This window comes from Rhodococcus sp. GB-02 (assembly GCF_053470465.1).
The window spans coordinates 281616-339286 of sequence record NZ_JBPUKE010000001.1 but is presented as its reverse complement, the minus strand read 5'-3'; the positions used below and the strand labels follow the sequence as shown (position 1 = coordinate 339286).

The 57671-nt window shown below is 62.5% G+C and carries 55 protein-coding genes (2 of these 55 cut by a window edge); 24 read left to right on the top strand and 31 right to left on the bottom strand.

What is annotated here, in order from left to right:
• From ACSW29_RS01675 to dnaA, 7 genes are all read right to left on the bottom strand, one after another.
• Nucleotides 1-1025: the 5' portion of a PDR/VanB family oxidoreductase gene (locus tag ACSW29_RS01675; RefSeq protein WP_448277390.1), read on the bottom strand. The gene continues 97 nt to the left of window position 1, outside the view; the window shows 1025 of its 1122 coding nt (coding positions 1-1025); the start codon lies at nt 1023-1025; the stop codon falls past the left edge of the window.
• Complete coding sequence (locus ACSW29_RS01670) at nt 1025-1936, bottom strand: metal-dependent hydrolase (RefSeq protein ID WP_230816193.1); 912 nt, start codon at nt 1934-1936, stop codon at nt 1025-1027. Before ACSW29_RS01670 ends, ACSW29_RS01675 begins: the two co-directional genes overlap by 1 nt.
• Before the next feature lie 124 nt (nt 1937-2060).
• Nucleotides 2061-2606 (bottom strand): DUF721 family protein, encoded by a 546-nt coding sequence (locus ACSW29_RS01665; RefSeq protein ID WP_003942471.1) that lies wholly within the window; start codon nt 2604-2606, stop codon nt 2061-2063.
• Entirely contained in the window at nt 2599-3828 is a 1230-nt protein-coding gene (gene recF, locus ACSW29_RS01660) for a DNA replication/repair protein RecF (RefSeq protein ID WP_448276211.1), read from the bottom strand. Before recF ends, ACSW29_RS01665 begins: the two co-directional genes overlap by 8 nt.
• Nucleotides 3829-4737 (bottom strand): phosphogluconate dehydrogenase (NAD(+)-dependent, decarboxylating), encoded by a 909-nt coding sequence (gene gnd, locus ACSW29_RS01655; RefSeq protein ID WP_448276210.1) that lies wholly within the window; start codon nt 4735-4737, stop codon nt 3829-3831.
• A gap of 44 nt (nt 4738-4781) precedes the next feature.
• A complete protein-coding gene (gene dnaN / locus ACSW29_RS01650) occupies nt 4782-5966 on the bottom strand; it encodes a DNA polymerase III subunit beta (protein WP_007729165.1) in 1185 nt (394 codons plus the stop codon).
• 585 nt (nt 5967-6551) lie between these two features.
• Nucleotides 6552-8114: a chromosomal replication initiator protein DnaA gene (gene dnaA, locus ACSW29_RS01645; protein ID WP_003942491.1), complete on the bottom strand. Its 1563-nt coding sequence runs from the start codon at nt 8112-8114 to the stop codon at nt 6552-6554.
• Nucleotides 8115-8894: 780 nt separating this feature from the next.
• Here dnaA and rpmH point away from each other — a divergent pair.
• From rpmH to ACSW29_RS01605, 8 genes are all read left to right on the top strand, one after another.
• Entirely contained in the window at nt 8895-9038 is a 144-nt protein-coding gene (gene rpmH, locus ACSW29_RS01640; RefSeq protein ID WP_003942540.1) for a 50S ribosomal protein L34, read from the top strand.
• A gap of 26 nt (nt 9039-9064) precedes the next feature.
• Nucleotides 9065-9445 carry a ribonuclease P protein component gene (gene rnpA, locus ACSW29_RS01635; RefSeq protein WP_230816196.1) on the top strand — a complete coding sequence of 127 codons (381 nt, stop codon included), beginning with the start codon at nt 9065-9067 and terminating at the stop codon, nt 9443-9445.
• On the top strand, nt 9442-9822 hold the full coding sequence (gene yidD / locus ACSW29_RS01630; protein ID WP_007729147.1) for a membrane protein insertion efficiency factor YidD: 381 nt from the start codon (nt 9442-9444) through the stop codon (nt 9820-9822). The genes rnpA and yidD overlap by 4 nt, the downstream gene beginning before the upstream one ends.
• Before the next feature lie 4 nt (nt 9823-9826).
• Nucleotides 9827-10933 carry a membrane protein insertase YidC gene (gene yidC, locus ACSW29_RS01625; protein WP_347872414.1) on the top strand — a complete coding sequence of 369 codons (1107 nt, stop codon included), beginning with the start codon at nt 9827-9829 and terminating at the stop codon, nt 10931-10933.
• A gap of 20 nt (nt 10934-10953) precedes the next feature.
• Nucleotides 10954-11517, top strand: coding sequence for a Jag family protein (locus ACSW29_RS01620; RefSeq protein ID WP_448276209.1), 564 nt, complete (start codon nt 10954-10956; stop codon nt 11515-11517).
• A 301-nt stretch (nt 11518-11818) separates the two neighbouring features.
• Complete coding sequence (locus tag ACSW29_RS01615) at nt 11819-12175, top strand: hypothetical protein (protein WP_448276208.1); 357 nt, start codon at nt 11819-11821, stop codon at nt 12173-12175.
• Between the two features lie 47 nt (nt 12176-12222).
• The gene (locus ACSW29_RS01610; RefSeq protein WP_448276207.1) at nt 12223-12696 is read left to right on the top strand and encodes a GNAT family N-acetyltransferase; all 474 of its coding nucleotides are present in this window, start codon (nt 12223-12225) and stop codon (nt 12694-12696) included.
• A 200-nt stretch (nt 12697-12896) separates the two neighbouring features.
• Nucleotides 12897-13223, top strand: a complete 327-nt coding sequence (locus ACSW29_RS01605; protein WP_448276206.1) for a hypothetical protein — start codon at nt 12897-12899, stop codon at nt 13221-13223.
• A gap of 109 nt (nt 13224-13332) precedes the next feature.
• Here the strand turns inward: ACSW29_RS01605 and ACSW29_RS01600 are convergent, their stop codons facing one another.
• Nucleotides 13333-13521 (bottom strand): hypothetical protein, encoded by a 189-nt coding sequence (locus ACSW29_RS01600; protein WP_448276205.1) that lies wholly within the window; start codon nt 13519-13521, stop codon nt 13333-13335.
• A 998-nt stretch (nt 13522-14519) separates the two neighbouring features.
• Here ACSW29_RS01600 and rsmG point away from each other — a divergent pair.
• The 4 genes from rsmG (at nt 14520) to ACSW29_RS01580 (ending at nt 18264) form a co-directional block, all read left to right on the top strand.
• The gene (rsmG, locus tag ACSW29_RS01595) at nt 14520-15200 is read left to right on the top strand and encodes a 16S rRNA (guanine(527)-N(7))-methyltransferase RsmG (protein ID WP_019746204.1); all 681 of its coding nucleotides are present in this window, start codon (nt 14520-14522) and stop codon (nt 15198-15200) included.
• An 81-nt stretch (nt 15201-15281) separates the two neighbouring features.
• Nucleotides 15282-16283, top strand: a complete 1002-nt coding sequence (locus ACSW29_RS01590; RefSeq protein WP_003942510.1) for a ParA family protein — start codon at nt 15282-15284, stop codon at nt 16281-16283.
• Nucleotide 16284: 1 nt separating this feature from the next.
• Nucleotides 16285-17325 (top strand): ParB/RepB/Spo0J family partition protein, encoded by a 1041-nt coding sequence (locus ACSW29_RS01585; protein WP_448276204.1) that lies wholly within the window; start codon nt 16285-16287, stop codon nt 17323-17325.
• Nucleotides 17326-17580: 255 nt separating this feature from the next.
• Nucleotides 17581-18264: a GNAT family N-acetyltransferase gene (locus ACSW29_RS01580; RefSeq protein ID WP_448276203.1), complete on the top strand. Its 684-nt coding sequence runs from the start codon at nt 17581-17583 to the stop codon at nt 18262-18264.
• A 20-nt stretch (nt 18265-18284) separates the two neighbouring features.
• Here ACSW29_RS01580 and ACSW29_RS01575 read toward each other — a convergent pair whose 3' ends face one another.
• The 4 genes from ACSW29_RS01575 to nox all read right to left on the bottom strand — a co-directional run bounded on the left by ACSW29_RS01575 (nt 18285) and on the right by nox (nt 22327).
• Nucleotides 18285-19475, bottom strand: coding sequence for an N-acetylmuramoyl-L-alanine amidase (locus tag ACSW29_RS01575; protein ID WP_317827101.1), 1191 nt, complete (start codon nt 19473-19475; stop codon nt 18285-18287).
• A gap of 128 nt (nt 19476-19603) precedes the next feature.
• On the bottom strand, nt 19604-19927 hold the full coding sequence (gene trxA / locus ACSW29_RS01570) for a thioredoxin (RefSeq protein ID WP_003942530.1): 324 nt from the start codon (nt 19925-19927) through the stop codon (nt 19604-19606).
• Nucleotides 19928-19965: 38 nt separating this feature from the next.
• On the bottom strand, nt 19966-20973 hold the full coding sequence (gene trxB, locus ACSW29_RS01565; protein WP_347872409.1) for a thioredoxin-disulfide reductase: 1008 nt from the start codon (nt 20971-20973) through the stop codon (nt 19966-19968).
• Between the two features lie 145 nt (nt 20974-21118).
• Nucleotides 21119-22327 (bottom strand): NADH:flavin oxidoreductase, encoded by a 1209-nt coding sequence (nox, locus tag ACSW29_RS01560; RefSeq protein ID WP_230816204.1) that lies wholly within the window; start codon nt 22325-22327, stop codon nt 21119-21121.
• Nucleotides 22328-22425: 98 nt separating this feature from the next.
• On the opposite strand from nox, the gene ACSW29_RS01555 reads away from it, so the two are divergent.
• The gene (locus ACSW29_RS01555) at nt 22426-22992 is read left to right on the top strand and encodes a helix-turn-helix domain-containing protein (RefSeq protein WP_230816205.1); all 567 of its coding nucleotides are present in this window, start codon (nt 22426-22428) and stop codon (nt 22990-22992) included.
• A gap of 9 nt (nt 22993-23001) precedes the next feature.
• Here the strand turns inward: ACSW29_RS01555 and ACSW29_RS01550 are convergent, their stop codons facing one another.
• From ACSW29_RS01550 to ACSW29_RS01530, 5 genes are read right to left on the bottom strand one after another with little or no spacing between them, the layout of a single operon-like run.
• Nucleotides 23002-23718, bottom strand: coding sequence for a hypothetical protein (locus ACSW29_RS01550; RefSeq protein ID WP_448276201.1), 717 nt, complete (start codon nt 23716-23718; stop codon nt 23002-23004).
• A gap of 53 nt (nt 23719-23771) precedes the next feature.
• Entirely contained in the window at nt 23772-24398 is a 627-nt protein-coding gene (gene sigM / locus ACSW29_RS01545; RefSeq protein ID WP_378541191.1) for an RNA polymerase sigma factor SigM, read from the bottom strand.
• Between the two features lie 47 nt (nt 24399-24445).
• A complete protein-coding gene (locus ACSW29_RS01540; protein WP_448276200.1) occupies nt 24446-28447 on the bottom strand; it encodes a lipid II flippase MurJ in 4002 nt (1333 codons plus the stop codon).
• Complete coding sequence (locus ACSW29_RS01535; protein WP_448276199.1) at nt 28444-30798, bottom strand: DUF6049 family protein; 2355 nt, start codon at nt 30796-30798, stop codon at nt 28444-28446. Before ACSW29_RS01535 ends, ACSW29_RS01540 begins: the two co-directional genes overlap by 4 nt.
• A complete protein-coding gene (locus tag ACSW29_RS01530) occupies nt 30795-31316 on the bottom strand; it encodes an NUDIX hydrolase (RefSeq protein WP_317827096.1) in 522 nt (173 codons plus the stop codon). Before ACSW29_RS01530 ends, ACSW29_RS01535 begins: the two co-directional genes overlap by 4 nt.
• Nucleotides 31317-31508: 192 nt before the next feature.
• Here ACSW29_RS01530 and ACSW29_RS01525 point away from each other — a divergent pair, with 192 nt between their 5' ends.
• Complete coding sequence (locus ACSW29_RS01525) at nt 31509-32954, top strand: CCA tRNA nucleotidyltransferase (RefSeq protein ID WP_448276197.1); 1446 nt, start codon at nt 31509-31511, stop codon at nt 32952-32954.
• On the opposite strand, the gene ACSW29_RS01520 is transcribed toward ACSW29_RS01525, so the two are convergent.
• The 4 genes from ACSW29_RS01520 to ACSW29_RS01505 are packed head-to-tail and all read right to left on the bottom strand — an operon-like array spanning nt 32944 to nt 37511.
• Nucleotides 32944-34251 (bottom strand): MFS transporter, encoded by a 1308-nt coding sequence (locus ACSW29_RS01520; protein ID WP_298774803.1) that lies wholly within the window; start codon nt 34249-34251, stop codon nt 32944-32946. The two genes, ACSW29_RS01525 and ACSW29_RS01520, sit on opposite strands and share 11 nt — an antisense overlap.
• 23 nt (nt 34252-34274) lie before the next feature.
• Complete coding sequence (locus ACSW29_RS01515) at nt 34275-35912, bottom strand: acyl-CoA dehydrogenase family protein (protein WP_448276195.1); 1638 nt, start codon at nt 35910-35912, stop codon at nt 34275-34277.
• A complete protein-coding gene (locus tag ACSW29_RS01510) occupies nt 35896-36519 on the bottom strand; it encodes a TetR/AcrR family transcriptional regulator (RefSeq protein WP_230816213.1) in 624 nt (207 codons plus the stop codon). The genes ACSW29_RS01515 and ACSW29_RS01510 overlap by 17 nt, the downstream gene beginning before the upstream one ends.
• 50 nt (nt 36520-36569) lie before the next feature.
• Nucleotides 36570-37511: an NAD-dependent epimerase/dehydratase family protein gene (locus ACSW29_RS01505; protein ID WP_448276193.1), complete on the bottom strand. Its 942-nt coding sequence runs from the start codon at nt 37509-37511 to the stop codon at nt 36570-36572.
• A gap of 134 nt (nt 37512-37645) precedes the next feature.
• Here ACSW29_RS01505 and ACSW29_RS01500 point away from each other — a divergent pair, with 134 nt between their 5' ends.
• Nucleotides 37646-38341: a TetR/AcrR family transcriptional regulator gene (locus tag ACSW29_RS01500; protein WP_347872401.1), complete on the top strand. Its 696-nt coding sequence runs from the start codon at nt 37646-37648 to the stop codon at nt 38339-38341.
• A gap of 54 nt (nt 38342-38395) precedes the next feature.
• Nucleotides 38396-39001 carry a YqgE/AlgH family protein gene (locus ACSW29_RS01495; RefSeq protein ID WP_347872400.1) on the top strand — a complete coding sequence of 202 codons (606 nt, stop codon included), beginning with the start codon at nt 38396-38398 and terminating at the stop codon, nt 38999-39001.
• A 28-nt stretch (nt 39002-39029) separates the two neighbouring features.
• Here ACSW29_RS01495 and ACSW29_RS01490 read toward each other — a convergent pair whose 3' ends face one another.
• The 3 genes from ACSW29_RS01490 to ACSW29_RS01480 all read right to left on the bottom strand — a co-directional run bounded on the left by ACSW29_RS01490 (nt 39030) and on the right by ACSW29_RS01480 (nt 41423).
• Complete coding sequence (locus ACSW29_RS01490; RefSeq protein ID WP_448276192.1) at nt 39030-39194, bottom strand: hypothetical protein; 165 nt, start codon at nt 39192-39194, stop codon at nt 39030-39032.
• 73 nt (nt 39195-39267) lie between these two features.
• The gene (locus ACSW29_RS01485) at nt 39268-40248 is read right to left on the bottom strand and encodes a bile acid:sodium symporter family protein (RefSeq protein ID WP_230816217.1); all 981 of its coding nucleotides are present in this window, start codon (nt 40246-40248) and stop codon (nt 39268-39270) included.
• Nucleotides 40245-41423: an MFS transporter gene (locus tag ACSW29_RS01480; RefSeq protein WP_448276190.1), complete on the bottom strand. Its 1179-nt coding sequence runs from the start codon at nt 41421-41423 to the stop codon at nt 40245-40247. The genes ACSW29_RS01485 and ACSW29_RS01480 overlap by 4 nt, the downstream gene beginning before the upstream one ends.
• 162 nt (nt 41424-41585) lie before the next feature.
• Between ACSW29_RS01480 and ACSW29_RS01475 the strand changes: the two genes are divergently transcribed.
• A complete protein-coding gene (locus ACSW29_RS01475) occupies nt 41586-42281 on the top strand; it encodes a FadR/GntR family transcriptional regulator (protein WP_317827086.1) in 696 nt (231 codons plus the stop codon).
• On the opposite strand, the gene ACSW29_RS01470 is transcribed toward ACSW29_RS01475, so the two are convergent.
• Nucleotides 42250-43209 (bottom strand): DUF1648 domain-containing protein, encoded by a 960-nt coding sequence (locus tag ACSW29_RS01470; RefSeq protein WP_448276189.1) that lies wholly within the window; start codon nt 43207-43209, stop codon nt 42250-42252. The genes ACSW29_RS01475 and ACSW29_RS01470 overlap by 32 nt on opposite strands.
• Before the next feature lie 5 nt (nt 43210-43214).
• Entirely contained in the window at nt 43215-43709 is a 495-nt protein-coding gene (locus ACSW29_RS01465) for an SdpI family protein (RefSeq protein WP_230816221.1), read from the bottom strand.
• A gap of 101 nt (nt 43710-43810) precedes the next feature.
• On the opposite strand from ACSW29_RS01465, the gene leuS reads away from it, so the two are divergent.
• Nucleotides 43811-46657, top strand: a complete 2847-nt coding sequence (gene leuS, locus ACSW29_RS01460) for a leucine--tRNA ligase (RefSeq protein WP_448276188.1) — start codon at nt 43811-43813, stop codon at nt 46655-46657.
• Nucleotides 46658-46979: 322 nt separating this feature from the next.
• A complete protein-coding gene (locus tag ACSW29_RS01455; protein WP_448277389.1) occupies nt 46980-48428 on the top strand; it encodes an MFS transporter in 1449 nt (482 codons plus the stop codon).
• 67 nt (nt 48429-48495) lie between these two features.
• Here ACSW29_RS01455 and ACSW29_RS01450 read toward each other — a convergent pair whose 3' ends face one another.
• From ACSW29_RS01450 to ACSW29_RS01430, 5 genes are read right to left on the bottom strand one after another with little or no spacing between them, the layout of a single operon-like run.
• Entirely contained in the window at nt 48496-48993 is a 498-nt protein-coding gene (locus tag ACSW29_RS01450; protein ID WP_347872394.1) for a hypothetical protein, read from the bottom strand.
• Nucleotides 48994-49012: 19 nt separating this feature from the next.
• A complete protein-coding gene (locus ACSW29_RS01445) occupies nt 49013-50476 on the bottom strand; it encodes an aldehyde dehydrogenase family protein (RefSeq protein WP_448276187.1) in 1464 nt (487 codons plus the stop codon).
• 31 nt (nt 50477-50507) lie between these two features.
• Nucleotides 50508-51884, bottom strand: coding sequence for a glutamine synthetase family protein (locus ACSW29_RS01440; RefSeq protein ID WP_448276185.1), 1377 nt, complete (start codon nt 51882-51884; stop codon nt 50508-50510).
• Nucleotides 51881-52654, bottom strand: a complete 774-nt coding sequence (locus ACSW29_RS01435) for an SDR family NAD(P)-dependent oxidoreductase (RefSeq protein WP_021332597.1) — start codon at nt 52652-52654, stop codon at nt 51881-51883. The genes ACSW29_RS01440 and ACSW29_RS01435 overlap by 4 nt, the downstream gene beginning before the upstream one ends.
• Nucleotides 52638-53444, bottom strand: a complete 807-nt coding sequence (locus ACSW29_RS01430; RefSeq protein WP_448276184.1) for a gamma-glutamyl-gamma-aminobutyrate hydrolase family protein — start codon at nt 53442-53444, stop codon at nt 52638-52640. Before ACSW29_RS01430 ends, ACSW29_RS01435 begins: the two co-directional genes overlap by 17 nt.
• Before the next feature lie 186 nt (nt 53445-53630).
• Here ACSW29_RS01430 and ACSW29_RS01425 point away from each other — a divergent pair, with 186 nt between their 5' ends.
• The 5 genes from ACSW29_RS01425 to ACSW29_RS01405 form a co-directional block, all read left to right on the top strand.
• Nucleotides 53631-54353, top strand: a complete 723-nt coding sequence (locus ACSW29_RS01425; RefSeq protein ID WP_007729085.1) for a FadR/GntR family transcriptional regulator — start codon at nt 53631-53633, stop codon at nt 54351-54353.
• 98 nt (nt 54354-54451) lie between these two features.
• On the top strand, nt 54452-55882 hold the full coding sequence (locus tag ACSW29_RS01420; RefSeq protein WP_317827078.1) for an APC family permease: 1431 nt from the start codon (nt 54452-54454) through the stop codon (nt 55880-55882).
• 54 nt (nt 55883-55936) lie between these two features.
• Nucleotides 55937-56617 (top strand): hypothetical protein, encoded by a 681-nt coding sequence (locus tag ACSW29_RS01415; protein WP_230816228.1) that lies wholly within the window; start codon nt 55937-55939, stop codon nt 56615-56617.
• A 65-nt stretch (nt 56618-56682) separates the two neighbouring features.
• Nucleotides 56683-57057: a nuclear transport factor 2 family protein gene (locus ACSW29_RS01410; RefSeq protein WP_003942502.1), complete on the top strand. Its 375-nt coding sequence runs from the start codon at nt 56683-56685 to the stop codon at nt 57055-57057.
• Between the two features lies 1 nt (nt 57058).
• On the top strand, nt 57059-57671 hold the 5' portion of the coding sequence (locus ACSW29_RS01405) for an alpha/beta fold hydrolase (RefSeq protein WP_448276183.1). It continues 344 nt past the right edge of the window; 613 of the gene's 957 nt are visible here — the first part of the coding sequence; it begins with the start codon at nt 57059-57061; its stop codon lies beyond the right edge, outside the window.

Sequence of the window (57671 nt, the reverse complement as noted above, 5' to 3'; positions counted from 1 at the left end):
TCGGGTTTACCCGCGAGCACCTTCACACGACAGGTTCCGCAGAAACCCTGCTGACACGAGTACCCCACCCCGGGCAACGTCTTCTTGATGACGTCGAGTGTGGACTCGTCGGCAGGCACGGTGAGCACCTGACCCGAATTGACCAGCTGCACTTCGAATTCTTTGCCGTCGATCACCGGCGGAGCCCCGAACCGCTCGAAATGCAAAGCGGCAGAAGGCGTATCGCGGAATCCGCGGCGGACGGCGTCGAGCATCGGCGTCGGGCCACAGCAGTACACGGCGCCGCCGACCGGTGCTCGCCCGAGAAGGTCTGCGGTGGTGGGCAATCCGAACTCGTCGTCCGGACGCACGAAGACACGCTCGGGATCCCAGGTTGCGATCTCGTCGAGGAATGGCATGGATTCACGGGAGCGGCCGGAGTACACGAAGTACCAGTCCATCCCCAATTCTCTTGCCGCACGGACCATTGCGATGATCGGTGTGATGCCGATACCGCCGGCAACAAACAACGCGCTGCCTTCGCCCACAAAGGGGAAGCCGTTGCGAGGTCCGCGAACAGTGACGTGCTCACCAGGTTGGAGAGCGTGCATCTCGATGGAACCGCCACCGCCGTCGGGGATCCGGCGCACCGCGACGCTGTATCCCGTGCGATCAGCGGGATCGCCGCACAGCGAATACTGACGCCGCAGACCCGAAGGTAGATGGAAATCCAGGTGCGAACCCGGATGCCACGGCGGAATCGGAGAGCCGTCGGCGGATTCGAAGCGCAGGCGAACGACGTTCTCGTCGGTGGCCACCACCTCACGTGTGCTGACCACCATGTTCATGGCCGTGTCGGGGTTGTGGCCCGCGATCTCGGGGTTGTAGTCGTAGGCCGTCAACACCCGAAGGTACTTGTCCGCCAACAACTCCGTGATACGCATGGCGCGGTCGGGACGGTTCTTGCCGGACAGATCGGGTGGCGCCGGAAACCGCGGCAACCCGTCGTGACCGGAGATTACGTCCTTGACCCTCGAGAGTGAAATCACCGTGCGGCCGCCTGGGCTGCGGGTGACGACGCCAGGTATTGCACCGCCTGGGCGGTCGAGCCCTCTTTGCTGGGGTGGTACGACTTGCTGAAGTAGGTCGACATCCGCTTGGCCAGCTCGAACGACGTGGGAACTGTGCCTCGCTTACCCGCCGCGATGAAATCGGACAGGTGAGGGCGTCGACGGCTGGGAGCCTGAGCGGCAAGTTCGGGATCGTTGCGCATGAGGAACCTGGTGCCACGAATCCACAGCCACACCAGTACCGGCGTGACGACGATCTGCGTTCGGATGCGGCGTGTCTCGCGCTTGTCGAAGTAACGCATCACGTCGTAAGCAACGGAGCGGTGTTCGACCTCTTCGGCGCCGTGCCAGCGGAGCAGATCGAGCATGGTCGGGTGCATGCCGGCTTTGTCGAGTCCCTTGGCGTTGAGCACCCAGTCACCGAGGAAAGCCGTGATGTGTTCGATGGCCGCGATGATCGCCAAGCGCTCCACCAGGTGATTCTCGGCACGCAGTCCTGTCATCGGGCGCGGACCGAGCAGTTTCGAGAAGGTCCACTCCATCTGCTGCGTGTACGGCGTCGGATCGAGCCCGTTCTCCCTGAGATGGACCAGCACGCCCGAGTGCGCGTTGGAGTGCATCGCCTCTTGGCCGATGAATCCGACGACGTCCTCGCGGAGCTTCTCGTCCTCGATGAGAGGAAGAGCTTCCTTGAAGGTCTCGACAAACCATTCCTCACCGGCAGGGAGGAGAAGGTGAAGCACGTTGAGAACGTGTGTGCTGAACGGATCGCCCGGAATCCAGTGCATGGGCAGATCGGACCAGTCGAACTCGACATTGCGAGCCTGCAACAGGATGTGATCCGGCTCGGCGAACGACGAAGCGGGTGTCGATATCTTCTGCGACATCTGGCTACTCCTTCATGCCTGCCGAACGGTGGGGAACGACAGCCTTGTGACACAGTTCACTCACTAGCGAGTTTTAACTGTAACACGAAGTAATAGGTAGAACCAGAGCCTGGTTGAGTTTTCCTCAGCCGTACGTATCGCGAGGTCCGCGGCCTTTCACATGCCTTTCACCCTTGCGCCAGCTCGGCGCGCTCGGTCCGGTGATGCGCAGCGTCTTCACGACACCGTCACCCACGGCAGCGGCAATTTTTGCCAGGATCTGCGACTGCATCATGCGCAGCTGGGTCGCCCACGCCGTCGACTCGGCGGAGATGCTGAGTACACCTTCTTTCAGGGAAATCGGCTCGGCATGGGCAGAGATGTCTTCACCGACGACCTGCGGCCACCGTCCGAGGACCGTGCCCTCGGACACCTTGGGGGACCACCCACGCGACTTGGAGATCGCACTGGTGAGAGCACCGAACGGCTGAGGGTCCCGCGCATCCGGGCCAGGGCCCGACCAACCGCTGCGCCGACGCGGGCGGCCGCTTCCGTATTTGGGCGACGAACGTCCCTGCCCAACGGCCTTGCCATTGGCCTTGGCCGTCGCACGCGCCTCCTCGAGGGCGCGGCGCGCCAGATCGATCCCTTTGAGCTCGGGCTCCGGAGCCGCGCTGCTGTCTTCAGTCATCGAACTCGACCTCCTGATCTGTCGAGCCTACGGGCACTATCCGGGATATCCGACCGTCTCCGGTATCTGAGGCTTCGACGCCGAACTTGGCCGCCTCGAGTTCGTCCGGCACATCTTCGGGAACCGCAGCCGTGATCAGTACCTGTTCTGCGGTGGCGGCAACAGTGGCGAGCGCACGACGGCGACGCCTGTCCAATTCCGCGAAGACGTCGTCCAGCATCAGGACCGGGTCGCTGCCGTCTGCCCGCAGTAGGGCAAAACCTGCCAGTCTCAGCGAAAGCGCAAAAGACCACGATTCACCATGGCTGGCAAAGCCTTTCGCCGGACTGTCGCCGAGAATCAGCTCCAGATCATCCCGATGCGGACCGACCAGACACACTCCACGATCGATTTCCTTCGACCGCATCTGCGCCAACTCGAGATGAAATCGCTCCTCGAGGTACGGAACGTCATCGATACCGGAAATCCTTGCGGGGTCGGTGAATTCGGGATCCAACGACGCACCCAGGCTGCTCTTGTATCGAATCGACGCCGGCCGGGATTCGGGTGCGATGGAACGATACGACTCTGCCAGATGCGGCGCCAGATCGTGGACCAACTCGAGGCGCCCGGCCAACAATTGTGCGCCGTGAGCGGCCAGATGCCCGTCCCACACCTCGAGGGTGGAGAGAACGTTGTCGGACTCGCCACCACGGGAACCGCGACGCAAAGCCGCGCCGGCAGTTTTGAGTAGCGCCGAACGCTGGCGTAGCACCTTGTCGTAATCCGCACGGACAGAGGCCATTCGGGGAATCCGGGACGTCAACAACTCGTCGAGATAGCGTCGACGATCACCAGGATCGCCGCGTACCAACGACAAATCCTCCGGCGCGAACATCACCGACTGCAGAATCCCCAGAACTTCACGCGGACGACGCGTCGGAGACTGATTTATCCTGGCGCGGTTGGACTTTCCCTCGATCAGTTCGACATCGATGGTCAGTTCGCGCCCGTTGTTGACCACCGTTGCACCGGCGAAGGCACTGGCGGAACCGCTGCGGATCATCGGTGCATCCGCGGACACTCGATGTGACGACAGCGTCGACAGATACCCGAGCGACTCGAGGACGTTTGTTTTTCCGTGCCCGTTCGAACCGAGGAACACGGTTGTTCCCGGCGTGAGGTCGAGCGTCAGCGAATCCCAGGATCGGAAGTCACGCAGCGAAAATCTACGAACGAACACTTAGCTTCCAGAAGCCGAATTCTTGGGCGAAGCGCTCTTGACCGCGTGACCACCGAACTGATTGCGCAAGGCCGACACTGCCTTCATGGCCGGTGAATCATCCTGTCGCGAAGCAAATCTCGCGAACAGCGCAGCAGAGATGACAGGAGCGGGGACCGCGTGCTTGATGGCTTCCTCTACCGTCCAGCGGCCCTCACCGGAATCCTCGGTATAGCCCGTGATCTGCGCAAGCTCCGGATCCTCCTCGAGGGCGTCGACAAGCAGATCGAGCAACCACGAACGTACAACGGTTCCCTTCGACCAGGCTCGGAGCACACCGGGAACGTCCGCGATCAGGCTTTCCGCCTCGAGGAGCTCGTACCCTTCGGCATACGCCTGCATCAGGCCGTATTCGATGCCGTTGTGCACCATCTTCGCGTAATGACCAGCACCGACCGGGCCTGCGTGGACAAAGCCGTCTGCAGCGTCGCCGTCGGGGCGAAGAGCGTCGAAGATCGGCATTGCCTTCGCCACGTCGGGCTTGGATCCGCCCACCATCAGGCCGTAGCCGTTCTCACGGCCCCAGATGCCACCGGAGACACCGCAGTCGAGGAAACCGATCCCACGGGCGCCCAACAGCTCAGCATGGACAGCGTCGTCGGTGTAGCGAGAGTTTCCACCGTCGATGACCAGATCGCCGCCCTCGAGGGCATCCGCCAGTTCGGCAATGGTGCTCTGGGTGATGTCACCAGCCGGAACCATCACCCAGACGACTCGAGGTCCCTCGAGGGAAGCAGCGAGTTCGGTAAGTGACCCGACATCGGTGACTTCTGGTCGAGGGTCGTATCCGATCACCTCGAGGCCATGCGCGCGCAAGCGCTCACGCATGTTGAAACCCATCTTGCCGAGACCTACGAGTCCGATCTTCATACTGTTCTCCCTGGTCAGGCGCGAACTGAAGTGCGGGGTACCACTCAGCCCGGAAGGCGAACCGGCATCAGCAGGTACGTGTATTCGCTCGAGGGCGCAGCGAAGTTACCGGACTCGTCCGCCGTGGGCTCTTCCTCAGCCGCGGGGCGAAGAACAGCCGGACGGCTGGGAGTGGTGAAGCCGAACAGAACGTTCTCGCTGTGAAGCGAGTTCAACCCGTCGATCAGGTAACCGGGGTTGAACGCAATGGTGAGTGCTTCGCCCTGGAACGACGCGTTGAGCGTTTCTTCCGCGCGACCGGCGTCGTCGCCACCAGCGGAGAGGAGCAGGCCGTCAGCGGAGAACTGCATGCGAACCTGTGCGCCACGCTCGGCGACGAGTGCTACACGCTTGATGGCCTCGATGAGAGGCGTGACCTCGACCGTTGCCATCGCGGTGTGCTGAGCGGGAAGCAACTGACGGAACTTCGGGAACTCGGCGTCGAGGAGACGCGTCGTGGTGCGGCGTCCGTCGTTGACGATGCCGAGGAGTCCGTCGTTTCCGATGGTCGTACCGGAACCGAGAGCCAACTCGACCGGCGAATTTGCATTGCCGGCAAGCGTTTTCGCGGACTCGGACAGAGTCTTGGCCGGGATGAGAACAGCTGCCTGGACGTCCGGGTTTGCTGGAGTCCACTCGAGTTCACGCACGGCGAGACGGAAGCGGTCGGTAGCGGCGAGGACGATCGAATTCTGTTCGATCTCGACACGGATACCCGTGAGCATCGGAAGGGTGTCGTCCTTGCCGGCTGCAACGGCTACCTGGCTGATGGCTTCGGAGAACAGGTCGACGGGAATGGACCCGGACTGCTGCGGAAGCGTCGGAAGCTGGGGGTAGTCCTCGACCGGCATCGTGGGCAGGGAGAACTTGGCGCTTCCGCACGAGATGAGCACGCGAGTGCCCTCGAGGGTCACATCGACCGGCTTGTTGGGAAGCGACTTGGTGATATCGGCAAGGAGGCGACCGGAGACGAGTGCCTGACCTGCAGTGGTGACATCTGCCGAGACGCGGACCTGCGCGGATACCTCGTAGTCGAACCCGGAAACGGTGAGCCCGGCTTCGGTTGCGTCGAGAAGAACTCCGCCGAGAACCGGCACGGGCGGCCTCGAGGGCAGGCTACGAGCAACCCACGCTACTGAATCAGCGAACTCTTCCCGGGAAACGCGAAACTTCAGGCTTCCAAGCTCCATCGCCGGGTTATTCCTCTCGGTAGGCATGTTCGTCTGCTGCGGATCTGCATCAGCTCACTTGAAGTCTGACACAGACCAAGCGATGCCCACCGTATGCCCTCGAGGGCGCAAGTGGAAAGCCGAAGCCGGGACGAGCGCAGCCTGAGGCGAGGTTCTCAACAGGAGTTGTCCCCAGAACTATTTTCAAAGAGCTTTTCCTAGGAAATTCTCAGTAGTAGTAATAAGTCCTGTGCAATCTGTGGAGCAACGGTTGTCGACGCTGGTAGGTCCCCTCGAGGACCTGTGCACTTCTCGAGGACAGACTCGAGGACCAATCGACCCCCTCTGTGCACTCTCTGAAAGTTTTCGGATTCCTCCTCGAGAACTCCACAGACTTCCAGAGTTATCAACACAGTTATCCACAGATGTGAATACTTTTCACAAGAAACGAAGAGTTTGTTCTCATCGGCGTGTCTGACTCCGGCGTGTCGTCTCTCGAGGAGGACAACCGCCCTCGAGGGGACCGCACGTGGAACCCTTCGAATACACCGATGCCGCTCGAGGGAAACCTCTGCCTCGAGCGGCATCGATCGAAATAAGTGCAGGTCAACGCTTGGAGCGCTGCTTGATCCTTGCGGTCAACTCCTGAACCTGGTCGTACACCTTGCGGCGTTCCGTCATTTCCTTACGGATCTTCTTGTCGGCGTACATGACCGTGGTGTGGTCACGGCCGAACGTCTGACCGATCTTCGGCAATGACAAATCAGTGAGCTCACGGCACAGATACATCGAGATCTGGCGGGCCTGAGCGAGCGGCCGGGCCTTACCCGGCCCACACAGGTCGTCGATCGACATGTTGAAGTATTCGGCCGTCACCGCCATGATCGTCGCCGCGTTGATCTCGAGGCTCGACGAATCGGGCATCAGATCTCGCAGGACCACCTCGGCCAACGTCAGATCCAACGGCTGACGGTTGAGCGAGGCAAAAGCGGTGACGCGGATCAACGCGCCCTCGAGTTCACGAATGTTGCGCTCGATACGGCTGGCAATCAGCTCGAGGACGTCGTGCGGGACCTCGAGGCGATCCATCCGCGCCTTCTTGCTCAGAATCGCGATACGCGTCTCGAGCTCAGGCGGCTGAACGTCGGTGATCAGGCCCCATTCGAAGCGCGTCCGCAGACGCTCCTCGAGAGTTGCCAACTGCTTGGGCGGGCGGTCCGAGGAAACGACGATCTGCTTGTTCGCGTTGTGCAAGGTGTTGAAGGTATGGAAGAACTCCTCCTGAATACCTTCCTTGCCCTCGATGAACTGGATGTCGTCGACCAGCAGGACATCCGTTTCTCGGTAGCGACGCTTGAACGCGACCTTGCGGTCGTCACGAAGACTGTTGATGAAGTCGTTGGTGAATTCTTCGGTCGAGACGTACTTGACCCTCATGCCAGGGAACAGGCGCTGTGCGTAGTGGCCGGCGGCGTGAAGAAGATGCGTCTTGCCCAGTCCCGAAGCTCCCCAGATGAACAAGGGGTTGTAGGCACGCGCCGGCGCCTCCGCGATCGCGACGGCAGCGGCATGAGCGAATCGGTTGGACGAACCGATCACAAAAGTGTCGAAGGTGTACTTCGCGTTGAGGCTGTTGGCGCCGGACCCCGAAGCAGAAGGAGTAGCGGGCGGCTTCGTGAAGTACGACGGCCACGATTCGTGAACGCTCGCGAGTGCTTCGCGGTCGTCGTCGACTTCTTCGGTCTCGGCAGTCTCGGAGTCCGACGGTTCGCCGTCGCCTTCGGTGAATCTGCGACGACGGTATGCGCCCGAGCTGTTGACCGACTCGAACTGACGGCTGCCCGTGCGCTCCTCGACCGGTTCGGCGGGTGCGTCGGCATCGTCTTCGAGTGCGATGCGGACACCGAGTCCTTCGACCTGACCGCCGAGATGGCGTCCGAGTGCCTGCAGGATCGGCTCGCGTAGATCGCGCTCGATCGTTTCTTGAGCAAATGGCGATGGAACCGAGAGGAGTGCAAAACCCTGAGCAAGTGTGAGAGGCCTCACCAGACGGACAAACGCCTTCTGCTTGCTGCTCAAAGCCGGAAGATTACTTCCGGGGTCATCACTCGTGAGTTCTGCAACCACGTCGACCCAGACCCGTGCGAGCGCGTTGGGATCGTCGTTCACGTGGTTCCTTCCCGTGTTTCGCCGACAGTGGGTGTGCTGCAGCTGCCGAGCGTATGGCTGCGGCGTCGAATGATTCGGTGGATTACCACCCGGGGTGAGAACCCCGTAACAGGCTACGAATATGCCACCTGGGCTGTGTTTCCACACAATTATCCACAGATGTGGACAAACCTGCACTGAGTCGGTTTTTTCGTCAACCAAATTCGCTGAAGTGACCGAGAAATTGATCTACCTGCAACTTTGTGGGAACTCGAGGCGTTCGCCACTTGGTGTCGGGGATGCGTCAACACTCACAGCCCTGTGGATGAATGTGGAAACTCGGGATTCGGGGTCGCGTCCGGCGCTCATGCCCGTATGTGCTGATGAGGCCTTGTGGAGAGCACGCGCAGGTGGAACTGTCCGGCTTGCGTGCGGGCCACCTGCAGTCCGTAGCGGAACTGTTGCCAAGGTCACACTTGCCGCCTCGCTCGAGGTCACGGCCGTATGCACACCAGTTTGGGAATCTGCGGAATAATGCAACTGTCGGCGTGTCGTCGCAGTTGCCGCGGAAGGGCTTCGAATCGGGCTGGTTTGACCTTGGCAACGGTGGTAAGTAACCTCGAACGGTCACCCGCTGGTGGTGATCGCTTCGTGCTGGCTACATATGTCAGGTCGGATCGGTCTTCCAAGCCACAACGAGTGAAGTTGATTGTTCTGTACCTGTTGGATCCAAAGGCGCCGTAAGGCGTCGATCACTGAATGACGCCGGGAGGCGTCAATGAACTTCGAGGAGTGTTGACCGTGGCCAAGGGCAAGCGGACGTTCCAGCCGAATAATCGCCGCCGCGCGCGTGTTCACGGCTTCCGTCTTCGTATGCGTACCCGTGCGGGTCGTGCAATCGTTTCGGCGCGTCGCCGTAAGGGCCGCGATTCCCTCACCGCCTGATCTGATTTCGAGTTCAGGAGCTCGGGGTGTTGCCTGAGCCGTTCCGGTTGCGTCGCCACGCGGATTTCTCCGTGGCGACGCGACGTGGGCGTCGTATGGGAAGACGCGACCTTGTCGTGCACGCGTTCAATCGCGAGCAAGTAGAGGCGCTGGTAGTAACAAATCACGGTCCCCGTTTCGGGCTGATCGTGAGCAAGGCTGTCGGGCCGGCGGTGATTCGACATCGAGTCGCACGCCGGCTTCGTCATATCTGTGCAGATTTCGTCGGACAGGTTTCGCCGGAGACAGACGTGGTTATCCGCGCACTTCCGGGCGCAGCTACCGCCAGTTCAGCCGAACTGGCCAAGCAGTTGCGTGGGGGCCTGACCAAAATGAACCTATTGGTGTCGGTAAGTGAAGAGCCATGAGTACTCCGCTCTCTGAGCAGATCGAGACTCCCAGAGCCTCCCGTGTCATCACGGTGTTGAAGGCTGTGCGTCGCGCTCCCGCCACTGTTCTCATCTTCTGTATCGAGTTGTACCGGACGTATGTGTCGCCCTTGAGGATGCCGACCTGCCGGTTCACCCCCACCTGCAGTGAATACGCAGTCGAAGCGCTGCGCACTCACGGGGCGATCAAAGGCCTTTTCTTGACTGTGGTGCGGTTGGCGAAGTGTGCCCCCTGGCATTCTGGAGGGTGGGACCCTGTCCCTGCCCGTCGTGACCGTGATGCGGGTAGCCGCCATAGCTGTCCGGAAGCACGCGCAGCGTGTCACAGTCCGACGGACGAACAGAGGAGTACTTAGAGCCGTGCTCAATTTCATTTACTATCCGGTATCCGCGATTCTGTGGGTCTGGCACAAGGTCTTCGGGTTCATTCTCGGCCCGGACAACGGAATAGCCTGGGCGCTTTCCGTGGTGTTCCTGGTGTTCACCTTGCGTGCGGTTCTGTACAAGCCGTTCGTGAAGCAGGTCCGCACGACCCGCCAGATGCAGGAATTGCAGCCGCAGATCAAGGCATTGCAGAAGAAGTATTCGGGCGACCGCCAGCGCCAGGCCACCGAGATGCAGAAGCTCCAGAAGGAGCACGGATTCAACCCGATCATGGGCTGCCTTCCGGTCTTGGCTCAGGCCCCGGTATTCATCGGTCTGTTCCACGTCCTGCGCTCGTTCAACCGCACCGGCACCGGCATGGGCCAGCTGGGCATGAGCGCCGAGGACAACCTCAACACCCCGAACTACGTCTTCTCGGCCACTGACGTCCAGTCATTCCTGGATGCTCGTCTGTTCGGCGCGCCCATCTCGGCCGCGATCACGACGCCGGTCGCGCAGCTTCAGGCTTACGTCACCGAGAACGTTCCCGAGCTTCCGTCACGCCTGAACATCATTCTCGTGGCCGCTCCGCTGATGATCATCGCCAGCATCGCGACGCACTTCAACTCACGCGCTTCCGTTGCCCGTCAGAGTGAAGCAGCTGCCGCGAATCCGCAGTCGGCGATCATGAACAAGCTCGCGCTGTACGTCTTCCCGCTCGGCGTTCTGGTCGGTGGACCGTTCCTCCCGATCGCGATCCTCCTGTACTGGGTGTCGAACAACATCTGGACCTATGGTCAGCAGCACCTCGTCTTCCGCAAGATCGACGCCGAAGAAGAAGCCAAGAAGCAGGAAGCGATCACTCGCCGCAACGACAATGCGCCCAAGCCCGGTGCCCGTCCGGATCCCAATAAGAAGAAGGGATCCCCGGCTGCGCTGAAGACCGCGGAATCAGCTGACGACGACGGCGACGCACCGGAAGTTTCGCTCAAGAAGCCACAGCCGAAGCCCTCGGGTTCCAGTGGTGGGTCCACGTCGAAACCTAAACAGAACCGGCCACAGAGCAACCGCGGCAACTCCCCCAAGCGCAATAAACGGCGCTGATCCAGGAAAGAGAACGACCAATGTCCAGTGAAGCTGACATCGTTGTGGATGGAGAGAACGCAGACGTGAGCACCGAGACCACTGCGCCGGTTACCGATGTGGATGTAGACATCGAAGATTCCGATGATGACCTGATCGAAGAGGGCGAGATCGCCGGCGACTACCTCGAGCAGTTGCTCGACGTTCTCGATTTCGACGGAGACATCGACCTTGACGTCGAGGGCGATCGGGCGATCGTCAGCATCGACGGCGGCGACGACCTGACCAAGCTCGTGGGACGCAAGGGTGAGGTTCTGGATGCTCTCCAGGAGCTGACTCGTCTGGCAGTTCAGCAGTCGACCGGAGAGCGCAGCCGCTTGATGCTCGACATCGCCGGCTGGCGTGCAGGCCGTCGCGAAGCACTCAGTGCTCTCGGTGCGGAAGCAGCACATCGTGTTCTCGAGACCGGCGAACGCGAGGAGCTTGCTCCGATGACGCCGTTCGAACGCAAGATCGTGCACGACGCCGTCGCCAAGGTCGCCGGTGTTTCCAGCGAGAGCGAAGGCGCTGAGCCGTCTCGTCGAGTGGTTGTCCTCAAAGACTGACGCTCCCCCTTGAACGAACGCGGGCCCCGGATTTTCCGGGGCCCGCTTTTGTGTCCGAGAGGTGTTTCACGTGAAACCGAATCCGGCGGCACGGTGAAGGTTAGGTACCTATCGTTGTCGACATGTCGCACGAGCGCTCCGGAATCCCTCTCGGATTGATGGCGTGAACCGTTCGGCGCGGACCGGCGCGTACTCGTCGCCATGTCCGATCTCTATTTCGGAACCAGTCGCCAATGAAGCGTCACGAAGGGAAGCAATGGTGCTGATCCGACCCGCGACACGGGCCGAGCTGGAAGAGCCCGTGGGGTTCGCGGTGAACGATCCGGTCGGGTTCGTCGATGCTGACTCGCTCCGGGAAGAGGTGGCGGCCGGACGGCTTCGTCCGGAATGGAGGTGGTTCGCCGTTGACGGCTCCAGGATCGTTGCGCGTGCCCTGTGGTGGGGGCGTGAGGACAGCGAGCGTCCGCTCGCCCTTGATTTCCTCCACGTGCTGGCTGACGTGCCGGATCGTGTCGCGCTTGCCGCCGAACTCATGTCGCGGGCACACGCCGAGTTCCACGCGAAGCCTGAGTATGTGCTGGTCGTGCCGACCGCCCGGCAAGACGCGGATTCCGCCGTCGCAGACGCCGTGTCCTGGCGGCCCAGGCGGCCGGACTGACCGAGATCATCGAGCGGCTGCGTTTCGAGTGGACGCCTGCGGCCGGTGTGCCCGCCCCCTCCGAGCGTCTGATTTTCCGTCCCGCCTCCGATGAGGAGTTCCTCGCGGTGTTCCAGCGGGTCGCTGTCGGCAGCCTGGACGTCGCCACGCAACGAGGCATCGCGGCGACGGACGTCGTCAGCCAGGCCCGGGACGATCTTGAGTTCTACCGGTCGTGCCCCGGCGAACGATCGTGGTGGCGGCTGGCGGAGACCATGGAAGGGACGCTGGTCGGCTTCGCGATCCCGTCCGCGACGCCCTACCACCGCAACGTCGGATACCTCGGAGTAGTGCCAGAGCTGCGCGGGTGCCGCTACGTGGACGACATCCTCTGCGAAATCGCCCGCGTTCGCGCGGCCGATGGTGCCGATCGCATCACCGCGACCACGGACGTGCCCAACACGCCCATGGCCGCGGCGTTCGCGCGGGCGAACTACCAAGTGACCGAGGTCAGGCTGGTGTTCGAAGCCCCGGCGGGCTGAGCCGGGTGTCAACCGGAAGTTCGCTGCCCTGCTGCAACGGTGTCGTACGAAGATGGAGGTCTCCAGATCCGGTCACCCGGTCGCGGAAGTGCAACTATTGGATGCGCGGGCGCGGCCGGCTTGGCACATTCGGCGATACGCTCGGTCACTCGCATCGCCACCGGCGGCACGGTGAAGGTTAGGTACCTATCGTTGTCGACATGTCGCACGAGCGCTCCGGATTCCCTCTCGGATTGATGGTCTTGGGTGCTTTGATCGGGATGCTCGTGTGCGGCCTGAGCTATTGGCCCGTGGTCTTCGAACTGCAGCAGAGAATGGAAGTCCAGTCCTTCCCGCCGGGCGGTGTGGAGTACTGGCTCTGCTGGTTGTTGCCGCTGGGAGTAGTCGCCGTCGTATTCATTCCGCTTGCACTGGCATGGCGATCCGGGAGAGCAGTCATGCTCAGCTTCATCATTGCCTTCTTGGCTGTCGGCGGCGCACTGTGCATGTTCGGATATTCGATCGAAAACATGCCGTACTACATGTGAGCCCCTCCCCTCCCCCAGCTGGAATGGTCGGCCCTTCGTTTCACGTGAAACCGGATCGATGGTTGTTGCCCCGAGCCCTCGATCTCTATCCCAGATTGGTATTGGACGCCTATTGGATGGCGATCACGAGTTCAATTGCTTCGGGTGTGCCGTCGTCAGCGAGAACCCCAACCTGACGGATGCTGCCGTGAACCAACTTCAGTCCGTCACCGTTTGCTTGATCGATCATCGCGATCTGTGCGGTTTCGGCGCCCAGATCGCCGAGATCGGAATCGTCTTCGGATGTTTCGAGTGTCACGAACAGCTCGTCGCGCGCCGGGAGTGTGCCGGATTCGAAGATCGTTCCGGAGATGCCAACTGGCTCGGCGGGGATCTGGGCAGTCCACTAGCAGAACAGAACTTCGACGACCTCAGCTTCGACCAACCTATTCGAGTGCGAGGTTCCGGATTTCGTGTTGGATTCCAACCCAGTGTTGAGCCAGCATGGAACGACGGTGCACGGTGCAGTCGAGTTCAAGTGAGTCGATAAACGCAGACCCTTGCGCTGCGTCAGCATCTTGTTGCGCGTGTTCGTCAGCGACATGTGCTCGGTGTCCTTCGATGAAGGAAGTTATCTAGTGCGGGTTGCGCGAGATGCTTCTACGACGACGTCGATGTCGAGGCCGTCGTTGCGTAGTGCTTTCACTGTCAGTCCAGAGGCGAGTGCGAACTCCCCGATTCGCATCCTGTGGTGCGAAGCTCCTTGGATTGATTCTCGGTTTGTGATGCCAAGTCTCCGGTCCCCCGCAACGGGAGTGTCAAGCCGACGGATGAATGGCTCGTTGCAACCGGCGATGAGATACCGCAGCTGTCCGGGACTTGGAAATCGAAGATCATCCGCGTCCAAAAACAGACTGGGTCAGACTGACCGAGTCAGCTCCGCAGGCCAACGGGAGCAATTTCGGCAACCACTTTTCGTTGAAAAGTGTCCATTTTGGGTCAGAATTCCATCCATGTAACTACCCATGCCAGTTTCGTCACTGTGATGATACTCAGAATCGCGTTGCTATCTGCATTCGATCGCCGGGCCATGTTTCACGTGAAACGCCTCAGAAGTGAGAGATTTGTCAGTGCAATGTTTCACGTGGAACGTGAACCCCTCCCCTCCCCCGCTTGAATTTTGGGCCGAATACTTCCCAAAGAATGAACGAGTCGGCAGACTCACAGCGAGTCGGTGTGCAGAAGCGAACACATGTCGGCTCCAGAGCGGATAATGATTTCGGTCTTGATTGTTGATTTCGCGGTTTACGCGGGAGGATGTTTCACGTGGAACAGAATGGTGCGGCGTCGGTTGACTGGGACGAACAAGAGACTGCGCGCGCAGTGTTCGGTGACAGATATGAGATCGCGGAACGGTATTACCAATCCCTGGCGACTGATGGTGTCGAGCGCGGGCTGATTGGTCCTCGTGAAGTTCCTCGGCTGTGGGAGCGGCACCTTCTCAATTGCGCTGTCATCGGTGAGTTGATTGCCGAAGGTGAGTCGGTTGTGGACGTTGGAAGCGGCGCCGGCCTACCCGGTATCCCTCTCGCAATCGCCCGCCCGGATTTGAAGGTGACTCTGGTCGAACCGTTGCTTCGACGCTCGGTGTACCTCGCTGAGTTCATCGAGTCCAACGGATTGGACGTCTTGGTTGTCCGAGGGCGAGCCGAGGAATCAGGTGTTGTGAAGGAAGCGGGCGGCGCGGACGTGGTTACCTCGCGTGCTGTGGCGCCCCTCGAGAAGCTTGCCCGTTGGTCCCTTCCACTCATCCACGAGCACGGTCGGATGCTTGCGCTCAAGGGCTCCAGCGCCGCCGAGGAGATCGAGCGGGACCGTACGGCGCTCACCAAGTTGGGCGCAGGTAAGTTGGAAATACTCGAATGTGGAGCCAAGATTCTCCGCACCCCCACGGTGGTGGTGAAGGCCGAACGTCTCCCGAAGCGTCGCCAGCGTTGATGATTTGCACGCATGCAATCGAGAACAATGTACAGATGATGAGAGCACCTAGTGATCGATTCCCAATCGAAGGAGCAGTCAATGTCGGGTCGATCTGAATCCGCCGTTTCACGTGAAACACCGAAGCAGCACACGAGCGCGGGTGCGGATCAGATCGTCAACGACGACGACAATTTCACCGCCCCCTATGCGGCGATCTCTTCGGAGGAGACTCCCATCGGGGCCGCTGCGCATCGAGCGAGCCAGGTGCTTCATCCCCATTCGGTGACACTGCCGAAGCCGGCGTTCCGCCGCGTGATCACCATCGCGAACCAGAAGGGTGGCGTCGGCAAGACGACGACCACGGTGAACCTTGCGTCAGCGCTCGCTCTTCAAGGACTCACGGTCCTGGTAGTCGATTTGGACCCTCAGGGCAACGCCAGCACGGCGCTGGGCGTCGTCCATACCTCCGGCACCCCGTCGAGCTACGAGTTGCTCATAGGCGAAGTGAAGGCCCCGGAGGCGATCCAGACCAGCCCGCACAGTGAGCGGCTTCTCTGCATACCCGCGACGATCGATCTGGCAGGCGCCGAGATCGAATTGGTCTCCATGGTCGCCCGCGAGAATCGACTCAAAGGCGCGCTCAACGACAAGGTGCTCGCAGAGCTCGACGTCGACTTCGTCCTCATCGACTGCCCGCCCTCGCTGGGACTGCTGACCGTCAACGCGATGGTCGCTGCCAAGGAAGTGCTGATCCCGATCCAGTGCGAGTACTACGCTCTCGAGGGGGTCGGTCAGTTGCTCCGCAACATCGAACTCGTCCAGGCGCATCTCAACCCGGATCTGCATGTCTCCACCGTCCTACTGACGATGTACGACGGACGGACCAAGCTGGCCGACCAGGTCGCTGAAGAAGTACGCAAACACTTCGGTGAGGCCGTTTTGCGCGCTGTGATTCCGCGCAGCGTGAAGGTGTCCGAGGCTCCCGGATACGGGATGACAGTTCTCGATTACGACCCGGGTTCACGTGGCGCCATGAGTTACCTCGACGCCGGCCGTGAACTTGCCGCCCGCTCTGCCACCACAACGACCCAGGAGCAGTGAGATGAGTCAAGCACGCAAGGGTGGATTGGGCCGCGGCTTGGCTGCTCTCATCCCCACTGGGCCGGCCACGGCGCCGGGTCTGGGATCGGCTGCAGCGGACGTCGTAATCGGCGTCGACAAGCGCAACCCCTCCCCTCCCCCACCGACGAAGGCCGCACCGAAAACGCCGAAAGCCACCAAGGCGGCGGCTGCCAAGGCCGCCGTCGAAGCGGAGCCGGAGACCGAACTCGAGCCGACCGGCGCGGTCTATCTCGAGATCGAACCGAGCCTGATCGAGACGAACCCGAAGCAGCCCCGCAGCGTTTTCGACGAGGAAGCACTCGCGGAGTTGGTTCACTCGATCCGCGAGTTCGGCTTGATGCAGCCGATCGTGGTCCGTCGTCACGGTGACAAGTACCAACTTGTCATGGGTGAGCGTCGCTGGCGTGCGAGCCAGGAAGCCGGGCTGGAGAAGATTCCGGCGATCATTCGTGAAACCGATGACGACTCGATGTTGCGCGACGCGCTCCTCGAGAACATCCATCGAGTGCAGTTGAACCCCCTAGAGGAGGCAGCAGCGTATCAGCAGTTGCTCGAGGAGTTCGAAGTAACTCACGAAGAATTGGCCCATCGGATCGGACGTTCGCGTCCCGTCGTGACCAACATGATTCGTCTGCTGAAGCTGCCGGTGGCGGTCCAGCGCCGCGTTGCGGCCGGTGTACTTTCGGCCGGCCATGCTCGCGCACTACTGTCCCTCGAGGCGGGTGCCGACGCTCAGGAAGTCATGGCGGCGCGCATCGTCGCGGAAGGAATGTCGGTTCGCGCGACGGAGGAAGCAGTCACTCTCGCCAACCGGGCGGATAATGAGATCGCTCCCCCACAGAAGCGGAAGCCGATCGTGATGCCGGGTCTGCAGGATGTGGCCGAGCGGTTGTCAGACTCGTTCGACACCCGGGTGACTGTCAGTCTGGGCAAGCGGAAGGGGAAGATTGTGGTCGAATTCGGCTCGGTCGACGACTTGCAACGCATCGTCGGAATGATGGAAGCGCAGAAATCCACGTAGTGAAGTCGGAATCCCGGTTGGTGACGTAATGACGATGACCGGGCACACCACCTATTTTCGTCACTGTGACAAATCTAGGTGGTCCGAGCTTCTCGAAATCTTGAACCGGGACGAAAGATGTTGAACAGCAATATATTAGGGCGATCAACTCTCGTGCCGCTGCCGACTTGTCGTAGCTGGCCTATCCTGGAGAAGAGAAAAGCGGCGGGCGAGCATCAAAACCGCTTCGGGGACCTACGGAGAGTGAGTTAGTCAGTGTCGACTCACGTCATCACCTCTCTCACACTCGACAGCCTCGATCAGCTTTCCGCCCATGCGCGTCGTTGCGTGTTCTGGGAGATGGACCCGGGCGCGCTTCATGACGCCCGAGGATTCTGTGATCAGGAATTCGAGAAGGAAGCCTGGCTGTCGATGGTCATGCTCGAGTGGGGTTCGTGCGGACAGGTCGCCGTCCGCGACGGAAAGCCGCTCGGCAGTGCGTTGTACGCCCCTCCCCGCATGATCCCGCGCGCGCAACTGTTTCCCACCAGCCCGGTCAGTTCGGACGCAGTGCTCCTGACAAGCCTTCGTCTCGAGCCTTCGGGGATAGAAGAAGAACTTGGGCCGAGCCTGCTGGCCGCTGTCGTGACAGATCTGGTTCGACGCGGAGTTCGTGCGCTGGAGGCGTTCGGTATCCGCAGCGACGGCCCGGGACCCGCGTCCGACGTGGCCAGCGCAACCGCTGCTCTGGAATGTTCACCCGCAGAATGCATGATCAGTGCCGAGTTCCTCGAGGACTACGGTTTCGAGGTCGTGGCTCCACACCATCGCTATCCGCGGCTCCGTCTCGAACTCGATCGAGACCACGAATGGAAAGTCGACGTCGAAGAAGCCCTCGACCGTCTACTGAAGGCCGCAGCTCTCGAGATGGTGGAGATCAGCGAGCTCGCCAGAGTGTGAGCAGGTGCCGACCGCAGGACCTACGAAATGCGGTCGGCTACCGAAAGTTCCTCTGCGAGAAGCTCGGCGAAGGTGAAGGTGCCGGTCGGCTGATCGTCTTGACCCAACAGGTACAGCCGCTTGACCGAGATCAAAATGGCTTCGGCGATTGTGTCACGCATCCGCGGATTCGTCAGTACCGCAACGTCGGACGCGTTGGACAGGTAGCCGAGATCGATCTGCACTGTCGGCATGTTGGTCAGGCGCAACAACTCCCACGTCCGACCGTGAGTTCTGCAGTCCCGCAACGGAGTTCGCGCAACAATCTCGCGCTGAACGAAACCGGTCAACACCTGCCCGATCATCGAGACCGAACCGTGCGAGTTACCGAAGTGGAAGCTCGCGACACCGTTTGCCGACGGGCTCGAATTGCTGTCGCAACGCAAGGAGATCATCAGATCGGCGTCGAATGCGTTGGACGTCAGTGCGCGCTCGGCCTCGGTCGGATCGGCGTTGTGCGGGCGGGAGAGGAAAGTTTCCATCCCGGTTGCCGCCATCCGTCCCTCGAGGCGCATGGCCAGATCCCAGAGGATGTCGGCTTCGGAGATGCCGTTGACGATGGTGCCGGTGGACGGCCCGCCGAGGCCTGGATCGATGACGATGCGCTTGCCGCCCAGCTGCGGGCCTTTGCGCCTCACCAATTCCTGTTCGCTGATTGCGTGCGGGGAACCACCGGTGACGCGGGTTCCCAACAGTTCCAGCGAACGCAGTGTCTGCGGACCGCAGATACCGTCGGCGGCGATACCGATTTCACGCTGGAAAGACGAGAGAGACTCGTGGGTCTGCGGACCGAAGAACCCGTCGACCCGGCCCGCGTAGAAGCCAAGGTCCTGCAATTTTGCCTGCAGAGCTGCGACGTCGTCGCCGTACAGCGGCGCTGACAGCTGGTAGATCAACGTACGGGCACCCAGGCGGTACGAGGCCTCACGAAGTGAGCGATACGTTGCCGGCCCCACAATGCCGTCGACAAGGAGCCCACGCTGCTGCTGGAAGGCGCGAACGGCGCTGTCGAGTTGATGATCGAAGATGGCGTCGGGTGCAACCCAGTGGGCACCGTCGGCGCTTTCACGTCGAATGCCGGAAGTTCCGTGATGGAGGTATCCCAGCTTCGTCAATGTGCCCCGAATCTCGGCGACGGCCGGGCCGTGATCGCCGCGTCGGAGTCTGTGCATGCGTGAAAGCCTCTCGGATCGGTTAACGAATTCGATCGATGTGCCTGGTCGTAGACCCGATCAGGCACATCGATCGATTATCTCAGAAATTCTGTGGATTGCGAGAATCCACGATGCTCAACCAGCCGTCAGAGAACGTCTGCGAGGTCCTTGAGCAGTGCAGCCTTGCCCTTGGCGCCGACGATCGTCTTGATCGGCTTGCCGTCTTTGAACAGGATCATCGTCGGGATCGACATGACCTGGAAATCGCGGGCGGCCGCCGGGTTGGCGTCGATGTCGAGCTTCGCGACGGTCAGCTTTTCGCTGTTCTCGCCGGCGATCTCCTCGAGGACCGGGGCGACCATCTTGCACGGGCCGCACCAGGTTGCCCAGAAATCGACCAGAACGGGCTTGTCGCTGCCCAGGACGTCCTGCTTGAAGGAATCGTCGGTGATGGTGACGGTATTCGACACTGTTACTCCTCGAGGGTTGGGTACGACAGCTTGATGAATCAGGGAGCGCCGACGACGTCGACCGTGTGGCCGGCTGCGTCGAGCGTGTTGGCGGTGATGTCGCCGCGGTCGGCCAGCCAGCGTTCGGCGTCGATTGCTGCGGAGCATCCGGTGCCGGCAGCGGTGATCGCCTGACGGTACGTGTGGTCGACCAGGTCACCGGCGGCGAAGACGCCGTCGACGGAGGTCGCGGTAGAACCGGGTGCGACGCGGACGTAGCCGGCGTCGTCGAGGTCTACCTGGCCCTTGACGAGCTCACTGCGCGGGTCGTGGCCGATGGCGACGAACATGCCGGTGATCTCGAGGGTGGAGGTTTCACCGGTGACGGTGTCGCGCACGACGAGCCCGGTGACACTGTTCTCACCGAGCACCTCGACGGGCTCCGCATTGGTCAGAAAGCGGATCTTCTCGTTGGCCTTGGCGCGCTCGAGCATGATGCGTGAGGCGCGGAACTCCTCGCGGCGGTGCACCAGGGTGACTGAGCGAGCGAAACGGGTCAGGAAGGTCGCTTCTTCCATCGCGGAGTCGCCGCCGCCGACCACGACGATGTCCTGGTCGCGGAAGAAGAACCCGTCGCAGGTGGCGCAGGCGCTGACACCGCGGCCGAGGAGACGCTCTTCACCGGGGATCCCCAGGTAACGCGCTGCCGCGCCCATCGCGAGGATGATCGCGTGCGCGGCGTAGGTTTCGCCGTTCGCGACGACCGTCTTGATCGGGCCGCTCAGATCGATTTCCTCGACGTCCTCGGTGCGGATGTCGGTGTCGAAGCGCAGTGCCTGCTCACGCATCTGTTCCATCAGATCGGGGCCCATGATGCCCTCACGGAAACCGGGGAAGTTCTCGACCTCGGTGGTGGTCATGAGGGCGCCACCGAACTGGGTTCCCTCGAAGAGCACGGGCTGAAGCTCAGCGCGCGCGGTGTAGACACCAGCGGTGTAACCGGCCGGTCCGGAACCGACAATGATGACGTCATGGACCGCGGGCGTGTTTTCCAGCTGGGTGGTCATGCGAGCCTTCCAATAGTGAGTGCAGACCCTCCGCTTCTTGGAGAGCCGTACCGATCAACACCAGAATAAGGGGTGTTGTTCCCGCACCCGGCTGGAAAGTGGCTCACAGTCCGCAGCTCACAGTCCGCAGCTCAGAATCAGGGGTTCACAGCGCAGGGCGTACTTCCCGAACCACCAGTGCGTCCCGAACCACGCAGCGCGTGCCGGTGTAGATGGTGGGCATGCACTTGTTGCAGTGAATACACAGACCCTCGACGGCGCTCTCGGCCTGAAATTTATTGACCAGTTGCGGGTCCCTGAGCAGTGCGCGCGCCATAGCGACGAACTCGAACCCTTCATCCAGCGCGTGGTTGACGGTGTCGACGCGATTGATTCCGCCGAGCAGGATCAGCGGCATCTTCAGCGCCTGCCGGAACTGGCGGGCGAAGGGAAGGAAGAAGCCTTCTTCGAACGGGTACGTCGGAAAGAGTTTGGGGCCGTAGAACTTGAGCCCGTACCCGACGAGCTTGGGTTGGGAAGCAACAAATTCTGCGAGTGGGACCTCACCGCGGAAGAAGTACATTCCGTTGAGAAGTGAACTGCCACCGGTCAATTGCATCGCGTCAAGATGCCCGTCGTCTTCGAGGATCTGTGCGATCGGCAGGCTCTGGTCGAGCCACAGACCCTTCGGAACCCCGTCGGACATGTTGAATTTCGCGGTGACCGCCACGGTGGGTCCAGCAGCTCGTCGCACCGCTTCGATGACTCGACGCGGATACTCGGCGCGCTTGGCGACGCTGCCGCCGTATCGATCGTGGCGTTTGTTCAAGTTGGGGCTCATGAACGAACTGAGTAGGTAGTTGTGACCGAGATGGACCTCGATGGCGTCGAATCCCGCGTCCACCGCGACGCGGGCGGTCCGTTCGAAGTCGGCGACAACACCGTCGAGTTCGGCAAGTGTCGCGCCTTTGACGAGGCCCATTGCCGGTGGGCTCAGCCGGGTCGACGGCGCCAGAGTCTTCGTCTTGTTGGAGAGCGTGTTGGCGACCAGTCCCGCGTGGCCGATCTGCGCCGCGACCAGTGCGCCTTCGGCGTGGACGGTATCGGTCAGTCTGCGCAGCCCAGGTAGTGCGCGCTCGTCCATGACAAGGGTGTCGCGGTGGACTCGTCCACCCGGTGAGACGGCGCAGTAGGCGACGGTGGTCATCGCGGCTCCGCCGCGGGCCACTTCGGCGTGGAAGTTGATCAGATCGTCGGAGACTGCTCCCCTGGGCATGACACCCTCGAAAGTGGCAGCTTTGACGATGCGGTTGCGCAAGGTCAGAGGGCCGAGACGTGCGGGTTCGAATATTGACGGTGTGGGCACTGTGGTCATTTTCTGCTTCCTGCGACGGCCTGATCATTACGATGCCAGTGGACTCGTATATATGACGATATAGCGCCTTCTCCCAATCTGTCCGACAATTCGACACGATGAATGCCACAGGATCAGGTCGCCCACGAGACCCACGCATCGACGACACAGTTCTCGAGGTCACCCGAGCGATGCTCCTCGAGGTCGGTTGGGAGCAACTCAGCCTCCGCGCGATCGCGGCCCGAGCGGGGGTCAGCAGGGCCTCGATGGCGCGGCGATGGCCGTCGAAGGCGCACCTCGTGCTCGGATCGATCCTGGGCGCAACACCGGATCTGACACCGTTCGAGGGCACCGATCGCGACGGCTGGATCCGTTGGGTGGTGGAGGGAAGTGCCCAACTCTTCTCGCGGCCCGAGGTTCGCGCCGCGTCGCCGGGACTGCTGGCGGCGCTGCGAGACCATGATGACCTGCGCAACGAATTGTGGCGCGGGTTCAGTGGGCCGAGTACACAACTCTTCCTTCAGAACGCCGAAGATCCCGAATCGGCGCTGCTCGACGCCAAGGCGGTGCTGGTTCTGGCGGCCGGAGCAGCGATGTTCTCGAGTCTGATAGCGGTAGAAGACGATACGGATGCATTGCGCGGGAGAATTCTCGAACTCCTGCTACCGGCGGCAACGCCGCGCTGACCGTCGACGTCAGCCGATGCTCTTGACCGACAACGTATTCGGATCATCGGCGCTGCAGTCTGTGCCGACAGTGAGAGCAGTGATCTGACGCGGTTGCGATCCCGTGAAGAGTAGGACTATCGCCGGTGCCCCGTTGATGCGTACCTCACCCGATCCGAGCAAGGGGCTGCCCTCGTCGATGCCGTTGGCGCGTAGGCAGCCGGTTAGTTTGGACGGATCATCGAGTGGTCCAAGGTCTCTGGATCCGATGAGTGATAGCAGCGACGCCGAATCCGGATCGTCGACAGCAGACGTCGCCGGTGTGCTCGGTTGAGCGACAACGCTTTCGGGAGGTCCGGAATCTCGGGTTCCGATCACAACGATCACGAAAGCCGCCGCTACGGCCGCTGCGGCACCGAGAACCCACGCTTGTGGGTGGCGCCGGAACGGCACGACTGTTGTCTCTGGAGGCGGCTCGACGTGGCTGGACTGAATATCGAGTGCCGAATTGATCCGCTCGGTAAGCGAATTCGGAATCCGATCGCGAGAGGCCTCACTCGAGTTCAGTGCCGCAAGTGATGCTGTGATGCCGTCGAGAGTGGTGACAAACGCATGGGCGGCGGGGTCGGCGTGTACCAGTGGCCACAGAGATGCACTGGTTTCGGGATCGAGAACCCCGGCGTGAAGATCCGCCAAGAGGTCTTCCGGAAACGGAGGAGACGGAACGCGAACAGACGGATCTGTCATGAACGCTCCCTCGGCAGTCGGTGTGGACGCTTACAAGATAGGACGCGGCCGGTTCACGAATGGTTCCCGCCTTCGCGAAAGTCCTCCAACTGGGCGGCGAGGCGCTTTCGGGCGCGGGCGCAGCGACTCTTCACGGTCCCTACGGGCACTCCCAATCTCTCGGCGGCCTCGGCTACCGGATACCCCTCGACATCGACGGCGACGACGGCAGCACGCTGCTCAGGGGGCAGCGATGCCAGTGCCTGTTCGACGGTCAGGCTCATGTCCACTCCCGCCGCGTAATCGCGGTGATCTCGAGGTTCCTCCGCATTCTCGGAAGACAGAGAGAACGCGGCCCGTGATTTGTTGCGTCGGATCCGGTCAAGGCAGGCATTGACCACGATGGTGTGGAGCCAGCTTCGCACCGCCGCGTCGCCGCGGAATTTCGCGGCCTTGCGATGCGCGGACAGCAGACCTTCCTGGAGCGCGTCTGCCGCGTCCTCGTCCGAGTAGCTCGTACGCCGGGCAACGTGCCATAGATGATCCTGATGTCGGGTCAGAAGTTCACGGAACGCATGCCGATCGCCCGCCACATGAGCAGTCAACAATTCGAAATCCGTCGTCTCGAGATTTGTGTTCTCGAAACTCCTGGATTCGAATTTTCCGGCTCCGCCCCCGGTGCCCCCCCGATAACTGTGCACGGGCGGATATTAGCCCAGTCGGTAGGTTTCAGAAGGGCTAAGGGCGATCACTTTGCAGCAGTGAATGCAATCTCCGAGATGGATGTCTGGTTTTGTCCGGATTCGGTGCTGAGCTGCGTAATCCAAACCAGGACATACTGACCCGAGCCGTCCGACGAGAGCGGAATGTCGGTCACACCGTTCTTCAGTACACCGGATCCGATTTCCTTGGTCTGATCCAGCGAAGTATTCGCAGAAGGGGCAGAACGGATTTCAACGACGGTTCCGGGCGAATCAGACGTGATCGCAATGTTCTTCAGGTTGGCCGCATCGGCGAGCGTCACCATCAGGCCGACGCCGTTCTTCAGTGACGGGAAGGGCTGGAAGTACGAGTCCGACGACCATGCGGTGGCTGGATTGCCGTCGATGGCGTTCTTCGCCGTTGCCGGCTGATCCGGCGTGCCCTGGGGTGAGAACACCGTTACGGCCGAGGCGGCTACCGGTACGGTTGCCGCCGCCGGTGCGGGCGCGGGTGAATTGTTCTCGGGCGCAGTGGCTTCGGTGGTCAATCCGAAACTCTGCTCGCTGAGAGGGGTGTCGCTACTGCCGCCCGAAAGGAAGCTCGCAACCCACACCACAAGGAGAATCAAGACGATCACGGTGAAGACGCCGAGCGCCGTCAGTGCCGCGAGCATTCGCGTCGACTTCTTCTTCTCGGCCTCGATGGCTTCCGGGTCGTTCAGCGCATGACCCGACGCTCCCTGTTCGCGGTGGCCGAGACGAAGTGCCGGAATCATTTCCGTCTTGTCGTTGACGACGGACGCCTGATCGAGGATGTGCTGCACGGTGGCAGCAGTGCGGATTCCACTCTCCGACTGCAAAGCTCGAACCGCAACGGCCGAGATGTCGAACGGGACCTCCGGACGGACGACCCGAGGTTCGACGATGTTGCCGTCGGCGCCGCGGCCGGCGGGAAGCAGACCACCGACTGGACCGGCGGACGGCTCGGCGAGCGGCCAGCGCGCCGTGATGAGCGAGTACAGCATGGCGCCGAGGCCGCGGACGTCGCTGGTGGAATCGGCGTCGGCAAGCGTCGCCGGGAACGCCAGTACGGCGTCACCGTTGATACTGATGCGGACGCGGTCAGGGTGATCGATGGACAGCGCACCGCCGGTGCGGTGAGCAGCTTCGGCAGCGGCCGCGAGGGCGCGGATGGCGCGCGCGGCACCGATCGGTGACGGCGTGGTCTCGGCCATTTCACGCAGCGAGCGGCCGGGAGTCCATTCGGCGACGACGATGCCGCCCGAGCTTCCGCGGACGACGTCGAGGACGCGAGCCAGACCGGGCGAGTTGATTCGTCCCAGGCGCAGGGTGCGCGAGAGAACTGCCTGCGGTCCGGACTGGCTGTCGTCGTCGCCGCGCTGATCGGCGTCGACGAACGTCAGGGCTACTTCACGATCGAGCTTGACGTCGAGAGCTTCCCAGAACTGCAGTCCGCGGGTTCCGCCGTGCGGAGCGAGCAGACGGTAGCGTCCGCCGGCCACAGAAGCGCCGGGGATGAGCTTGGGTCCACGGGGCATCGGTCGCTGTGCCGGTCGCGATGCGGATCCGGCGGCAGCGGTGCGAGGCGCAGCGGGCGATGATGTCCGAGCGGCAGCCGCCTTCTGAGATTCGGGTGCCTTCTTGTCCGGAGCAGGCGTCTTCGGTGTGGGTGTCTTCGACACAGGTGCTGAAGGTGTCTTAGAGACGGGCGCCGAAGGTGTATTCGACACACTGACCGGAGGCACCGGCGGAGCGGCCTTCTGCACCGGCTGCTGTGGCTTCTGAACCGGCCGCTGGGCAGACTGCTGTGGCTTCTGACCCTGCTGCGGCTTCTGGCCGGCAGATGCGGAGGAACTCGTGGATGCAGGTGTGCCCGACGATGCCGTTGACTTCTGTTCGGACGCTTTCACGGCAGAAGTCCCGGCACTCTTGTTGCCGGAAACGTTGTCGTCGCTCACCCTCGCTCCTTCTCCATCGATAGCCCGTCCCCGAATACGCGCGGGTTGCGATCCTGTACGCCCATGACCAGGGTACGGGAGCGCACCCGGTCGTTCTTGCTCGTTTGATTTCGTTCTGATTGCAGGAATCAGCTCGGTGACGTCGTCGTCGGTGTTGTTACGTGTATCCGGTTCGGCGCGACCTGTCAGTGAACGAATCTTGCGGGAGACCGCAACCGTTACCGACAGAACCTCCGGAACCTTCTTGAAGTAGAGAATCGTGAAGGTGATCGCGAGCATCAGTATGCCGCCGACGGCGACGCGAACCATCGAGCCAGGTCCGCCGAAACGCTCGGTGAGTTGATCGAATCCGAGGACTCGGTCGACCGCGAGCATGGTCAGCGAACCTGCCAGCGAGGCGAGTACTACGGACCAGACCGTCTTGCCCACGTTGGCCATCTGCAGATTTCCGAGGCTGCGGTGCAGGAGGTATCCGCCGATGACGGCGCCGGTGATGTAGCCGAGGCCGTTAGCCGCACCGAGCAGGATCACGACCTGATCGCTGTTGGAGGCGAAGACCGGAGCCAGCGCCGAGAAAGCGATCTTCACTGCAGTGATGCCGAGAACGATCCACGTCGGCGTCCAGGCCTGTTCGCGGGCGTAGAACACACGAAGTTGGATCAGGACCAGCGCGTACGGAATCAACGTGAATGCCGACCAGCTCACGGCGGTGCCGAGTCGTTCGGCCTGTTCGGGTCCGAAGCGGCCGTAACCGTAGAGCGCTTCACCGACCTGCGGACCCATGAAGGTCAGGAACATGATGATCGGAACCAGCGTGATCATGGTCAGACGCGTCGCGACCGACAGATCGTCCACGACGGCCGGGGTGTCGTCGGCCGCAGCGTTGCGGCTCAGGCGCGGCATGATCGCGGTCAGAACCGTCACTCCGAGCACGCCGTACGGGAGCTGCAGGAGCAACCAGGCCTGGCTGTAGATGGCAGGGCCGGCTTCGTCGGCATGTGAGGAAATCTTGGTCGCGAAGATCATGCCCATCTGGCTGATCAGGACGTACAAGACGATGGCGACGGCCATGCCGCCGAACTGGCGCAGGCGGTCGTCGAGGCCCCACAGCGGCTTGAGCGAGATCTTCTCGCGGCGAAGCGCGGGGATCAGGCTGGCGGCCTGCACGATGACGCCGATGGTGATGCCGATACCGAGGGTGAGCAGTTTTGCATCGCCCATCGAGACCGGATCAAGCGAGATCTCACCGGGAGTGAAGCGATAGACCACGAGCACCACGAGGACGACGACATTGTTGAGTACGGGAGCCCAGGCTCCGGGCTTGAAGATCTGCCTGGTGTTCAGAAACGCTGTGAACAGTGCCGACAGCCCGTAGAACAGGATCGCCGGCAGAAGCAGATACGACAGCGCCGTGGTCAGGTCGGTGCTGACCTTGCCGTCTTCGGACAGGAAGACGTATTTGGTGAGTACGGGTGCTGCCAGGGTCGCGAGCAGCGCGGCCATGCCCAGTAGGACGAGCGATGCCGTGAAGAGGCGTCGGACAAATGCTTCGCCGTGATCGGCGTCCTCCCGTTCGGCGCGAACCAGCACGGGAACGACGATCGCGGTCAGCACGGCGCCCAGAACCAGTTCCGCGATCATGTTCGGGATCTGACTGGCGACGGTGAACGAACTGGCGATGGCGGGGCCGAGGACCATCAGGATCATCAACTGCTTGGCGAATCCCGTGATGCGGCTCGTCAGCGTCGCGATCGCGATGGAACCCGTCGCCGCGAGGAGTCGAGAGTTCGTCTCCTTGCGTTCCCCGACCTGAACATGGGCGTCGGTGTCGAACTCGTCCGACTTGGTCGTCTGCCGATCGGCGAATTCCATCTCGGCTTCGCGGTACCTGGGGTAGTCGCGGATCACCGGGATGGTCATGGTGGGTGCGTCGTCGAAACGTGCGTCCGGGTTGACCGGCTGAATCGGGTAGCCGCGCTCCCACGGTGGCATCCGAGGATGCGAGCGGGTCGTGGCACTCTTGCGGGTGATCGCCGAGCGGCGACCCTCCTCGGGTGGATTCCCGGTCATGAGCGTTCGTACCCTTCATCTGCTGGGTCCGGCTGACCCTTGAATCGATGCCACAGCCGTCGCCCTGCCAGGAACAGCAGCAACCCTCCCGCTGTCGCCGTCACGGCGGCCAGGGGACGACCGTACGCATTCGACCGTACGGTCACGCTGGTCGGCGTACCCAATTGGCGGCCATCTGTCGTGGTCAGCGAGAAGTTGACTTCCAGCTTGCGAGAATCGTTCATTTCCGCGGGCACAGTCAACTGTCGGCTACCTCGCGGCGGCAGCTGTTTGGGACCGATGTCACTGATCTGCATCTCGGGTGGGGCTTCCACACGCAGGTCGACGTTAATGGCGATGGGTAGCTCGTTGCGCGCCACCAGCAGGAGCGGACTCTGCCCCGACGCGAGTGTGTAGACGCCGCCCGGCGACACCACACTGACGGCCCGGTACATCCCGTCGACGGCTTCGGTGACGTTGTCGGCGCGTATGGTCGCAGCGCGCTCCGCCCGATTGACCGAAGCGGAGTCGACGTTGCGGCGATCAGCCAAGGTCATCGAGCGGAGTAGATCTTCGCGGAGCGGCGCCGTGAATCCCCGGGGGGTGAGCGAAGCCGCCGGATCGTCCACGAGCGATGCTTCGAGCCCGTCGATACGCGGAAGTTGGGTGGTTGCGGTCTCGACGACTGACGTCTGCGGACCGTCCTGGGTAGCCCGGTCCGGGTAGTCGAGAGTGGCGGCGTCCGTCGCGCCCGGTTGTCGGCCGAGCAGTGCAGGTAGGGCCTGAGGTGAGGCGAGCCCGGACCGGATGAGGGTCGCGAGCATCGAGAGCACCGCGGTGGCGTCGTTGCTGTCTGCGGTCCACAGTTGCGGCGGCGCGAAGATCTGATTGCGCGGCAGCGACGTCGGCGTCAGCGCGGCCCAGGCCATCGCACCCAGCGCGTCCTGACGCCGGGCGCTGCGCGATTCGATGTCGATGGTCGGCGCGGTGTCGTCGGGGATGTACGACGGGACCTGCGGTTCCGAGCCGGTGGCGGCCAAGGCTGCGGCTGCCGAGGTGTCGAAGGCAAGCGCGTCGAGTGAGCCGGTTATCCGCGACGACAGCTGCGGGGCTGCCGAGTCGACGGAGGTGTCAGCCACCATCGCTGTGGTGGGATTCACGCTCAGCACCTCTGCGGTGGCCGAGTCGAGGACACCCGAATCGGGCCAGACGAAATCTCGCAGTGAAGTCACGCCGAGGATGTTGTCGACGATGTCTGCCGGGCGTGCGAGCGCGGTAGCCGTCAGTTCCGGATTGGCCACCGAGGTCACCGCGGCGAGATCGGCCTGCGCGAACGGAACCGCCGTCGTGCACATCGAGGAGGCGAGCGTCTTCACCCGGCCGAGCCACTGGTTGGCGGCGTCGCTGCCGCGGCCGTCGTGCGACGGTCCGGTGGGATCGGACGAGTTGTCGGCCACGAGGTATCCGCGAGTCATGTTCTCGACGGTGATCAGAAGATCCGGGTCGACTGCCAGGCAGAGCGCATCCGTGACGCGGCGATCGGTATCGCTTTCGGGTTTGGTGGCGTTCTCCACCGCATCGACCAACGCGTCCAGGCGTCCGCCGTCGGAAAGTTCGGTGGCAAGTTCGTCGTCGATCAGGCGTACGGGCTCGTTGACCGCGCCCGGGATTCCGCCGACGAGTCGAGGAGCGTCGGCCAGCGGCCACATCAGCGTGACGCCGATCGGGGCGGATGTGTCGGGGGGAACGACGGCCGTCGCCGACGAACTGGGCGTTCCGGCTGTGGCGTTCGATTCGGCTGCGGCCGGAACACCGAGGACGGGGAGCAGGAAGCGCGCGTCGTCGAGCCGGGCGGCACCGCCGTACTCGGGGGTGCCGTTCACGTTGACGAGCATCGGGTAGACGCCGGGTTCGGTGATGTCGAGGGACAACCCGGTTGTGCTCCGGAGCGGCAGGGTCAGTGTGAACTGCTTGGACTGGCCGGTGTCGAGGGTGGTGGCGACGGTGTCGAATTCGCCGACCGTGTCGAAAACAGCCTGGTCGAAATCGAGTGCTGCGCGCACGTCCGAACTGGAGTCGATCGCGGGAGCGCGTTGCAGCCTCACTCCGACGTCCTCGACGGGACGGTCACCGACATTCTTCACCGTGCCTTTGACCACGACGTTGCGGTCACTGGTGGTCGTCACAGTGGTCGGTGCGGTGGAGTCGATGGTCAGCTGCAGAAATTTGGCATCGTTGGTGTTTCGCGCCGGGGCGCGCTCACTGGGCTGGCTGGCCGGTGCTGCACCTGCGACGGCCGTCGTTGCAGGCCCGAAACCGACAGCGGCCATCACCAGAGCGGCCACACCGGCCCGCCGCAGAGCCATTCTCATCCGGCGTCCGGTTCCTTCGGGTGCTGTGTTCGCAGAATCTCAGATCGCTGCATTTCAGGTCGGTGTATTTCAGGTCTCGGCATCTCTGCGATCATCTGCGACGCGAGTTCTGCGAGTTTGCGCTCGTCGGCGTATGCAAGCCGCGAATGCAGTTCCGTCAGCGGCACCCAGGCGACTTCGGTGACCTCGATGTCCTCGTCGGAGAGTTCACCGCCGAGAAAGCGGAGGAGATAGTGATGCACGGTCTTGTGGACACGTCGACCCTCGGTCACGAACCAGTAGTCGATGCTGCCCAGCGGTGCCAGGACGGTTCCCTGGATACCGGTTTCTTCTTCGACCTCACGCATCGCGGTCTGCTCGGCGGTCTCACCCTGCTCGATATGGCCCTTGGGTAGCGACCAGAGTAGGCGTCCGCGCCGGTCGGTTCGGCCGATCAGTGCAGCGCAGAGGCGTTCCGGAGGTCCGCCCCAGCCATCGACGACCAAGCCGCCCGCAGAAGTTTCACGGACGGTTCGCATCAAAGGTTTATCGGGGTTGCCGACGGCAGGTCGACGCCGCGGGTTGCGGCGACTCCTGTTTGTTCGTTCGGCACCAGACACCTCATCGATACTAGTTGGCCTTGCAGCGTTGCCCGGTAACCCGCGCAAAGCGGTCTATCGCGTTCGTATGCGCGTTCTGCTATTTGCGCACCTTAAGTAAGCTCCTTTCACGTGACTGTCCCTATCTCCGACGCTGATCGCCGCCTACGACTGCTTGCCGACGCCACTGCAACGCTCGGCACGTTGTCCGACGTGTTGAACCCGCTCGGTGAGCGTTTTGCTGCGGCCGGTCACGAGCTGTTCCTGGTGGGTGGCAGTGTTCGCGACGCGATCCTCGGCCGCTTCAGTGGAGATCTGGACTTCACGACGGACGCCAGGCCGGAGAAGGTTCAGGCTCTGCTCAAGGGCTGGGTGGACAAGCAGTGGGACACCGGCATCGAGTTCGGGACCATCAGCGCCATCAAGCACGGCCAGGAGATCGAGATCACGACCTTCCGGGCCGACGCTTACGACCGCGTCTCACGTAATCCGATAGTCGAGTACGGCACGACGTTGGCCGACGATCTGGTGCGCCGCGATTTCACCGTCAACGCGATGGCGATGAAGATCGGCGCGGACGGGACCTACACTTTTGTCGATCCACTGAATGGCATGGACGCCCTGCTGGCCGGAGAGCTCGATACGCCGTCGGCGCCGGAGAACTCGTTCAACGACGATCCGCTGCGGATGCTGCGCGCGGCCCGGTTCGTCTCGCAGCTTGGTTTCACGTTGAACAATCGCGTTTTCGAGGCCATCAAGGAGATGGCGTCGCAGATCGAGCGGATCACCGCCGAGCGTGTGCAGGTGGAGCTGAACAAACTGATGCTGGGCATGTACCCGGTGGACGGCATCAACATGATGGTCGACTCCGGGCTGGCCGCGTACGTGCTGCCCGAGGTTCCGCAGATGAAGCTCGAGATCGACGAGCATCACCAGCACAAGGACGTCTACCAGCACTCTCTCACCGTGCTCCAGCAGGCGATCGACCTCGAAGAAGGCGATCCCGACCTCGTATTGCGTTGGGCTGCACTGCTCCACGACATCGGGAAGCCGGACACCAAGCGTAACGAGCCGGGCGGCGGCGTCAGCTTCCACCACCACGAGGTGGTCGGTGCCAAGCTGGTGCGCAAGCGCATGCGGGCCTTGAAGTTCTCGAAGCAGATGGTCGACGACGTTTCGCAGCTCGTGTTCCTGCACTTGCGTTTTCACGGTTACGGCAAGGGGCAGTGGACCGATTCGGCGGTGCGGCGGTACGTCACCGACGCGGGCGAGTTGCTCCCCCGACTGCACAAGCTCGTCCGGGCCGACTGCACCACGCGCAACAAGCGCCGCGCCGCGCAGTTGCAGGCCACGTACGACGACATCGAAGAGCGGATCGCGCGCATCGCGGAGCAGGAAGACCTCGCGCGAGTGCGTCCGGATCTCGATGGCAACGCCATCATGGAACTGCTCGGCATCCCGGCCGGCCCGCAGGTGGGCAAGGCATGGACGTTCCTCAAGGAACTACGTCTGGATCGCGGGCCGCTCGAACGGGACGAGGCCGAAGCCGAACTGCTGAAGTGGTGGGCTACCCAGTAGGGCTGGTTTCCCGTTTCTTGCGGTTGATCAGTACCGCCGACAACCCCGCGGCGTAGACGCCCGCGCCGGCAAGGGCAAGACCGACGCTCTTGCCGTCGGGCGCGATCACCGTCGACGCCGCCGCGATCGCACCGATGAACGCGACGTTGAACACGGTGTCCTGCAAGGCGAATACCTGGCCACGACGGTCGTCGTCGATGTCGATCTGCATGGCCGCGTCGCCGCTGAGTTTCACGGACTGACCGGCGATGCCGAGCAGGAATGCGGCGATCAGCAGCGAGCCTTGCGTCAGGGTGGTCACGAAGACGAGCTGGACGAGAACCGCGCACACCAGGGCATACGTGATCGTCCGCGAGCGCCCGATCCGCGGGATGAGAAACGGTGTGATCAAGGCCGCGATCAGCATTCCGATGGCCGTTGCACCGACGGCGACGCCGAATCCGGCCATCCCTCCAGGTAATTGGGAGCCGTTCGAGGTGTCGCGTAGGACCAGCACCATGATGAGGGTGTTGATGCCGAAGCAGATGCGGTGTGCGCCGATTCCGATCATTGCCGTGGTGACGCCGGGCGCCTCCCAGGCAGCGGTTGCACCGGTGCGCAGTCCGGCTGTTACCGAACGAACGGCGCTGGCGCGGACCACCTCGTCGGCCACCGGACCAAGCGAGCGGGCCGTGAACCTGGCCGCGGCGAGGGCAGCAATCACCGACCCCAGCGCTGCGATCGCCACGGCTGCGCCCGACGCTCGATCCCCGGCGCCGATCACACCGATGATCGCCACCGCAGCCGAAGCGCCCAGAGCAGCGACCACCGAACCAGCCGTTGTGAGAACGGAATTGGTTGCCACCAGCCACGATTGTCGGACGACCTTCGGCAGGGCTGCGGATACCCCTGCCCCGACGAAGCGGCTGACTCCGATGGCAGCAAGCGCACACGTCAACAGCAGAGTGTCACCGCCGCCGGCCACCAACAACACCGCGGTGGTCAGAATGAAGAGCCCGCGGAGCACGCTCGCCCACAGGAGCACCAGGCGGCGGTCCCAACGATCCAGCAGAGCCCCGGCAAAGGGGCCGATCACCGAATAGGGAAGGAGCAGTACGGCAAAGCCGGCCGCTATCGCCACCGGATCGGTTTCGCGTTCCGGATTGAAGAGGATTGCGCCGCCGAGCGCGGCCTGGAACATTCCGTCGCCGAACTGGCTGGAAAAGCGGACGAGCGCCAGCCTTCCGAGGCCGGGTGATTCACGCAGGGTGTGCAGCACGCGCTGCCAGGCCTCGCGGCGGTTCGAGGCTCGGTTCATAAGCGGAAACTGTAGTGGGTGGGTCAGGCGCCGATCTTGACGGTCGCCCGCTCGAGGATCGGCGCGATGTCGATTCCCCTCGGCAGCGTTCCGAACACGCTCCCCCAGTCGCTTCCGAGTCGACTCGCACAGAACGCGTCGGCCACCGCGGGGTGCCCGTAGCGGAGCAGCAGCGAGGCTTGCAGTGCGAGTGCCATGTCACCGACGATCTTTCGCGCCCGGTATTCGATGTCGTCGAAATCGCCGAATGCCGTTTCGAGATTCCGCACGGCCTGATCGAAGCGGGCGTCCACGCCACTCGCTTCTTTCAGTTCGTCGAAGAACACCTGCAGCGTTTCGGGTTGCTTCGCCATTGCCCGGAGTGTGTCGAGCGCCGCGACGTTGCCCGACCCCTCCCACACCGAGAGCAGCGGAGCCTCGCGATAGAGGCGCGGCATCCGGGATTCCTCCACGTATCCGTTTCCGCCCAGACACTCGAGTGCCTCGGCAGCGTGGATCGGTCCGCGCTTGCAGACGAAGTACTTGCTCACGGCCAACGAAATGCGTCGTAGTGCGGTGGCGTGGGTATCGCCTGCGGTTGCGCGGTCGGTCAGAGCGGCCAGCCACATCGCGACGGTAGTCGACGCCTCCGATTCCACCGCCAGATCAGCCAGAACATTGCGCATCAAAGGTTGGTCTATCAGGTTGGCGCCGAACGCACTTCGGTGAGTTGCGTGGTGAACTGCCTGCAGAGTGCCGACGCGCATGCCGGTGGCCGTGCCGATCGTGCAGTCCAGCCTGGTCATGTTGACCATCTCGATGATGGTGCGCACGCCCCGGCCTTCCTCGCCGACCATCCACGCGAAAGCGTCGCGGTACTCGACCTCGCTGCTCGCGTTGGAATGATTCCCCAACTTGTCCTTCAGGCGCTGTAGGTACATGTTGTTGAGCGAGCCGTCCGGCAGGACCCGCGGAAGAAAGAAGCACGACAGGCCACCCGGTGCCTGGGCGAGGACGAGGAACACGTCCGACATCGGCGCGGAGGTGAACCACTTGTGGCCCGTCAGCAGGTAGCTGCCGTCGGATTGTGGCACTGCCCTTGTGGTTCCGGCACGAACATCCGAACCGCCCTGCTTTTCCGTCATCGACATACCGGCGATCAATCCGGGTTTGGTGAGGGGAGCTTTCAGCGCCGGATCGTAGTGCCGCGTGGTCAGGAGGGGTTCGTACTGCGCGGCCAGATCCGTGTTGTGCCGCAGCGCGGGGATCACGGCGTACGTCATGGAGATGGGGCAGCCGTGACCGGCGTCGGTTTGACCCCACACGGCCATCTTCGCGGCGCGGACGAGGTGTGCATGTGGATTCGGGTCCACCCACGGAGCGCCGTGCAGTCCCAATTCCACTGCGGTGCTCATGAGTTGGTGATAGGCGGGGTCGTAGCGGACCTCGTCGATACGGTTGCCGTAGCGGTCGTGGGTTCGTAGGACGGGCGGGTGCTCCTCGGCCAGATCGCCCCACTCCTGGGCTTGCGCGCTTCCGGCGCGGACCCCGACGCGATGAACCTCTTCGAGCGCGTCCGAAGCTCCCTCGCGGTGCAGTGCCTCGAGAATCGGCGCGTATTCGGCTGCGTCGTAATCGATCAGGGGCGGAACCTGATTAGTGACCTCATGCGTGGGTGTCATCGAAGCTCCCTAACGATCGAAGGGTGAAGGCGAGAATGGCGTCGATCGTGGCGGGATCGGTGGTGCCGCCGCGAAGCGGAAGGATCAGGGCCTCGCCGATTGCCCCGACGATGCACGCTGCCGTCAGAGTGGCGTCCTGTGGCGGTATCTCACCGGTGTCGACTGCCGAGCGAATTGCGGTGGCCAGGCAATCGCGGAACGATTCACGAAACATGAGGCGCTGTTCGTCGACGAGTGGATCCACCGGTTCCACCAGCAGGGCATAGGCGAGAACCGGTGCGCGCATGGCACGTTCGGCGAAGGTACGAACCGACGCTGATACGGCGGAGCGGTGGTTGCCTTCCAGATGTCGGGCGCTGTCTCCGGCGTCCCGGGCTGCGGATACCTCACGGCTGCAGACAGATTGGAACACTTCGGCGAACAGTTCGCCCTTGCCGTCGAAATGTCGATACAGCGTCCCGGTGCCGACGCCGGCGTTCTTGGCCACCGCGGCGATGGAACACCCCGCATAGCCGTGAGTTGCCACTGCCGTCGTGGCGGCCTCGAGCAGTCGGGCGCGTTGGGCGTCCAATCTTTCCTGTACTGCCGGAGTGCGGCGATAGGCCATGCGAAGAAGTGAACACCCGTTCCGTTCTTGCGTCAAGGCTGACTGCAGGTTCAGGCAGCAGCGGTGCGAGCCTGTTCCGCGCGCCACCACGCGACGGTCTCCTCGGCGGCCTGATCGAGCGGTGTCGGTGAGAGTCCGAGGAGCACTTCACTGGCACTCGAGTCCATGACAAACGGCTTGGTGAACTGGTAACTCATCTCCGCGAGTTCGCGGCTGTCGGTGTTGATCTTGCCGACGGCGTCGAGCACCCAGGCGGGCAGGACGCCCACCTTGGCGGGGGATGCTCCGGCGGCTCGGGCGAAGACCTCGGCGATCTTGCGCTGAGTGAGCGCGGGGCCGGTGGGTGCGTGGATGACGGAGTTCCAGAGTTCGGGGTTGTGTGCTGCCGCGATCATCGCTGCTGCCAGATCGGGAATGTAGGTGAAGGAGTGCGGCTGATCTGCGGAACCGATGACACGAATCTTCTTACCTGCCATGACCTTCGGAACCATGCGCTCGCCGGCGTGGGCGGTCCGGACGCGGGGGCCGAAGAAGTCCGAGGCGACGACGCTGACGGTAGGTGTTGCCGAAGCCTCGCGAGCACGCAGCAGTGCGGTCCGCACGCCACGCTTGCCGCCGGTGGCGTTGCGTGGATCGGATTCGGTCATCAAGGTGTCGGAGTTGTAGGCGTAGAGGCTTTCGGGGAAGACCACGACGGCGCCGATGGATGCGGCCGCGTCGAGCACAACCTTTTCGGCCGCCGGGAGTTCCCGCTCCCAATCGGCTGCGTTGTAGGCGGCGTGGATGCAGTGGTAGATCGCCGTGGCGCCTTCGCTGACTGCGCGCAGGGCCTCGGAATCCGAGACGTCGACGCGTCGGCGGTCGATCAACGGGTGCTCCGGTCCGCTGCCGGACCTGGTCAGGAGGCGGACATTAATGCCCTGCTCGGCGAGCTGTAGCGCGACGGCGGATCCGACAGGTCCTGCTCCGGTGACGATTTCGAGGTTCGACATGGTGTGTTCCTTTTCGTTTCGGGTGAACTGAGAGCACTGCTCTCGTTTTTAAGAATGCACCCGTGTCCAAGTACTGTCAAGAGCAGTGCTCTCTTTTGTTGATACTGCTCTCGATCATGGGGCAAGATGGACTCATGGTTGGGACTCCCCGCGAGCGGGCGCGCGAACAGACGCTTCAGGACATCACCCGGATCGGACGCGAGCATCTTGCTGCCGTCGGCGCCGCAGCTTTGTCCTTGCGGGCCGTCGCGCGCGATCTGGGAGTCGTGTCCTCAGCGGTGTACCGCTACGTCGCCAGTCGCGACGAACTGCTGACTTTGTTGGTGGTGGACGGGTACACGGAATTGGGCGCGGAAGTGGACGCCGCCGTGAATGCCGTTGCAGCAGAAGATTTTCGAGGACAGTTCGTTGCTCTCGGGCGTGCCGTCCGGAGTTGGGCGATCCGGGAACCGGCCCGCTACGGTCTGCTGTTCGGCAGCCCCGTCCCAGGCTACGACGCTCCGGGCGAGCAGACCACCGGCCCTGGCACCCTCGTCGTGACCCGGCTGATCGGGATCATCGACGGCGCCCATCGCGCGGGTGCACTCACGGTGCGAGGGGGCCCGGACCTGAGTGACACGCTGGCAACGGACCTCGAGGGAGTGCGGAAAGAACTGGGCACCGACCTGCCGCCGGATGCCGCGGTGCGCGCAACTCTCGTCTGGGTATCGCTGTTCGGCTCGGTGAACTTCGAGGTGTTCGGGCAGTACGGAAGCGACACGTTCACCGACGCGGGTGAGATTTTCGAGCGGCATTTGGCACTACTCGCCGATGTGGCGGGTCTGACCTGAACACGCCTGTGTCTGCGTTCCACCGCACGCAGTCGTCGGTGAGATGATGTCTTTGTGTCGCACGCAGAAGAACCCGAGGATCGAATGGCCTGGATAGAACCGGAGGTTCGTCCGGGCAGTTTGTTGGTGTCGTCGACCGATCTCACGGAACCTGCATTTCGCCGCACCGTCATCTACATGATCGAGCACAACGACGCCGGGAGCCTGGGCGTCGTCGTCAATCGGCCGAGTGAGACGGCCGTGCAGAACGTGCTGCCGCAGTGGTCGCCGTTGACCGCGCATCCTTCGGCGCTGTACATCGGTGGACCAGTCAAGCGTGACTCGGCGTTGTGCCTGGGCATCGCTCGCAACGGTGCACGGATCGACGGCGTCGCCGGCCTGCGGCGGGTGGACGGCAAGGTAGTCATGGTGGATCTGGACTCGGACCCGGAGGTCATCGCTCCTCTGGTCGAAGGGATCCGCATCTTTGCCGGGTACTCGGGTTGGACTCTGGGGCAGCTGGATTCGGAACTCGAGCGTGAAGACTGGATGGTGATCAGCTCACTGCCGTCGGATGTGCTGACGCCGCCCCGAGTCGATGTCTGGGCGCGGGTGCTACGACGCCAGCCGCTCCCCGTGGCAATGCTGGCCAGCCACCCCATCGAGGTCGAACGGAACTGACCTGTCGGAGGCCGATGATATTCCTGTGTCATCGTTTTCGAGAGAGGTGGCAGGAATGATCGCTGAGCGTCAGATCCAGTGCGCGGATTGTGTTTCGGATGTCGATCACTGCCACGATTCTTTGCTGCGACATGCCGACGGATCGCTCGAATGCACCGGCGAGAACTGCGTCGACCTGGCATCGGTCCGTCATGCGTTGTCCATCGATTGTGCTGAACTGCAGGGCGGTTGTGGCTGCGTCGATGCGACCCGAGACGAGTTGCTCGCTAGCTGACGCTGACCGGATCCCGATTCGCGAAGCGTTGCGCCATCGCAGCGCAGACGATCAGTTGGATCTGATGGAAGATCATCAGCGGCAACACGATCAGGCCGACGGGTTGGCCCGCGAACAGCACAGCTGCCATCGGTAGGCCCGTTGCCAATGACTTCTTCGACCCGCAGAAGATGATGACGATCTGATCGGGCAGATCGAAGCCGAGTTTGCGCCCCGCGAAGGTGGTCACGCCGAGAACCAGCGCGAGGATCAGGCAGCACACGATTGTGAGGATCACGATCTGCCAGATCGTGATGGTGCTCCAGATCCCCTCTTTCATGCTTTCACTGAAGGCGGCGAAGACAACGAGGAGGATCGATCCGCGATCGACGTACTTGGTGGGTTCGGCGTACTTCTGCAGCCATCCGATCACCAGTGGGCGGATCAGCTGGCCCACGATGAACGGGATCAGCAGCTGCACGACGATGTCGAGGATCGACGAGAAGTCGACGGTCGCCTGGCCGGTGGTGTTCATCAGCAGAACCACCAGCAGCGGCGTGACGAAGACGCCGATCAGGTTGGAGAACGACGCACTGACGATCGCGCCCGCGACGTTCCCCTTGGCGATCGAGGTGAACGCGATCGACGACTGAACCGTCGACGGAACCAGGCACATGTAAAGGATGCCGGTGTAGAGGTCGTCGCTGATCAGGGTCGGCGACAGGAATCGCAGTGCTAGGCCGATCAGTGGGAACAGCACGAACGTCGCCGCGAGGACGACGGTGTGCAGTCGCCAGTGCTTGACGCCCTTCCACGCTTCCTGCGGCGAGAGCCGTGCGCCGTAGAGCAGGAACAGGAAGCCGATGGCGATCTTGGTGGCCCAGTTCAGAATGCTCTCCGCGGTACCCGATACCGGGAACACACTTCCGAGCACGCCGGCGATGATGATGCCGAGGATGAACCCGTCGATGTAGAACCTACTGAGAAACTTCACCTGGCTAAGGATAACGGCGTGCGTCGACGGGTCTCTCGAGCCCCACGAAGGTTGAAGCCCATCACGGCCAGGCACAGCAGCGTCCCGACGATCGACAGTTCAATGATGGCCGTCTGCATTCCCTGGATGGTGATGGCGATACCCGCGATGATCGACGGAATCGCGAGTCCCGCGTAGCTGACGGTGAAGAACGCGGCCAGAACTCCGCCGTGGCTCTCCCGGGCGTGGGTTCGGGCGGCGGCGTTGACTCGCTTCATGCCGCCGGCAAAGGCCAGACCGTGTCCGGCGCCGACCACGACGGTGATGACGCTCAGCAGCGCAAGGCTGGGGACGAGGTCGACCACGAGTAGGCCGATCATTCCGAGGGCGAGGATCCCCAGTCCGACGGTGACGGACGTCCTCGGGTCCATGCGACTCCCGCCGAGCTGCGCGATCACCGAGCAGATCATGACCAGTGCAGCTGCCCCGCCGCCGAGTAGGAGGTTGTCGATGTTCAGCAGGCTGGTCATCCACGACGGGACCACCGACTGGAAGAGCCCGACTGCGCCCCACGACAGCGCGACGGCGAGCGAGCTGAGCCAGAACGTCTCTCGAATGGTGGCGGGAACATGCGGCATCTGAAAGAACCGCTTCGGGCGTGTGACGTCCCCGATCCGCGGCATTAGCAGCAACACGATCAGTGCCGGGATGAACGCGACAAGGAAGATCAGATACGGCAACCGCAGTGGTTGTGGAAGGTACTGGGCGATCGCACCGGACACGAGTGGTCCGAGTGCACCGCCCAACGCACCCGTCACCGTCGAGACGAGCGCTGCCCGTCGGTGATCGAACTTCGGTTCCTGCTCCACCAGTGCGGCACTGCCCGCCGCACTGGCTGCGCCCACCGCGATGCCCTGAGCGACGCGTCCGACGAACAACCACACCGTCGCGTCGGCGAATGCCAGGACGAGCGTGCCGACGACGCTCAGTGCGAGCGCAGCCAGAAGCACGGTTCGTCGACCGAGGGCGTCGGACAGCGGTCCGAAGAAGAGCAACGCCGGAACGAGGCCGGCGACGTAGACGCCGTAGATGAGCGTCTGGATGGTGGGCGTGAATCCGAACTCGGTCCGGTACAGCCCGTAGACGGAGGTGGGCATGTTCGCGCCCAGAAGGATCACGGTGAGGACGTAGCCCACGCCGTAGAAGTGTCGGTTGGTGCGGCGTGTGCGTTGTTCGGTGGCGACAGCGGTGGCGGACGTGGGAAGCCCCTCCTGAAGACTGAGTTCGAAAATACATGGGTCGTCCTACGTATCGTAGGTGAGTGGAATGATCGCCGCGAATGCTGTGAGGATGAGTAGATGACCGTTGTTCGCAAGGAGTCCGCGTACGAGCAATCCCTCGACTGGATGCGCGCGCAGATCTCCGACGGCGCCTGGACCGTTGGCAACCGTGTTCCGACCGAGCCGGAGTTGATGAGTGTTCTCGGCGTCGGCCGGAACACCGTGCGCGAAGCGATCAAGACATTGACCTCTACGGGAGTCCTGGAGATCCGTCGCGGATCAGGGACCTTCGTGCGTGCTCGGACCGACATCGGCGGCCTGCTCGGCAAACACGCGTCCGTCGACGAGATGAAATACGTCTTCGAAGTGCGTCGTGCGCTCGAGATGGAAGCAGTCCGCTTGGCGTGTGAGCGTCGCGGCGACGACGACGTTCGGACACTTCGTGAGCTGGCCGCCAAGCGTGACATCCCAGCGGAGAACTTCGTCGACGTGGATCTCGCATTTCACATTGCCGTCGTCGATGCCGCTCACAATCCGGTTCTGAAAGATCTGTTTGCCGGGATCCTCGAAACCGTTCGCGCCACCTACGAGGTGACCGAAGGGGTGCATCCGCCGTCGCTGACGTCCTCGCATCACCGGGGAGTCGCCGAAGCCATTGCCGAACGAGATGTCAGCAAAGCCAGGGCGGCGGCGTGTGGGTACCTGGAAAAGACTCAGGAAGCGATCGGTTCAGGCTCGGCGGTTACCGAGTCCGGGCGTCGGCCAATCGGTTGAGGGACCCGGCGATGTCTTCGGCCCTCGGTGTTGTGATCGTGAGCCGGTCGCCACCGGCGAAGGTGACGACCACCGCCGGCCCGGTGCGGGTGACGACGCCGTAGTTGCGACGACCCTTGGCCTTGAGTCCCCAGCCGCCGAAGTCCGCGAACGGTTTGATTTCCGCGACGTCGGCTCCGACAACTTCATCGATGCCGTAGGTCATCGCAGCCATCCCCATGTTGATCACCCGGATTTCCCGGTCGCCGACGATCACCCGGAAGCGCACCAGGCTGACGACGAGCAGTCCGAGTGTCCCGAAGATGAACAGCGGCCAGAGTGACCGCATCGACAACGCCATGACGACTCCGGGTGCCAGAGTGATCGCAGTGATGATCACCGAACCCTGGGTGCTGAATCCGACGTCGTCGGAGATGGGTAAAGGGCAGCTGCTTCGTGGCAACCCGGCCGATGGTTTGGTCGCGGCAAGCGTGCGGACGCGGTAGTCGCGCAGGAATGAGGCACCGATCCAACCCAGCACCGCGCCGACGACAAAGCCGACACCGAGAGACCACAGCGGGAGTGACGTCGTAGTCGGATCGGTGACATCGAGTTGGGTGTAGAGCAGAGCGAAGTTCACTGTCGTGATGAGCCCGACCACGCTCAGTCCGACAACCAACATGAATCGACGCATCATCAACATCGCGGGAGCAAGAGCGGCAATTGCGCTGAGACCGCCACCGAAGAGCAGCGTCAGAAGTGCAATGGTCCACGCGTTGGAAGACGGGGTGGAGAACCCGTCCGGCGAGGTAGTGGTCCAGTGAGTCGCGATCTGCTCCGGGAGGCGAGGCTCCCACATTTTTGTCAGGACGAAGCCGAAGACCGCACACAACAGCGGAACGACTAGCCCGAATACGACCCCGGCCGGGTCGACCACGCGATGTTTCACGTGAATCAATGAGCCGGCTGGCAAGCATCCTTGAGCGCGCAGGCACCGCAGGAAGCGGTGCCGCAAGCGGCAGCGTTCGCCTTGGCCTCGGGGGTCTCCGCCACCTGCTCGTCTGCGGCAGGCTCGGAGTGTCCGCCGCAGTTGCAGTCGTTACCGCATCCGCTCTGCTGCGGGAGTGCGGCGGCAGCGCGGGCACCGATGCCTCCACCGAAACCGGCAGTGAGGACGGCGACGACGACGGCGATGATCGCGACCGCGACGCCGAAGACTCCGCCGATGGTCAGTGCTGCGACTCCGCCGATGACCAACATTCCGGCGGCCGCGAGCATGGTCGGACCGGCCACCTTGTTGGCGAGGGCGAACGACTCCTCGCTCCGCAGGGAATCTTCGGTGCGGACACCGGCCCAGCGGTTGCGCGGGAGTTTGCCGATCAGTCCGGCGACAGCAACTCCACCGACGGCGACAGCGAGCACGAATAGCACCACAGCGACAACGATCACCCATACAGGATAGGCGCGAGTGGAGTTGATGGTATGCCCGGGTCGCGCAGGCTCTACCCTGGTTATCGGTATTTCCGTCAGCCAAGTAGATAGCGACCATAGTGACCGAGTCTCCGCAGTCCCCCGATTCACCAGCCGACGCAACTCCGCAGCACCGCTACACCGCGGGGCTCGCCGGCCAGATCGAGCAGCACTGGCAGGACCGCTGGAGTGAGGAAGGCACGTTCAACGCGCCCAATCCGGTCGGTCCGCTCTCCTCGCCCGACGGTGTTCCTGCCGACAAGCTCTTCGTTCAGGACATGTTCCCGTACCCCTCGGGTTCGGGCCTGCACGTCGGTCACCCACTCGGATACATCGCCACGGATGTCTTCGCGCGCTTCCATCGCATGCAGGGCCGCAATGTCCTGCACACCCTCGGCTACGACGCCTTCGGGCTCCCGGCCGAGCAGTACGCCGTGCAGACGGGTACCCACCCGCGGACCACCACCGAGTCCAACATCGCCAACATGAAGCGCCAGCTGCGACGCCTGGGTCTGGGACACGACGAGCGTCGTAGCCTCGCGACGACGGATGTCGACTTCTACCACTGGACGCAGTGGATCTTCCTGCAGATCCATGGCGCCTGGTACGACAAGGAAGCCGGCAAGGCGCGTCGTATCTCGGAGTTGGAAGCCGAGTTCGATTCCGGTGAGCGCGCTCTGGAAGACGGACGCGAGTGGGCTTCGTTGGACGTGGCCGCGAAGGCCAAGGTTCTGGACTCGTACCGCCTTGTCTACCAGTCGGATTCGATGGTCAACTGGTGCCCCGGTTTGGGTACCGTCCTGGCCAACGAGGAAGTTACTGCCGACGGTCGTAGTGACCGCGGAAACTTCCCAGTCTTCCGTAAGCATCTCCAGCAGTGGATGATGCGCATCACCGCGTACTCAGACCGCCTGGTCGACGACCTCGAGTACCTGGATTGGCCGGACAAGGTCAAGGCCATGCAGCGCAACTGGATCGGACGCTCCTACGGCGCCGAGGTTACTTTTGCCGCAGGCCAATACGGCGTCGATGTGTTCACTACCCGTCCGGACACGCTGTTCGGCGCCACCTACGTGACGCTGGCTCCCGAGCACGATCTGGTGGACAAGCTCGTTGCGGACGAGTGGCCTGATGGTGTCGACGCACGCTGGACTGGCGGTGCCACGACTCCGGCGGAAGCTGTTGCTGCATACCGTAAGTCGATTGCCGCCAAGACCGACCTGGAGCGTCAGGAAAATAAGGAGAAGACGGGCGTCTTCCTCGGTTCCTACGCCGTCAATCCGGTCAACGGACACAAGGTTCCGATCTTCATCGCCGACTACGTTCTGACGGGCTACGGCACCGGCGCGATCATGGCAGTTCCGGGACACGATCATCGTGACTGGGAGTTCGCGAACGCGTTCGGTCTGGACATTCTCGAAGTTATTGCCGGTGGCGATGTTTCGGAGGCTGCGTACTCCGGTGACGGCCCGCTGGTGAACTCCGACTACCTCGACGGTTTGGACGTAGCCGAGGCCAAGGCGACCGTCATCAGTCGCCTCGAGGAGAGCGGCCAGGGCAAGGGCACAATCCAGTACAAGCTGCGCGACTGGCTTTTCGCGCGTCAGCGTTACTGGGGCGAGCCTTTCCCGATCGTCTACGACGCGGACGGCAACGCGCACGCCCTGCCGGATTCGGCTCTGCCCGTGGTGCTTCCGGAGGTCGAGGACTACGCACCCGTGTCCTTCGATCCGGACGATGCCAACTCCGAGCCCTCTCCCCCGCTGAACAAGGCGACCGACTGGGTCAACGTCGAGCTCGATCTCGGCGACGGACTGCAGACCTACCACCGCGACACCAACGTCATGCCGCAGTGGGCGGGCAGCTCGTGGTACCAGCTGCGTTACATCGACCCCACTAACCAGGACGCCTTCTGCGACCCGCAGAACGAGGCGTACTGGACGGGTCCCCGTCCGGAACTGCACGGCCCCAACGATCCCGGTGGAGTCGACCTGTATGTCGGCGGCGTCGAGCATGCGGTGCTGCACCTGCTGTACTCGCGCTTCTGGCACAAGGTCCTGTTCGACCTGGGCTACGTGTCCTCGAGCGAGCCGTACCGCCGCCTCTACAACCAGGGGTACATCCAGGCATTCGCGTACACCGATGCCCGCGGCGTCTACGTGCCCGCAGAAGAGGTCGTCGAGCGTGACGGCAAGTTCTTCTACGAGGGCGCCGAGGTCAACCGCGAGTACGGCAAGATGGGCAAGAGCCTGAAGAATGCCGTTGCGCCGGACGAGATCTGCGCCGAGTTCGGTGCAGACACCCTGCGTGTGTACGAGATGTCGATGGGTCCGCTGGACACCTCGCGTCCGTGGGCAACCAAGGATGTCGTCGGTGCTGCGCGATTCCTGCAGCGAGTGTGGCGCGTCGTCATCGACGAGGAGACCGGCAAGCCCCGTGTCACCGACGAAGCTCCTGGTGAGGAGACGCTGCGTGCGCTCAACAAGGCGATTTCCGGTGTCATCGAGGATTACACGGCGCTGCGCGACAACACGGCCGCTGCGAAGCTGATCGAGTACAACAACCACCTCACCAAGGCGTTCCCGGGTGGCGCGCCGCGTGCTGCCGTCGAGCCGCTGGTACTGATGCTCGCTCCCCTGGCGCCGCACCTCGCGGAAGAGTTGTGGTCGCGTCTGGGGCACACGGAATCTCTTGCGCACGGCCCCTTCCCCGCTGTCGAGGAGAAGTGGCTCGTCGAGGACACCGTCGAGTACCCGATCCAGGTCAACGGCAAGGTCCGTAGCCGCATCAGCGTCCCGGCGGATGCCGATCGCAAGGCTGTCGAGGAGATCGCCCTGGCCGACGAGAAGATCGTCGCGCTGCTCGAGGGCAACGCACCACGCAAGGTGATCGTTGTGCCGGGCAAGATGGTGAACATAGTTCTGTAGGCGCTTCGCGCACGTGCGCCGTTTTGGTAGTTACCGCTACCGAAACGGCGCACAGTCGTATCTGGAGCCAATCAGTCGTTGTCCTGATTCTCCCGCTCCGCGGAACATTCTGTAGCGCGTGTTCGACGCGAGGGCTGTGATGCAGGTAACACGTTGCCGAGAACGGTAGCTGTCGTTCCACTGCACTTCCCCGCAAGGCCCCGGCCGACGGTATTCGGCAGGGGGTCAATCGAATTCGCAGGTGTCCCGAAAGGATTCTCCAGCCATGGCGTCTCATGTCCACAGCGACGGCTCGTCTCCCAGTCTGCCCGAATCGACGTCGATGCCGGAGCGGTGGACTCCGCGACTGGTGTTCTCGCTGGCGTCGATCGTTCTACTTCTCGAAATGCTCGCGGTGAGCTACATGATGATTTCCACTGCGCTGCCCGCCATCTCGGTGCATTATCAAACGACGCAGGGAGCTTGGCTGCTCACGTCGTTCCTGCTGCTGGGCGCGGTCGCGTCTCCTCTGCTCGGCAAGCTCGCCGACATGTACGGCAAACGTAAAGTCCTGCTCTTGGCGGTCGGCGGTGCAGCGGTCGGATCGTTCATTTCGGCGATTGCGCCGAGCTATGCCGTCTTGATTCTGGGCCGGTCGCTGACGGGCCTACTCGTTCCCTGCCTGTTCTTGAGTTACTCCCTCATCCGCGACGTGTTTCCGCCGAAAACCGTTGCCTTGGCTGTCAGTATCGCGACCTCCGGCATGGGTCTGATCGCGATTCCGGCGCCGTTCCTCACCGGTTGGTTGATCGACAACCACGGGTTCCGGAGCATCTTCTGGTTCTTCGTCATCGGTTTGGTTCTGCTCGGTGGCATGATTTTCGCTTCGACGGCGGAATCAGCTGTGCGACTGCGCTCTTCGCTGGACCTGATCGGTGCGGTACTGCTCGGATCGGGCATCGCCGGAATTCTGATCGGCGTCAGCTTCGGGCCGACCTGGGGCTGGAAGAACGGTTCGACACTGGCCTACCTGATCGGCGGCGTCGCACTGCTGGTGGCTTGGGTTGCCTCTGCCCGAGCCATCCGTGAGCCCTTGATCGACCTGCGCTACTTCGGCAAGCGTTCGGTGATGCTCACCGCCGTCGGTGCCGGGTTCTGCTACGGCGCCTCGGGAGTCTTCACGATTCTGCTACCGATGATGGTGATGACCCCAGCAGTTCTCGGCCTGGGATACGGATTCGGCGTCACGGCAGAGGGATTCGCGATCTTCCAGGCGCCCCTTGGTGGCATGGTGGTGGTCGGCGGCTTGATCGTAGGTTTCCTCGTGGGCCGCAACATCCGACCGCGTCTGCTGATGATCATCGGGATGATCCTCATGGCAGTCGGATTCACCTTGACGGCCACCATTCACGACAACAAGCCGCTGCTCATCATCTTTGCCGGAATCTTCGGTGTCGGAATGGGTATGGGCTACGCATCTATCCCGAACCTGCTCATCGAGGCAGTGCCGCCGCAGTTGCAGGCAACCACGGCGAGCATGGTTGCGGTCTTCCAGAGCATCTTCCCCGCTGTGCTTCCCGTCATCGCCTTCACGGTCTTGAACTCGCACATCGCGATGGCGATGGAGGGCGCTGTGTTCTACACCGACGAGGGCATGCGCATCGCGTTCCTGATCGGTGCTGCTGCAGCAGTTCTCGGTGCGATCGCAGCCGTATTCCTGCCGCGAAACATCGTCCAGATCGGCGCAGAAGACGGCATGCAGCAGGAAACGTCCCTCCTTCCGGCTCACTGATCATGCGATGACGTGCGGCTACGGGCCAACGCCCGTAGCCGCGCATCTCCATGGTCGCACCTCGATGTCATGCAAGATGAATCTTCTGCAGCGAGATCTCACCCCGCAGCGGCCGCTCCGCAACTTGTGCCAGATCAGAGACGAATGTGTCCGCGATCGATCGGGTGGTGGTGAGTTGTACCGACAGAACGTTGTTCGCTTGACTGCACACTGTTGCGCCGTACCGGTACGCCACCAGCGCCACTGGATCGACGCGTTGGAAAGTCGCGGTGACGTGTAGGCCGACCTGTGGTGTCACCGGAACGAACGGGCCGTGGTCCGTCTTGATGCGAACTATCCCGATGATCTTGTTGAGACGCTTGATCAACATGGCGTCGGAGATGGTTGCCGGACAACGGTACGCGATCGACATTCCGGTGACTCCCGGCGATGTCACGGACACCCACGTGGACAGACTGACGACGTCTACGCCAAGCTTCCACCCCAGCGAAGAAATACGGGCGAGAACTGCTGCGGTGTCATGGCATTCGACGACCATGGTGCCAACCCGTGTCGATTCACCCATTCCCACGACCTCTTTCGGCTTAGAGAGGCAGCCCGGGCGCATCGACTCCGACGATTCGCGATCCCCGGAAGAAGTCGAGAAGCTCTTTGTCGCCGTGTGCGCCGATACCGCTTCCGCCCCAGAAACTCTGGGTCGAGTGGTCGTCGAGGTCCAGGAGACTGGTGCTGTTGATCTTGTTCTCACCGCACTCGATTCGGGTCGCAAGTTCACGAGCGGCGTCGACGTCGGCGCCGAACACGTATCCGGCCAGGCCGGTATCGAGAGCGTTGGCCTCGAGCAGCGCCTGCTCGTCGGTAGATGCTCGGTGCACGGTCAGGATCGGCCCGAAGGTCTCCATCTTGGTATGCTCCGACGAGATCCCGTGCACCACTGTCGGAGGGAAGAACCATCCGGAAAGGTCCGGCACAGGAGTGCTCGAGACAGCTGTGCCGCCCACGCCGTGGAGGAAGTCGACAGTCGCGCGCATTCGTTGCAGTTGAGGCTCGTTCGCCTGCGGCCCCATCGTAGTGTTGTCGTCACCGGTTCGTCCGAGCGCGATTTCGGCCGTGCGGTCGAGTATTGCGTCGACAAGACGGTCGTGAAGGTGCGGCGGCACGAAGACGCTTCCCGGACTCTCACACCATTGCCCGTTGAGTTTGGTGAACCCGTCGACGAGTGCGGTCGCAGTCAGATCGATATCGGCGTCGGCGCGGACGATCACGGGATTGTTGCTGCCGAGTTCGAGTTGAAGCGCCTTGAAGTCGGCCGAGGCCGCAGAGGCGATGGAACTGCCGGCTGCTCGGCCGCCAGTGAACGCCAGTGCTCGGATTCGTCGATCGGCGGCCAGTAGATGCCCGACGTCCCCGCCTCCGTGAACGAGTTGAAACAGAGCTCTCGGTGCGTCGAGTTCGGCAATGGCACGCGAGATCGCTTCTGCAAGCACATTGGGTCCTGACGGAGCCCAGTTGGAGGGCTTGGCGATGACAGGAGCGCCCGCGGCCAATGCGAATGCGGTCTTCTTCGCGGTGATGAAGCTCGGTGCATTCCACGGTGCGATCACAGCGGTCGGGCCCCAAGCCAGCCGATGTAGTTGTGCGCCCGACGCGAACTGCTCGAACCCCGAGGAGTCTTCCAGATGCTTTGCAGCACTACGGAACAGATCGGGAAGTCCGCCCGCGAACAGCGTGCTGATCGATAGGGGGAGACCGTTGTTCTTTGAGTCCTCACGAGCGATCGCCGTTGTTCGTTCCTCGACAAGTTCGGCAGTTCTCTCGAGTAAGAGCACTCGGTCGGCTACCGATCGACGGGTCCAGACACCCGATCGATGGAGTTCTGCCGCGGCGGTGATTACCCTCTCCACCTGTTCGGCGGAAGACGAGAGTTGGGCTTGCAGTTTCTCTCCGGTGTCGGGATCGGAGAGAAATTCGCCGAGTTCGATAGCCGGTGGTTCGACGTTTCCGTCGATCGTGTTGTTCTGGGGCACGAGTGAGCATGAAGTGGTCATGACTGTCCTTCGTGGCGAAATCGTGTGTAGGTCAGATGTTGTCGAGGTAGCGTTCGCGTTCCCAGTCGGTGACCGCGGACATGAAGGAATCCCATTCGTCCTTGGCGACAGCCGCGTAGTGCGACACGACCTCGGCGCCGAACGCCGCGAGTGCGAACTCACTGGCTTCGAGCGCACGCGCCGCCTCGTCGAGTGTGCTGGGCAGCGGTTGCTGCTTCACCTTCTCGAGTGTGTCCGTGTCGCTGTACCCGTCGCGTCGTACCGGTGCGCCGGGATCGAGCTTTCGGCTCAGGCCGTCGTTCATCGACGCCAGAACGGCGGCGAGTGCGAGATACGGATTTGCGTCCGCCCCTGGCAGCCTCATTTCGAGACGGTTGGCGGACGGCGCCCCGGTAATGAGTCGGCAGGTCGTCGTCCTGTTGTCGAAACCCCAGGTCAAGCCGTTCCCTGAGAAGTCGTGGCTGGCTCTGGTCCGGCGCATCGAGTTGATGGTCGGCGTGTAGAACAGCATGAGTTCCGGACAATGTTCGAGAACGCCGCCGACCGCGTGCAGCAGTTCGGCACTCGCCGTGTTTTCTGCGTTTTCGTCGTGGAACGGGAAGGTGTCGTCGCTACGCATGGACGCGTGAATATGACACGACGAGCCCATGCCGTCGGTGCTCGGGCGTGCCATGAAGGTCGCAGTGAGCCCTTCCGCCGCCGCGACATCGTGGACCACCTGCTTGAAGAGCACATGGCGGTCGGCCATCTCGAGAGCCGTTCCGTATTCGAGGTTGATCTCCCACTGGCCCAGCCCGTACTCGACCTGAGAGACCTCGACGGGAATTGCGCTCTCCTCCAGGGCGGTTCGTACCTTGCGGAAGAAGGGTTCCATCGCATTGCCGGCGGTGATGGTGTAGTCCGAGGGCACCAGGGTGGTGGGTTCGAGATCCCGATAGCCGCTTCGCCTCAACGCGTCGGGGGTACCCCGATAGAGGTGAAACTCGAGTTCCGTTGCCGCATAGACGGTGTGACCGTCGGATTCGAGCTTGTCGATCTGTTTGCGCAGGATCGTGCGCGGTGCGATCGGGACCAGCTCGCCGGTGTGTTCGTCTACCGAGTCGGCGATGACGATGGCAGTGGACTCCAGCCACGACGCGCGTCGTAGTGTTCCCAGATCAGGTTGCAAGCGGAAGTCGTGCCAGCCGGTGTGCCCGCCGGCGTAGTCGACAACCAGTTTGTCCATGCGCTGGTTGGCATCCCAGGCATATACGCAGGTGCACACATGCAGGCCCTCGTCGATGTTCCCGAGGAAAATTCGCGTCGGGACCCGCTTGCCGATCAATCGTCCGTAGAGGTCGATACCGGCGATGAGGACGGTGTCGATGTCGGACTCGGCCAGCTCGGCTGTGGTGAGCCGGCCTTTCATCGGGCGAGCCATCCGCCGTCGACGGGCAGTTGGACTCCACTGATGTAGGAGGCGTCGTCGGACAGGAGGAAGGAGACTGCAGCACCCATGTCCTCGGGGCGTCCGACGCGCGGCACCAGGAGCCTGGACTTCATGAAGTCGAGAACTTCGCCGGAGGAGACGTCTATGCCAGGTAGGAAGGCGGTGGGGACCGGGCCCGGGGCGATTGCGTTGACCCGTACGTTGTACCGCGAGAGTTCGACGGCCAGAGCCTTCGTCAGCATCTTCACTCCACCCTTCGACGCGTTGTAGTGGACCTGGGCGAAGCCCTGAGAGGACACGACGACGTCCGCTTCCACCGTCGACAAGTTCACCACAGCGCCGCTGTTGCCGTCGCGGAAGTACGGGGTGGCGATCTGCGTGACGATGAACATGCCCTTGAGATTGACGTCGAGGACGAGATCCCACTCTTCGTCGGTGAGGTTCTCCAGAGAACTCATCGTGATCAGACCGGCGTTGTTGACGAGGTAGTCGAAGCGTCCCCATTCGGCGACGGTGGCCTCGAAAGCGGCGCTCACGGCGGCGCGGTCGCGCACGTCGGCCTCGAGAGCGAGCGCGGGTGTGCCGTACTGCGATTCGATCAGTGCGACGGTCTCTTTTGCACTTTCGATGTGAAGGTCCACGACCGCGACGCGGGCACCGTCGGAGGCAAGGCGCAGTGCGATACCGCGGCCGATTCCGGAACCTGCACCGGTGATGAGGGCGACCTTGTTCTCATGCGTACGTGACATTGTTGTCTTCCATTCTGTGATGATCGGTCTGGCGAGAAGGATCGGTCTGGCGAGAGGTTGCAGCGTCGACGAGCCACGAGAAGAGCGGGTCGATGTCGACGAAGAATTCGGGGTGCCACTGCACGCCCACCACGGGGCGATCGTCGGCCTGGATGGCTTCGGCGACGCCGTCGAGCGCGCGTCCGACGATCCGCAACCCGTTCCCCGGGGTATCCACTGCCTGGTGGTGAAGGCTGTTCACGTGAATGCTGTTGCCGAACAGACTGTATGGGATGGATCCGGACTCCAGGGCGACCTGTTGTGGTCGGTAGGAACGCGGATAGCCGAAGAAGCTGTGCGCCTCACCGGCGTCGGTGGGAAGGTCGGCAATCAGTGTGCCCCCGCGGGCGACGTTGACGACCTGGTGTCCGCGGCACACTCCCAGGATCGGCAGTCCGATTTCCCAGGCCGCATCGACCAGGGCGAACTCGAATTCGTCCCGAGCGGGGTCGATCATCGAGGAGTTGGGTCCGGGGGTGCGGCCGTATCGCCTGGGGTCCACGTCGGAACCACCGCTGAGGACGAGGGCGTCGAGATGCTCGACGATTCGGCGCGGATCACTGTGGATGCTCAGCAGGATCGGTTGACCACCAGCGGCGCGGATCTTCGAGGGAAAATCGGTGAAGAACATTTCCATCAGCGCGTCGCCGACGACGTTGGGTAGTGACGGCCCGCCACGGTCGATGCGGCCGGTGACTCCGATCAGGGGCATGGCGGGGAGGGCTTCCGCCGTCATCGTGAATTGGGTCATAGGAGCGAGCATAGAACCATTGAATGGCTTTTCGCTAGAGTTTGGCTTGTAAAGTTGGGGTAACGGGTTCGAAGTGCCGCGCGCTGCTGTATCTATTCAAGGACAGTTGCGAATGGGAGCGTTCGATTTCGTAAGTCAAGACGAAGCGTAAGAGTCGGTCCAGGCGCCGAGTAGGGGGTACGAGACGTGCAGATCGACAAGCTGCCGGCCATCGAATTCATGGTCAGTGCACCGACGTTGGGGGAGGATATCGCTCGACGCTTGCGACTGCTCATTCACAGCGGCGCGCTCAGTCCCGGTGATCGCCTGCCGTCCGAGCGTGAACTGTCTCAGCAACTCGAAGTCGGTCGAGTCAGTGTGAGAGAAGCCATCCGAATCCTTCAGGCGATGGGATACATCGAGGTGCGGCGAGGAGCCACGGGCGGATCGTTCGTTTCGGAGTTGACCAGGCCTTATGAAGACTGGGTTGGCCAGTTGAAAGCGCGCGAAGCAGATATCGACGAGATCGTCGACCTCCGTATCGGGTTGGAAATGCGAACGGCAAGCCTCGCGGCGGTCCGGCGAACCGATCGTCATCTTCTCGAGTTGCTCGAATCCATTGAGCAATTGGGGGTTTCCGGAAGTCGGGGATCGTTCCGGGCTTGTGACGCCAGGTTCCACGGCGGTATCGCCAGAGCGGCGGGAAACAGCAGGTTGGAGGCCGCTGTGGTCGAAGCTCGCGGCGAAATGTTCGTCCCCGTCGATCATCTCGTGTTCGAAGACCAGGTCGAGGCTTCGAGAGTGGAGCACAAGGAGATCTTCGAGGCGATCAAGCGGGGCGACAGCGCTCGCGCGGCGGAGGCGATGGAACGTCACATTCTGCACGCAAAAGACGAGCTCAAACGCTTGGCCCTGCAGGAAGAAGGCTGACGGGAGCGCGACGAACGGACGGTTCGTCCCGTTTTTCGCAAGTAAAAGTTTTGTGAATTGGGTCCCGAATCGACTTCAATGGTTCTAACATCGCCGGTATGACCCATACTTCCGTCAATGCTTCGCGCGATGCATCCGGCGATGACCGAACTCTTCGAGGCTCGCTGGGTACCGGTTCGATAGTCCTCATGGTCGTTGCCGCGGCCGCTCCCCTGACTGTGATCAGTGGGCTTGTGCCGCTGGGCATTTCCGGGGGCAACGGTGCGGGCTTCCCCATGACCTTCGCCGTGACAACCGGTGTACTTCTGCTCTTCGCAGTCGGATTCACCGCGATGTCGCGTTACATCCCGGGAACCGGAGCGTTCTATCTCTACATCGGACATGGTCTCGGCCGTGGTGCCGGCGTCGGCAGTGCGATGTTGGCGCTTGTCAGTTACAGCACAGTGCAATTGGCTGTATACGGCTACCTCGGCCCGGCAATGAGTTCGCTGATCACCTCGTACGGTGGTCCGGAGGTGCCGTGGTGGATCTTCTCGCTCGCCTCGTTGGCTCTGGTCGCCGTCCTCGGATTTCGTCATATCGAATTGTCGGGCAAGGTGCTCGGCATCCTGTTGATCGCAGAGGTCGGGATCGTCGTCGTTCTCGACGCTTTCATTATCGCCGACGGTGGTCCGGAAGGTCCGTCGACGGCGATGTTCTCCCCGTCGGAGATCTTCTCCGGATCCCCGGGCGTCGCATTGGTATTCGCGCTTGCTGGTTACATCGGCTTCGAGTCCACGGCGATCTTCCGCGACGAGGCGAAGGATCCGGCGCGGACGATCCCACGAGCGACGTACGCCGCCTTGATCCTTATCGGTGGCTTCTATGCTCTCTCCAGTTGGGCGGTCGTGACGGCTTGGGGTGATACGGGTGCCGTGGACATTGCGGGTACCGACCCCGACGGCATGTTGATCACCACTGCCACCGACTTTGCCGGATCGGTGACGGCCCATCTGATTCAAATTTTGTTGGTGTCCAGTCTCTTTGCCGCAGTTCTGTCTCTCCATAACGTCTTGGCGAGATACATCTTTGTTCTGTCGAACACCGGCGTTCTGCCGGGCGCAGGTGGGCGTACGCACCGCGTGCATGGTTCGCCGCACATCGCGTCAGTGGTGCAATCCTGCTGTGCTCTGGTGCTTCTCGGCGCTTGCATCGTCATCGGTCTGGATCCGGTGACACAGATCTTCGCGTGGTTCGCCGGTGTCGCAACGGTGGGGATCGTGGCTCTCATGTTGCTCACGTGCCTTGCAGTTCTCGTCTTCTTTCGTCGTACGAAAGTTGATCAGCGTTTCTGGCACACCAAACTTGCCCCGAGCCTGGGGCTCGTCGGCCTCATCGGATTTGCGATCGCCATTGCCGGAAACCTCCCGCTTCTTCTGGGTGGCAACGTACTGGCCGTGGTGATGACCGGAGTACTGGTGCTCGCGTTTGTCGGTGGGTTCCTCTATGCGCGTCGACGCAAGCAAGTGAGCTTCGAACTCCCCTCGTGAGAGGGCCTTCGGTGAAATGATGTGTGCACCCGCACTCGAGAAAGCAGGACTCCCATGACGTTCGCGGATCTGGACGGCGATGAACTGTGGAGTTACCTGAAGGAGCGTTCAGGATTGCCCGGCCCGCGTGCGAACCTCGCGCTCATGCTCGAGTTCGCGCGCGGCGCCGACAGTGACGACGTTCTGTGGGCGGTGGAGTCCGAAGACGAATACATCCGCTGCTGTGGGATCGTCGGGCTCGGGTTCATCCTCGTTCGTTCACGCGACAAGGCTGTTCTGGACAGTCTGACGGAGGCAACCACTAGTGCGTCGTGGCGTGCACGTGAAGCTGCCGCGATGGCCGTTCAGGCGATAGGTGACACTGATCCGGAATTGTTGCGGGCGATCATCGAGCAGTGGGCACGTTCCGCCCATCCATTGACGCTTCGCGCAGCGGCCGCCGGGATCTGCGAGCCGCGGTTGCTCAAGGACAAGGTGAACGCTGCGCTGGCCGTTCAGGTGTGCCGAGACGCCACCGAGTGGATCGTCGCACAACCAGCTGATGCCCGTCGTGAAGCCGACACACGCACTCTCCGCCAGGCGCTCGGGTACTGCTGGAGCGTCGCGGTCGCAGCGGATCCGGAGAATGCACTGCCGGCGTTCGTCTCCCTGGAGGCGTCGGACGACGCCGATGTCGTCTGGATCGTGCGGGAGAACCGGAAGAAGGCCCGGCTGCGCAAGGTGCTCGAAACCTGACCCGTGGATCAGGGACGTAGGTTATCCTCAGAATTAGAACCTGTTCTAACTACGAGGGGTAGACCATGGCACCGTCCGCAGAGGTAATCCGCAAGACCGTCGACGCCTACATCGAGACAGTTGCCACGGGCACTGCCGCCCAGGTTGTGGCCCTGTATGCCGAGGGTGCAACCGTCGAAGATCCGGTGGGCACCGACGTGCGCACCACCCGCGAGTCCATTCTCGAGTTCTACTCTGTGATCGAGAACTTCGACCAGGAAGCTCACCTTCAGACCCTCCGCATTGCCGGAAATGAAGCGGCATTCCACTTCTCGCTGATCACCAAGCTCGGCGAGCAGACGCTGACCATCGCACCCATCGACGTCATGACCTTCGACGACGACGGAAAGATCCTGTCGATGCGCGCATTCTGGAACCAGGAAGACATGATCACCGCCTGACATGACGGTGAGAACGATCGATGTCGACGGATTCCGTTGGCAGATTGACGATTCCGGTTCTGGGACAGCTGTGATTATGTGTCACGGCTTTCTCGGCCTCGGGTGCAGCTATCGCCATCAGTCGGCAGCGTTGGCGGAAGCTGGCTTTCGAGCGATTACGCTCGACATGCCCGGGTACGGCGGCACCACGCGCCCGGATACCGTCGACGACTACACCAACGATGCCGTCGCGAACCGGCTGACCGACCTACTCGACGCTCTCGGAATCGACAAAGCGGTGTTCGTCGGCCACGATTTCGGCGCGCCCGTCGCGTGGACCACCGCTCTGCGCCACCCCGATCGTGTTGCGGGGCTTGTCTCGTTGGCGGTCCCCTATGCGCCCGACAGGTTCCCCGCAAAACCCTCGACCATCTACGCCGCGATGGCGCGCAAGCATTTTCTGCACATTCACTATTTCCAAGAACCGGGTGTCGCGGAGCGCGAACTCGACGCCCGTCCACGTGAATTCCTTCAACGGCTCTTCCATGCCCTCTCCGGGGCTTACCGGTACCTTGACGTCTGGAAGAACGCGTCCGAAGGAAACGGCTACCTCGACGTACTTCCCGAGGGTCCTG

What these genes read in the sequence shown, in the direction of transcription:
- ACSW29_RS01620 (WP_448276209.1), top strand. Translation starts at nt 10,954, where the DNA reads ATGTCCAGTGAAGCTGACATCGTTGTGGATGGAGAGAACGCAGACGTG.
- trxB (WP_347872409.1), bottom strand. Translation starts at nt 20,973, where the DNA reads ATGACCACCCAGCTGGAAAACACGCCCGCGGTCCATGACGTCATCATT.
- ACSW29_RS01440 (WP_448276185.1), bottom strand. Translation starts at nt 51,884, where the DNA reads ATGAAAGGCCGGCTCACCACAGCCGAGCTGGCCGAGTCCGACATCGAC.
- ACSW29_RS01505 (WP_448276193.1), bottom strand. Translation starts at nt 37,511, where the DNA reads ATGTCGAACCTCGAAATCGTCACCGGAGCAGGACCTGTCGGATCCGCC.
- dnaN (WP_007729165.1), bottom strand. Translation starts at nt 5,966, where the DNA reads ATGGAGCTTGGAAGCCTGAAGTTTCGCGTTTCCCGGGAAGAGTTCGCT.
- ACSW29_RS01585 (WP_448276204.1), top strand. Translation starts at nt 16,285, where the DNA reads ATGAGTCAAGCACGCAAGGGTGGATTGGGCCGCGGCTTGGCTGCTCTC.
- ACSW29_RS01410 (WP_003942502.1), top strand. Translation starts at nt 56,683, where the DNA reads ATGGCACCGTCCGCAGAGGTAATCCGCAAGACCGTCGACGCCTACATC.
- ACSW29_RS01550 (WP_448276201.1), bottom strand. Translation starts at nt 23,718, where the DNA reads ATGACAGATCCGTCTGTTCGCGTTCCGTCTCCTCCGTTTCCGGAAGAC.
- gnd (WP_448276210.1), bottom strand. Translation starts at nt 4,737, where the DNA reads ATGAAGATCGGACTCGTAGGTCTCGGCAAGATGGGTTTCAACATGCGT.
- ACSW29_RS01665 (WP_003942471.1), bottom strand. Translation starts at nt 2,606, where the DNA reads ATGACTGAAGACAGCAGCGCGGCTCCGGAGCCCGAGCTCAAAGGGATC.
- ACSW29_RS01670 (WP_230816193.1), bottom strand. Translation starts at nt 1,936, where the DNA reads ATGTCGCAGAAGATATCGACACCCGCTTCGTCGTTCGCCGAGCCGGAT.
- ACSW29_RS01415 (WP_230816228.1), top strand. Translation starts at nt 55,937, where the DNA reads ATGACGTTCGCGGATCTGGACGGCGATGAACTGTGGAGTTACCTGAAG.
- ACSW29_RS01490 (WP_448276192.1), bottom strand. Translation starts at nt 39,194, where the DNA reads ATGACGGACCGATGCCAGGTCGACGCAGTTCTCGCCGGTGCATTCGAG.
- ACSW29_RS01450 (WP_347872394.1), bottom strand. Translation starts at nt 48,993, where the DNA reads ATGGGTGAATCGACACGGGTTGGCACCATGGTCGTCGAATGCCATGAC.
- ACSW29_RS01530 (WP_317827096.1), bottom strand. Translation starts at nt 31,316, where the DNA reads ATGCGAACCGTCCGTGAAACTTCTGCGGGCGGCTTGGTCGTCGATGGC.
- ACSW29_RS01590 (WP_003942510.1), top strand. Translation starts at nt 15,282, where the DNA reads ATGTCGGGTCGATCTGAATCCGCCGTTTCACGTGAAACACCGAAGCAG.
- ACSW29_RS01510 (WP_230816213.1), bottom strand. Translation starts at nt 36,519, where the DNA reads ATGGCCTATCGCCGCACTCCGGCAGTACAGGAAAGATTGGACGCCCAA.
- ACSW29_RS01535 (WP_448276199.1), bottom strand. Translation starts at nt 30,798, where the DNA reads ATGAGAATGGCTCTGCGGCGGGCCGGTGTGGCCGCTCTGGTGATGGCC.
- rsmG (WP_019746204.1), top strand. Translation starts at nt 14,520, where the DNA reads ATGTTTCACGTGGAACAGAATGGTGCGGCGTCGGTTGACTGGGACGAA.
- ACSW29_RS01515 (WP_448276195.1), bottom strand. Translation starts at nt 35,912, where the DNA reads ATGACACCCACGCATGAGGTCACTAATCAGGTTCCGCCCCTGATCGAT.
- ACSW29_RS01500 (WP_347872401.1), top strand. Translation starts at nt 37,646, where the DNA reads ATGGTTGGGACTCCCCGCGAGCGGGCGCGCGAACAGACGCTTCAGGAC.
- yidD (WP_007729147.1), top strand. Translation starts at nt 9,442, where the DNA reads ATGAGTACTCCGCTCTCTGAGCAGATCGAGACTCCCAGAGCCTCCCGT.
- nox (WP_230816204.1), bottom strand. Translation starts at nt 22,327, where the DNA reads ATGACCACAGTGCCCACACCGTCAATATTCGAACCCGCACGTCTCGGC.
- ACSW29_RS01540 (WP_448276200.1), bottom strand. Translation starts at nt 28,447, where the DNA reads ATGACCGGGAATCCACCCGAGGAGGGTCGCCGCTCGGCGATCACCCGC.
- ACSW29_RS01605 (WP_448276206.1), top strand. Translation starts at nt 12,897, where the DNA reads ATGTCGCACGAGCGCTCCGGATTCCCTCTCGGATTGATGGTCTTGGGT.
- ACSW29_RS01520 (WP_298774803.1), bottom strand. Translation starts at nt 34,251, where the DNA reads ATGAACCGAGCCTCGAACCGCCGCGAGGCCTGGCAGCGCGTGCTGCAC.
- ACSW29_RS01475 (WP_317827086.1), top strand. Translation starts at nt 41,586, where the DNA reads ATGACCGTTGTTCGCAAGGAGTCCGCGTACGAGCAATCCCTCGACTGG.
- ACSW29_RS01575 (WP_317827101.1), bottom strand. Translation starts at nt 19,475, where the DNA reads ATGCACAGACTCCGACGCGGCGATCACGGCCCGGCCGTCGCCGAGATT.
- ACSW29_RS01455 (WP_448277389.1), top strand. Translation starts at nt 46,980, where the DNA reads ATGCCGGAGCGGTGGACTCCGCGACTGGTGTTCTCGCTGGCGTCGATC.
- ACSW29_RS01430 (WP_448276184.1), bottom strand. Translation starts at nt 53,444, where the DNA reads ATGACCCAATTCACGATGACGGCGGAAGCCCTCCCCGCCATGCCCCTG.
- ACSW29_RS01555 (WP_230816205.1), top strand. Translation starts at nt 22,426, where the DNA reads ATGAATGCCACAGGATCAGGTCGCCCACGAGACCCACGCATCGACGAC.
- ACSW29_RS01420 (WP_317827078.1), top strand. Translation starts at nt 54,452, where the DNA reads ATGACCCATACTTCCGTCAATGCTTCGCGCGATGCATCCGGCGATGAC.
- ACSW29_RS01445 (WP_448276187.1), bottom strand. Translation starts at nt 50,476, where the DNA reads ATGACCACTTCATGCTCACTCGTGCCCCAGAACAACACGATCGACGGA.
- ACSW29_RS01435 (WP_021332597.1), bottom strand. Translation starts at nt 52,654, where the DNA reads ATGTCACGTACGCATGAGAACAAGGTCGCCCTCATCACCGGTGCAGGT.